Raw genomic sequence first — 56,382 nt, forward strand, 5'->3', positions numbered from 1 at the left:
CGGGCTCCGGTCGTTGATCCATTACGTCAGCCTACTTTTTCCAGCGGCGCGGCGGCCGGGAACCCGTCCTGTGCACCGCGCCCGGGGCGGGCCGGCCACCAGGCGCGCTCGCCGAGGAGGAGCAGGACCGACGGCAGGACCATGAGCCGGATGACCACGGCGTCCAGGAGGACGGCCACGGCCAGACAGAATCCCATCTGCTTCATCTCGGTCAGGTGCAGGGCCACGAACGCACCGAACACCGTCACCATCACGATCGCCGCACTCGTCACCACCTTGGCCGAGCGGTTGATGCCCTCCAGCACCGCCTCGCGGGCGGACATGCCGTTCTGCCTGGCCTCCTGGATCCGGCTGACCACGAACACCTGGTAGTCCATCGACAGGCCGAAGAGAATCACGACAAGGAACAGCGGCACCCTGGACGCGATCGCGCCGAGCGAGTCGAAGGCCAGCAGACCCTCCGCCCAGGTCCCCTGGAAGAACAGGACCAGCATGCCGAGCGAGGCACCGGCGGACAGCAGATTGAGTACGACGCCGACGAGACCGATGACCACCGAGCGGAACGCCCATACCGTCATCAGGAAGGTCATCAGCAGCAGGAACCCGATGACCAGCGGCAGTTTGTCACTCTCGTGGGCCACGTAGTCGCGGCCCCGGGCCACGTCGCCGCTCACCCCCGTCTCCACGTCGGGCAGTTGGCCGACCGTCGCGGGGATGTGGTCCTTGCGGAGGTGGACGAGTGACTCGATCGCCTCGGCGGAGGGCGCGGGGAAGGGGACCGCGAGTTCCAGCACACTGATCCGGCCGTCGGCCGACGTCCGCACCGTCGGCTCGGTGTCCCCGGCGAACAGCGGGTCGGTCCGGGCGCGGCGGCCGAGGTCCACCAGGGCCCGCTCGACCTGGGCGGCTCGCTCCGGCGTCGAGCGCGCAACTACCTCGTGCCTGACGAAGAGTTCGGGGAAACTCCCGGTCAGCCGGTCGTAGACCTGCATGGCCGGGATGTCGCGGGAGAAGGTGTCCTTGCCCGGGTCGACGAGCTTCAGCCCGAGCGCGGGAGCGGCCAGGCCGAGCATGAAGAGGACCGACAGGCACAGGGTGAGGGCGGGGCGGGTCCGGGCGGTCCGCAGGAGGGCGCCGAAGATCCGCCCGGTCTCCGGCTTCGCCGTCGGGGCCGGCTTCCCGCGCTTCGCCCGGCGGGCGGCCTTGCGGGAGGCGAGGCGTTCGGTCCGGTGGCCGATCTTGACCAGCAGTGCGGGGAGCACCGTGAGCGAGCTGGCCACGGCGACCGCCACGACGAGGATGGTGCCGGTCGCCAACGAGGAGAAGATGACGTCGGTGGCCAGGTACAGGGTGGACGTGGAGACGATCACGGCGAGGCCCGAAACCACGATGGCCCGGCCCGCGGTCGCCGCCGCCAGCTCCACGAGGGCTTCCGAACTCAGCCGGCCGCCTGCGCGGGCCCGTTCCTCACGTTCACGCTTGAGGTAGAAGAGCGTGTAATCGACACCCACCGCCAGGCCGATGAGCAGGATGAGGTTCATCCCGACCCCGGCGTCGGGGAGAAGGTGCGAGGCGACCATCGACAGCCCGATGGCCGCGGCGATCGAGGAGAGAGCCAGCAGAAGCGGCACACCAGCCATGATCACCGAGCCGAACACGGCCAGCAGTGTGATGAGGGTGACCGGCAGGCTGATGCGTTCGGAGAGGGCGAGATCCTTCCCGCGCTGGTCGTTGACGCCCTTGCTGATGGCGGGGGACCCGGTCTCCTCCACGACCAGGTCCGGGTGGCTCGCGCCAACCGCCGCCGTCTGCTCCAGGAGCGGCACGACGTTCTTCCTGCCCTCCAGCTCGGGGCCGTTCAGGACCACCGAGACCAGCAGGACCTTGCCGTCCTTCGAGCGGACGGGAGCCGCCACGCTCTCCACCTCGGGCAGGTCCCGCATCCGCTCGGTCACGTCGTGGGCCGCCGAACCGGCCGCGGCCATGTCCAGCGGTCCGGACCTGGCCCGGATCATGATCCGCTCGGTGGGCGAGCGCTCCAGGCCGCCTTCGGTCGCCATCGCCTCGGCGCGTCCCGCCTCACCGACCCAGAAGTCCTCGGTGGTGGCTTCGTTGCTGCCGACCGCGATGCCGGCTCCGAGGCACAGGACGACGAACGCGAACCAGCCGGCGATCGCCCGCCATGCGTGCCGGGTGCTCCATCGGGCCATCCGTACAGGTAGCTGTCTCATACCGGAAATCCTGGTCGGCGGAGGACCCTGCCCGACACGCCCGGCCGGTTGAACCTGTTGTCCACCGGCCGGTGGACAACAGGGCTGGGGCCTGCCCCCCTGAGGGCGAAAAGACCTACGGCTTCGGGGCGTCCGTGAGCCGGTCCAGCTCACGCATCGCCTCGCCGTGGGCGCTGATCCGGCGCGTGACCGTGCCGGTGGTGAAGAGCGCCGAGCCGACGACGGACACCGGCAGGGACAGGCCGAGCAGAGCCACCGCCTCCGGCCAGTCGCGTTCGTCCGCGCAGTGATCCCCGCGGAACAGGCCCTCGTTGGCGGTGCCGCGGTCGGTGAACAGCCGCGACTCGCATTCCTGCGGGTACTGGTCGTCGGGCTCCTCGTCGACCGCGTACGGGGTGAGCAGCGACACGGCACACCACGCCCACAGCAGCGCGGCCAAGGACAGCAGGCCCAGGCCCCAACTGCGTGTTCGGGTGGCCCGGTCGCGGAAATCCAGGTCGTACTCGCGTGATCGTGATCGCATAGCGGCCGAATCTAGCGGGCCCGTCCAGGAAGGTCCGCCGCGGTGGTTGCGCAGCCCGTCCAGGAAGGTCCGCCGCGGTGGTTGCCGACCGGCGGGAAGGGGCCCCGGGTGGCGGTCCGCGCGGTCAGCACCGGCGATGCCACCAGGCCGACTCCGCGTCCGCCGCGGGATCGTGGTGCGTCCGTCCGAGCAGCGCCTCGTCCAGGCGCTCGACCCGCGACCGGAGTTGCGACGAGGCCCTCGACGGCAACAGGGACAGAGCTTCCTGCAGCGTGTCCCGGGCCCAGCCCCCGTCGCAGCACGGGCAGGTGAACTCGGCCTCCCACTGTCTCCACCGGCGTTCGGTTCCGTGGACACGGGCGGACCACACGCTCAGTGCGACCGACACGAGGCCCGGAGCCAGCCGCTCCCGTTCGAGCACGCGGACGGCTGCGTTCGCCGCACCCGACAGGCCGGGAACATCGCGGTAGCGCACCCAGGGCGCGCTCCAGAGGCGTTCCCGTCGTCGAAGGGATGCCGGCCTCCTACGAGGCACGGCCCCTTCGCACATCCCGCTGCGCCCCGTCGTCCGTGTGCAGGACGGCGAACAGCCCTCGGGCGCGGGTGCCGTCCACCGTGCTCCAGGAACCGGAGACGTGGCCGGCCGCTCCCTGCGGAAGCGACGGCGAACCGTCCTCGGCGGGCCGCAGGGCCCGGTGCAGACGGATGGCCGTGCCGGGCGGGCCGGTCAGGGCGGTGCCTTCCCGGTCGTCCGTGACAGTGGTGGCGGTGAAGTCCGTGGAGGCCGATCCCTCGCCGGTGAAGGAGCAGGTCACGTCCCGGTCGGGGGTGTGGCTGGTGTTCTGGTCCTGGGCTTGTACCCGGCCCTCGACCAGGGCGACGAACTGGGCGACCAGCACCGGGTCGTGGCAGCCGTCGTAGGCCCAGCGCCGTCCCAGCACCCCGTGCTCCATGGTGCCGACGAGTGCGTGCTCGGCCCCGTCGAGCGGGGCGCCGCGATAGGTGAGCGGCACCAGGTAGGCGGTGGGGTGAGGGCCGGACGTGTCGGTGACCACGATGAACTCGATCCCCACCTCGCCCTGCGGGTCGTCCAGCCGGAAGCCGCCGGACCTGGCCAGCTCCGGTTCGCCCGCGCCGAGGCGGTACCACGGGCGGGAGGGAAGCCAGGAGGTGAGCAGCTCCAGCTTCGTCGGTGCAAGGGCGGTGCGGTGGATGACGGCCATGCCGAAAGTTCTCTTCCCTTGAATCGAGGTGGTCAGCCTTGAGGATCCTGCGGTTTGACCTCGACCTCGCGCAGGCTCTGGTCTCTGAGCTCGGTGCGTGACTCGGTGCGGTGTCCCCGGGCGATGTAGTCGCGCACGACCGCTTCGACCGCGTCCTGGGGCGAGCCGACCCCGGCCAGGACCATCACCTCCACCACCAGTTCGGCATCGAGACTGATGCTGACCTTGGCCACGATCGGCCCCCCTTCGTCGGTCCGGGACTCTAACACCCGTACAGCGGCGACTTGTTCCCACAGCTGTCCCTTGCGCAGGACGACAGCGGGGTGGACGTCGCCCGGTACGGCACTAGTGACCTGAGTCAGAGGTTTGGCGTTAGTTGGCTATGAGTCGTCCGGGGCCGAAGATTCCGCCGCTGTCACTGACCGATGCTCAACGGGCTGTGCTGGAGGGCTGGGTGCGTCGGCGGACGACCGCGCAGGCGCTGGCTCAGCGGTCACGGATCGTGCTGGAGTGCGCGGACGGCCACTCGATCATGGAGGTGTCCCGTCGGCTGCGGGTTGCGCCGGACACCGTCCGCACCTGGCGGCGGCGCTTCCTGGAGAACGGCTTGGACGGCTTGTGTGACGAGCCCAGGCCGGGTGTCCCGCGGAAGATTACCGACGCGGATGTGGAACGAGTGATCGTCAGAACGCTCGAGGAGACGCCGAAGAACGCGACGCACTGGTCGACGCGCTCGATGGCCGCCGCGACGGGCATGTCGCAGTCGACGGTATCCAGGATCTGGCGGGCGTTCGCTCTGGCCCCGCACCGCTCGCAGACCGATCCGTTCTTCATCGATAAGGTCCGCGATGTCGTCGGCCTCTATCTCGACCCGCCGGAGAAGGCTCTGGTTCTCTGCGTGGACGAGAAGTCGCAGATCCAGGCCCTGGACCGGTCCCAGCCGGTCCTGCCGATGATGCCCGGGGTTCCCGAGCGCCGAAGTCACGACTACATCCGCGCCGGCACCACCACTCTCTTCGCCGCCCTGGAAGTCGCGACGGGCAAGGTGATCGGGTCGCTCCACCGCCGCCACCGGGCCGTCGAGTTCAAGAAGTTCCTGGCCAAGCTCGACAGGGAAGTCCCGGCCGGCCTTCAGGTCCACCTGATCCTCGACAACTACGCGACGCACAAGACGCCCGAGATCAAGAAGTGGCTGCTGGCACACCCGCGCTTCCACCTGCACTTCACACCTACCAGCGCGTCGTGGCTGAACCTGGTCGAGCGGTGGTTCGCCGAACTCACACAGAAGAAGCTTAAGCGCGGAGTACACCGCTCCGTCCAGGCCCTCGAACGTGACGTCCGGGCCTGGCTGGCCGACTGGAACGACCAACCCAGGCCCTTCATCTGGACCAAGACGGCCGACGAAATCCTCGACAAAGTCGCCGCCTACTGCCACCGAATCTCTGACTCAGGTCACTAGATGCCGGCCCCCAGTTCCTGGAGCACCGCGTCGGTGAACGGGGTCCAGACCTCGGCGGCCCACGGGCCGAAGGCACGGTCGGTCAGGGCGACACAGGCCGCGCCCGCCGCCGGGTCGATCCACAGGAACGTGCCGGACTGGCCGAAGTGGCCGAAGGTCGCGGGGGAGGACGAAAGACCCGTCCAGTGCGGGGACTTGGAGTCACGGATCTCGAAACCGAGCCCCCAGTCGTTGGGGTTCTGGTGGCCGTAGCCCGGGAGTACGCCCTTGAGGCCCGGGTGCACGACGGTCTGGGCCTCCAGCACCGTACGCGGGTCCAGGAGCCGGGGCGCCTGCACCTCGGTGACGAAGCGGACCAGGTCGTCGACGGTGGAGACGCCGTCCTTGGCGGGCGAGCCGTCCAGCGTGGTGGCCGTCATGCCCAGCGGTTCCAGGACCGCCTGGCGAACGTACTCGGAGAAGGGGATCTCGGTGGCCTTCGCGATGTGGTCGCCGAGCACCTCGAAACCCGCGTTGGAGTACAGCCGGCGGTTGCCGGGAGGGGCGGTGACGCGGTGCTCGTCGAACGCGAGGCCGCTGGTGTGCGCGAGGAGGTGGCGGACGGTGGAGCCCTCGGGGCCGGCCGGCTCGTCCAGCTCGACCGCGCCCTCCTCGTACGCCACCAGCGCCGCGTACGCCGTGAGCGGTTTGGTGACGGACGCGAGCGGGAAACGGTGCGCGGTCGGGCCGTGCGCACCGGCGAGGGTGCCGTCCGCTCGTACGACAGCCGCCGCCGCGGTGGGGACGGGCCAGTTCTCGATCATCGCCAGGCTCTGCATGCGTATGAGCCTAAACCGAAGAACGCCGCCGAATCCGCTTGCTTGGAGTGCACTCCAAGGTTCTAGCGTGGAGGGTATGACGGTGATGGAAAGCACTTCCGCACGGACCGACACCTGCGCCTCGGCCCCCAAGGCTCATCCGCGCCCCGAGGGCCGGGACCGCTACACCATCAGCGAGGTCGTCGCCTTCACGGGACTCACCGCGCACACCCTGCGCTGGTACGAGCGGATCGGGCTGATGCCGCACGTCGACCGTTCGAACACGGGCCAGCGCCGCTTCAGCAACCGCGACCTGGACTGGCTGGCGTTCGTCGGCAAGCTCCGGCTGACCGGAATGCCGGTCGCGGACATGGTCAGGTACGCGGAACTGCTGCGCGAGGGCGAGCACACGTTCGAAGAGCGGCAGGAGCTCCTGGAGGCGACCCGACGCGACGTGAAGACGCGGATCGCGGAGCTCCAGGACACCCTCGCCGTGCTCGACTTCAAGATCGACTTTTATGCGGGCGCCCGTGCGGCGTCGGAAAGGCCCTGAGAACATGAGCGACAACAGCACCGGCCGGATCGCGACCGTGGAGCTCGGCGGCGGCCCCCGGGTCGGCGTCCAGGGGCTCGGCTGCATGGGGATCAGCGAGTTCTACGGCGACACCGACGAGGCAGCCGCCCGGGACACCCTGGAAGCGGCGCTGGAAGCGGGTGTCACCCTCTTCGACACCGCGGACGTCTACGGACGCGGCGCCAACGAGACGTTCCTCGCGCCCTTCGTCGCCGCGCACCGCGACGAGATCACGCTGGCCACGAAGTTCGCCATCGAGCGGACCGACGACCCGCACTACCGCGGGGTGCGCAACGATCCCGCGTACATCCGGCAGGCCGTCGAGGACAGCCTGCGCCGGCTCGGCACCGACGTCATCGACCTGTACTACATGCACCGCCGCGACCCGCTCGTCCCGCTCGCCGAATCGGTCGGCGCCATGGCCGAACTGGTGCGTCAGGGCAAGGTCAAGCAGCTCGGGCTGAGCGAGGTGACCGGGGCCGAGCTCCGCGAGGCGCACGCCGCGCACCCGATCGCCGCCCTGCAGTCCGAGTGGTCGCTCTTCAGCCGGGACGTGGAGCGCAGCGCCGTGGGGGCGGCCGTCGAGCTCGGAGTGACCCTCGTGCCGTACTCGCCGCTCGGCCGCGGCTTCCTGACCGGGGCGTTCGCCGACGCGGGCAAGGACCTGTCGCAGGACGACTTCCGCAGGCACCAGCCACGCTTCACCGGCGAGAACGCCAAGACGAACGCGGCCCTGCTGGAGCCCGTCCACAAGATCGCGGCGGCACACGGTGCGACGGCCGCGCAGGTCGCCCTCGCATGGGTGCAGCAGCGCGCCGAGGTGCACGGACTGACCGTGGTGCCGATTCCCGGAACCCGCAGGCGCGGCCGTCTGCTGGAGAATCTAGGGGCGACCAGGCTGATCCTGACGCCGCAGGAGCTGGAGCTTCTGGAGCCCATCGCGGGCCAGGTGGCGGGGGACCGGTACCCGGACATGAGCAGCACGGCCACTGCGCGAGAGTAGGAGGTCCCCGGCGGCCTCGGGGCGGTTGGGGCGCGTAGACCGCGAATCCCGCCGCGAACAGCCCCGCCGTTGCCCGGCGGGCGTTCCCGGCGCGGTTGTCCGCGACACTCTGGAGGCGGCGCGCGAAGCGGGCGTGACGCCCTTGGGCACCGCCGACATCTACGGGCGCGGTGCCCACGAGACGTTCTTCGCGTCGTTCGTCGGGGCGCACCGAGGCCCCGTGTCAGCGCTCGGCCGGATAGTCGTGAGCCCACCTCTGTTGAACTGGGTACCCGGTGCTCCCGAGCGCCGAATCAACGTGGGGGGCGAGGAATCCGCTGCCGTCCTGGCTGTAGGGCGCGTATTGCGCGGTCTCGACCTGTCCAGGGGTGTCGACCGGCGGTGGCCATGAATGGTTCTCGCTCGAGCTTGCGTACAGGGCGCGGTCGAAGGTGTGGGCAGTCTCGACGGTCCGAGTGGATTCGTCTGTGAGGCGCCGGTGACGGCCCCGATCGCGGCGCACCGGCGCGAGATGGCCGCTCGCGTACAGCGACTGCGCCCGGGAGACCAGTTGTGTGAGCCCGATGCCAAGCTGGGCGGCAAGGGCTGCGGCATCCATGCCCTTGTTCCAGCCGTCCACAAGCAGGGAGTCGCGAGCGTGTGACCACTCTCTCCCCCTCAGCTCCGTGGGCTCCGCAGGTGTTGCCTGTCGAGTGGCGAACTGTTCCACGCGGGGTGACGGAATGGAGGCCTGCGCGGACTCCAGTCGCACGTTGACCGCAGGAGCGGGCATGGGGTTGCCGTCGCCGGAAGCGGCCTCCGTCGCCGCGTCGATGTCCGGAGCAACGGCCGACGGATTGCTGAGCAGTGTCCCGGCGAGCGAGCGGGCATCGCTCTTGCCGACGGTGCGGCGGGCCAGCCGCACCTCGCGCTCGTTCAGCCCCAGCAACTCGGCAACAGCGGCGTCACTGCCCACAGTGACGGCGAAAGCGGCAAGCGTTCTTGCACGTTCCGCCTGGGCCCCGTCGAATACCGACTGCGCCTCACGCACTCGGTCGTCCGCACCGCAGAAGGCGTCGGCCAAAACGGCGTGCCGCTTCCACATCTCCCTGGCTTCCACGATCGATCAACGCCGTTGCGGCTGAATAGGCTTCAGCGGGATCCTGAAATGACCCAATTGGACCCGGAAGGTCATATCTGACGAACGTCATACCGCATCATGTTCCCGGCCGGTCGTGCCTTTTGTTTGTGAACCCGGATGAGCTTCCGGTTGTCACATCATCCGATCGGCGTGCTTTTCTGAAGGTGGAGTATCCGCAACGTCCGCTCTGTTTCTTCTTGGTGATGCCAATAGGAAATAAGTCGGTGCCACTCCGGATCCGGGACACCGGGGAGCGTGCTGCCGCGAGCAGCCCAGAGCCTGATCAGATCCCCGTACATCGGCGTTTCTGTTCTCTCTTTGCTTGCTGTTGGGGATGCCGTATGCGGTGGCAACTCAGGTCGGGGCTCCGCTGCCCTGGGACCGGGCAGGTTTCTCGCTCTTCCAGGCGCGTGTTCCGAAACGAAAGATGCGTAGCCAGTGCCCGTCACCGTTGCCGCTGGAGCATCAGATGTATTCATGCTTGAGAAACGAACGCTCGCCCCACTTGTCACTGCTCGTGCAACTGCCCCGTGGCCTCGGCGGGTTCTTGTGCGGCAGTTCGGGCGAGCGTTCAAGCACGGCTTGGGAGCGCCGCTGGGAGCACTCACGGCCGTGGGCGGCGTGGAGCAGGCGGCCCACGGCAGCCTCAGGCCGACCGGAGTGCGGAGCCCGCCGCGAGCAGCCCGGCCGCTGCCCGGCGCGCGGTCCCGGCACGGCTGCCCGTCTCCCAGGGCGCCTCGAACCGGCGGGCGTACAGGGAGATCGGCACCAGCTGAGCGGCGAACAACGCCATCCACACCAGCCGGGCCAGGATCCAGCCGACCGAGTGTCAGTCGTGAGCCCAGGCACCACACCGGCGCACGACGCGGGGACGGCCGCGGCCAGATCAGCGCAACGACCAGGGTCCACGCGTATCGGAGCACCTCGCCCTCCCTCTCCGGCTGCCGCACGCCGCTCGGCGTGCCGGGGAGGAAGGTAGGGAAGAGGGTGGGTACGGGCGTCTCACACCGAGGAGCCAACTGTTCGGTGGTACCGGGGTAGGTGGTGTACGGGGACAGCACCACGGTGCAGCGCCTCGTGGCGGGCGGACCGGCTGCCGGGGCGGGCCTGCCCCCGCCACCCGCGGGGGCAGGCCCGCAGGACGCCGACAGCCTTACGGCGCGCCCGGCGTCACCAGCCCCGACTCGTACGCGAAGATCACCGCCTGTGCCCGGTCCCGCAGATCGGCCTTGGCGAGTATCCGTGAGACGTGTGTCTTCACCGTCTGCTCGGCGACCACCAGCCGACCCGCGATCTCCTGGTTGGACAGGCCGCGGGCCACCAGTTCGAGTACCTCCGTCTCACGCGGCGTCAGCCCTCGCAACCGCAGGGCGGGGCCGCTCCGGAAGGCTCCCGACGGTCGCTGGCGTGCGAAGTCCGCGATCAGCCGACGGGTCACGGACGGTGCGAGCAGTGCGTCCCCGGCGGCCACGACGCGTACCGCGGAGATCAGGTCGGCCGGCGGCGCGTCCTTCAGCAGGAAGCCGGAGGCCCCGACGCGCAGCGCCTCGTACACGTAGTCGTCCACGTCGAAGGTGGTCAGCATCAGCACCTTCGGCCGGTGGGACTCCCCGGCGGACGGGGACAACAGCTCGCGTGCCGCGGCGAGCCCGTCCATCTCCGGCATCCGGACGTCCATCAGGACCACGTCCGGGCGCAGGCTGCGGCTGACCTCGACGCCGCGCAGACCGTCCGGCGCCTCTCCGACCACATCGATGTCGCTCTGGGCCGACAGGAGCGCCGCGAACCCCGCCCTGACCATGGCCTGGTCGTCAACGATGATCACGCGGATGCTCAAGAGTCCTCCGGCGCCGGGGAGTTCGACGTGACCGGACGGCCGGACAGAGGAAGCCGCGCGGCGACCCGGAAGCCCCCGTCGGGCAGCGGGCCGGTGTCCAGCGTGCCGCCGGTCAACCGTACGCGTTCACGCATCCCGACCAGCCCGTGCCCCGTTCCGGCCGTCTCCAGCGGTGAACCGGGGCGCTGCGCACGGTCGTTGACGACCAGGACCGTCACGTGCCCGTCGGCTGTCGTGACCGAGACCCGGGTGCGCGCCCCGGGCGCGTGCCGGACCGCATTGGCCAGGGCCTCCTGCACGATGCGGTACGCGGACAGGTCGACGGCCTGGGACAGGCCGTCCCCCACCGCCTTCTGTACCTGGCCGCCCATCGAGAGCTCCACGGGGAGCCCCGACCGCACCGTGGCCTCCACCAGTTGCTGTATCCGGTCGATCCCCGGCTGGGGTGCCCGCTCCCCGTCCGACCCGTCGCTGCGCAGCACCGAGAGCAGCCGCCGCATCTCCGTCAGTGACTCGCGCGCACTCGCCGCGATCGCCTCGAACTCCGCGCGCGCCTCTTCGGGCAGCCCGCCGATCCGGTACGGGGCAGAGTCGGCCTGCACCGTGATCACGGACATGTGGTGGGCGACCACGTCGTGGAGCTCCCGGGCGATCCGGGTCCGTTCCTCCAGGAGCGTCCGCCCGGCACGCTCGGCCTCACTGATCGTCTCCTGCTCGGCGAGCCTGCGCTGCGCGTCGCCCCGTTCCCGCAGCGCCGCCGCGACGACCAGCACCACCGCGCCGAGGACGATCAGCAGCACGGCACCGCCGTTGCTGCGGTCGGGCGCGATCACGTGCAGCAGCAGACCCGCCGCGCCCGTCATCAGCCAGACGGCCACCAGGGTCCTCCGGGGCTCGCGCAGGCCCACCGCGAACAGCACGAAGAGGTAGCCGATGATCACCGGGGGCGTCCAGGGCCAGATGGTGTCCGCCGGGTCCATGACCGCGGCCGGCAGCGGCCGGACGCGGAACTCCACGGCCGTGGGCCGCAGCAGGACCAGGGCGCCGACGACGTCCGCGCCGAAGACGATCCACCAGACCTGCAACGGCCGGTGCGCCAGCATCAGCAGCGGTGCAGCCTGAGCGACGGCGAGCACCCCCGCCGTACCGCCCCCCAGGCCGTAGTCCGCGATCAGGACGCTGTACGTGACGGGGACGAACAGGAGGGCGAGGAGGGCGACGGCCACGTAGGGCACGAGCCGCTGCCGGCGCCTCGCGGCGTCCGCGAGGAGCGGGACCGGCGGATGGGAGGGGTGGGACAGCGCGTGGGCGAACCCGCGCAGATGACGGCCGGCGGCGCTCAGCAGGCCGTCGGCGGGCTCGGGGTGACCGGGGGAGGTGGACATCGCCTGCTCAGCCTAGGCAGCGGGCCGGTGCGTGGCGTCATACCCCGGTGCTGTTGCGGGGCGGGCTTCCCCGTACCGGGGTAGGGGGTGTGGGCTCCGCCCCGCCGGCGGGGGCCGGTGAGCGGAGGCTCCCCCGCTGGCCGGGACCGGCGAGTCCTCCTACAGCTCCGCGAGCAGCTGCGCCTTCTTCGCGCTGTACTCGTCGTCCGTCACCAGACCGGCCTGGTGCAGCTCCCCGAGGTGCCGGATCCGCTCGGCGATGTCCGCCGGATCACGCCGCACGCCGCCCACCGGGGCGGGGCCCGCCGCGACGGGCACCGACTGGGTCCTGCGCACGGATTCCAGCACGGCCGCGGCGAAGGGCAGCGACTCGTGCACCGGCCCGTAGCCGAGGCCGAAGACGACGGCGGCCGGATCCTGGTCCACCGGTATGTGCGCTACGGCCGGGTGCGGGGCGCCCTGCGCCGTGGCCGGCCCGAGGGCGTGCACCGGACCGCCCTCCTCCGCCTCAGCGGCCGCGCTGCGCGTCACCAGCCGGAGGTAGCCCTCGAGAGCCTCGGGCGACCGCCATTGCACGCCGCTGAGATCCGCCACCGGGAAGGTCTGGTCGCCCGCCTTCCACTTGGCGCTGGACGCACCCGTCCAGGACCACCGGAAGGAGACCCGGACCCCGTCGAAGCCGGCCCGCCCGTCGTACGCCTTGAAGTTCATCGGCGCCTCGGGAGCCGTGACCAGGAACCGGTCGGCGTGCTTCGCCGCGTCCGGTCCGAGCAGGGCCCGCAGCTCGTCCGCGTAGTACTCCGCGAGCGTTTCGCGTTCCGCGGGCAGCACCAGCCGGTAGGGGTCGCAGCCGTCCTTCAGCTGCCCCGCCGCAGCCTCCAGCAGCGGATCGGCGCCGGGTCTCGGCACCGCGTGCAGGACCACCGTCCCCCGCCTGCCCGGGGTCAAAGTCACCGACGACAACGCCGCGTACGGAATGCGGCGTTCACGCAGGCTCTGGAAGAGCCTCGGCGTGCGGATCCCCCGTTCGAAGCGGATGAGCAGGGAGTCGGTGTAGAACTCCCAGGTGGCATGAATTCCGGCCAGCACATCACCCATGTGCCTCATCGTATGCGGCACAGGCGCGCACGTCCCCCCTCGGTACAGGCAATCCCCGCAAGGCCTTTCACCGTTCTCCACGCGGGTCAGGCGTCCGGATCACCGGAAATCTCGCGGTGGCACGCCTGGTCGGTGCTCGCGCAGCTGACGGAGTCGTACGCCCCGACGCCGATGGCGGCGAAGTTGCTGAGGCTGTCCGTGCCGGGCTCGAAATAGCCGCTGTGCCCGACCGCGCCGTTCGCCGACACGATGCGCGCGCCGAACTCCGGGTCGACCGGGTCGGCACCGTGACCGAGCCCGCCCACGGCCATGTTCGGCACGTCCTGGATCCAGTCGTCGCCGTCCCGCATCGCCCACACCCTGGCGCCGGTGTCCAGCGCCTCGGCACTGTCCGCGCGCATGCCCGGACTGCCGGCGACCGCGATGTCGGACACCCTGGAGGGCAGCTCACCCTTCGCGGCGACCCCGCACAGCACCGAGCCGTAGCTGTGGCAGAACAGCGAGACGGCCGAGGTGCCGGGCAGCGCCTCCACGAGCGCGTTCAGCCGCACCGCCCCGTCCGCCGCGAGTCCGCCCAGAGCGGCGTCCATGCCGATACCGGCGGGCGCGGTGTAGTCCGCCCACGCGATGACGGCCGTACGGGTCCCGGGACGGGCCGCGCGCTCGGCGCCGTACAACTGCTGCGCCATGCCGACGGGGGCGGCGTTCTTCTTGCGGCCGGTGCGTTCCAGGGTCAGCAGGTTCGTGTCGACGCCCGGAACGATCACGGAGATCCGCGTCGCCCGGTCGAGGTCGCCGAACACCTCCGCGGCGTGGCCCCTGCCCGACGGGTCGAAGGCGAGGATCTGCCGGTTCCCGGCGAGCATCGACCGGAAGCGGGCAAGCCGGAGCACCGCCTGGTGGCGGCCGTCGGGCGAAAGTCTCGCGTCCTGCGTCCGCTGCTGTTCCACGGTCTCGGCCAGGGCCAGCACATGCCGGTTGGCGCGGTAGCGAAGGGTGACCGGGGCGCCGTTCAGATTCCCCACCACGAGCGGGTACTTGTCGGCGAGGGCGACCTGCTGGCCCGCGGTGAGCGTGGCGAAGAAGTGGGCCAGCCGGTACGGCGGCGCGTGGGTGTCCGGGAGGGCGTGACCGGCTATCCGGTCACGGGCCCAGGAAGCGAGCGCGATCTCGCGTGGTGCTTCGGAGTGTTGGTGACGCACGGCGGTCCACCCGGTGGTCGCCAGCATCACGAACACCACCGCGACGGCGAGCAGAGCACGCCAGGCGGTGAGCGTGGGGGAGGAGTCGAAGGAAGTCACTGAGGCCCACCCTAGGAGACGCGTACAGGCCGTCGTGAGGGGGGTGACGCACATCACCCGGCTGCGAGGAATTCGGTGGCGCGACCTCACCCTCCGTGTGTGCGGAGCCCACGCTCCGGCGCGCCGGGAGCCCGTTCGGCACCCCGAAAGCGTCATGGGGCCGGGGCATTGTGAGTTGGGACATGCCGCGGTGGTGAGGCGTGCGGCACAGATGTCCGGTGCGCCTAAACGGTGCGCCAGTCTCCGGCAAGTGCTGGTCCGAGGCGGTCCAGGTGCATTTCGGTCAGTGCCCGGAGCGCGTCCACGCTCGCGTCCTGCCGTCGTCCCCACAGCTGCCCGGTCAGCCGCATCACCCCGGAGAACGCGGCGACGGCCACCCGGGGCCGTGGGTCCGTCTCCGGGTCCAGTCCCTCACGCTCCGCGATCAGCAGAGTCACCTGGTGCTCCAGATCGACGCTGCGCCGCATGAGGGCGGCGAGCAGTACGGGAGTCGATTCGATCATCTGGTAGGTGCGCATGTGGAGTTCGACGGTGACGTCGTCCTCGAGGGCGTCGGCGATGCTGTCCCAGGCGTTCAAGGTGGCCCGGCGCATCGCCTCGAAAGGGGCCTCCGCGGCGGGACGTTGGCGAAGCTCCGCGAGAAAGTGCGACTCCCCCATCTCCTGGACGGCGAAGGCCACCGCCTCCTTGTTCGCGAAGTAGCGGAAGAAGGTGCGCTGGGAGACCTCGACGGCGTCGACGATCTCGTCGACGGTGGTCCGGTCGTACCCCTGGGTGGTGAAGAGTTCCAGAGCGGCGTGCAGCAGGGCCTCGCGGGTGCGCTGCTTCTTGCGTTCGCGCAACCCGACCGGAGCCGCGGATGCGGGGGCCCCGGATGCCTGCCTGCGTGTCACGTAGGGGTCCTCTTTCCATCGCTTTGACCTGATCAGCCTACCTGTGAGCTACGTGACAGTTACTGACTTGTGAATTGGTTTGTCAACTGTCAGCCGCTGACATAATCTCCCGGCATGACTAGTCAGACCACAGTCGAGAAGGCGCCGCGGGAGCCCGAAGACACCCTCGTTCCCGCACCGGCGAAAGGACTGCGCGGCCATCCCTGGCTGACGCTCTTCGCCGTCGCCGTCGGCGTGATGATGGTTGCGCTCGACGGCACGATCGTCGCGATCGCCAACCCCGCCATCCAGCAGGACCTCGGCGCCTCGCTCGCCGACGTCCAGTGGATCACCAACGGCTACATGCTCGCACTCGCGGTCTCCCTGATCACCGCGGGCAAGCTCGGTGACCGCTTCGGCCACCGCCAGACCTTCCTGATAGGCATCGCCGGCTTCGCCGCGGCCTCGGCGGCCATCGGCCTCGCCGACAGCGTCACGCTGGTGATCGTCTTCCGCGTGCTGCAGGGCCTCTTCGGCGCCCTGCTGATGCCCGCGGCGCTCGGCCTGCTGCGCGCCACCTTCCCCGCCGAGAAGCTGAACATGGCGATCGGCATCTGGGGCATGGTGATCGGCGCCTCGACCGCGGGCGGTCCCATCCTCGGCGGTGTGCTCGTGGAGCACGTGAGCTGGCAGTCCGTCTTCTTCATCAACGTGCCTGTCGGTGTGCTCGCGCTGGTCTTCGGTCTGGTGATCCTCAAGGACCACCGCGCCGAGAACGCGCCCAAGTCCTTCGACATCGGCGGCATCGTGCTGCTGTCGCAGGCGATGTTCTGCTTGATCTGGTCGCTCATCAAGGGTTCCGAATGGGGCTGGGGCGACCCCAAGACCCTCGGCTTCCTCGGTGCCGCCGTGATCCTGTTCATCGTGTTCGCGCTCTCCCAGAAGAACGTCCGCGAGCCGCTCATCCCGCTGGCCATGTTCCGCTCCGTGCCGCTCTCGGCCGGCGTGATCCTGATGGTGCTGATGGCCTTCGCCTTCATGGGCGGGCTGTTCTTCGTCACCTTCTACCTACAGAACGTCCACGGCATGAGCCCGGTCGACAGCGGTCTGCACCTGCTGCCGCTGACCGGAATGATGATCGTCGGCTCGCCGCTCGCCGGCGCGGCCATCACCCGGTTCGGTCCGCGCGTGCCGCTCGTCGGCGGCATGGCGTCGGTCGCGATCGCCATGTTCGGCATGTCGCAGCTGACGATCGGCACCGGCACCCTGACCATGTCGCTCTGGTTCGCGCTGCTCGGCTTCGGCCTCGCACCGGTCATGGTCGGCGCCACCGAGGTCATCGTGGGCAACGCCCCGCTGGAGCTCTCCGGTGTCGCGGGCGGACTGCAGCAGGCCGCGATGCAGGTCGGCGGCAGCCTCGGTACGGCGGTCCTGGGCGCCGTCATGGCCTCCCAGGTCGACGCGAAGCTCGGCGACAACTGGAAGGCCGCCGAACTCCCGCCGGTGAATTCCGCCCAACTGGAGCAGGCGTCCTCGGCCGTCAAGGTCGGTATGCCGCCGGTGGCACCCGGCACCCCGCCGGAGATCGCCGCGAAGATCGCGGGCGTCGCCCATGACACGTTCGTGTCGGGCATGAGCTCCGCGTTCATGGTCGCCGGCATCGTCGCCGTGCTCGCCGGCCTGGTCGCCATGCTCACCAAGCGCGGTGCGAACGCCGGGGCGGGCGCGGGAGCCGGCCACATCTGATCCCGCACGGCCCCCGGCGCACTCCCTGCGCCGAGGCGTCAACACAGCGCACCCGACAGCCCCGCCGGCCCCTTCCGGCGGGGCTGTCGCCTATCAGGATGGTCCAGGGCCCCACCCCTTCCCGGCGCACCGCCCCGCAGGTCAGAGTGCGGACACCGAGCCACTCCGGCTCGCTCGACCACGGGGGTTGATCACCATGCGTACGACCGTTCTCGCCGCCACCCTGGCGGCCACCGCACTCGTCCCGGCCACGGCTCTGGCCGGCACCGCACCCGCCGCCCACCACGGGCCGGCCGACCAGGGGCGCTCACGGAGCGCCCCGCAGGCCTCACCGGCGGGGCTCGCACCGTGCGGGGCGGGCCAGCTCTGCCTCTGGGCGAAACCTGACTTCACCGGGGCCAGGCAGACTCATGAACTGTCCACGGTCGACATCGAGAGCTGCGTCCCGCTGCCGGCCGACGGCCACGCGCAGGCCCTCGTCAACCGCACCGGGCGCCCCGTCACCACCTATCAGTCGGCCGAGTGCCAGGAGACCGGGGAGTTCGAGACCTACCCGGGCGGCGGCACCTGGGTGCCCCGCTCCCCGTACACGGTGAGGGCCTTCAAGATCTGGGAGAACTGAACGCCGAAGGGCGGCGGGACCGTGAGTCCCGCCGCCCTTCACACAATGCCCCGCGCCGTTACGCGTCGCCGCCGGCGGGACCCGGGTCGGCCGCCGCCACATCCAGGAGCGCGTACCGGTCGACCGCCGTCTTCAGCGCCGAACGGTCGATCCTGCCCTCCTTCGCCAGCTCCGTGAGCACCGCGAGCACGATCGACTGCGCGTCGATGTGGAAGAAGCGGCGAGCCGCCCCACGGGTGTCGGCGAAGCCGAAGCCGTCGGCGCCCAGCGACTGGTACGCACCGGGCACCCAGCGCGAGATCTGGTCCGGCACCGAACGCATCCAGTCCGAGACCGCCACGAACGGGCCCTCGGAACCGGAGAGCTTCTGCGTCACGTACGGGACGCGCTGCTCCTCCTCCGGGTGGAGCAGGTTGTACCGCTCCACGTCCACGGCCTCGCGGCGCAGCTCGTTCCAGGAGGTCGCCGACCAGACGTCCGCCTTCACGTTCCACTCGTCGGCGAGGATCTGCTGCGCCTCGACCGCCCACGGGACCGCCACACCGGACGCCATGATCTGGGCCGGGATCTGGCCCTTCTCGCCGCTCCTGTAGCGGTACACGCCCTTGAGGATGCCCTCGACGTCCACATCGGCGGGCTCGGCCGGGTGCTGGATCGGCTCGTTGTAGACGGTGAGGTAGTAGAAGACGTCCTCGTTCTCCTCGGGGGTCCCGCCGTACATCCTGCGCAGACCGTCCTGGACGATGTGCGCGATCTCGTACCCGAACGCCGGGTCGTACGCGACACAGCCCGGGTTCGTCGAGGCGAGCAGCTGCGAGTGTCCGTCCGCGTGCTGGAGACCCTCACCGGTCAGCGTCGTCCGGCCGGCGGTCGCACCCAGCACGAAGCCGCGCGCGAGCTGGTCGGCCATCTGCCAGAACTGGTCGCCGGTCCGCTGGAAGCCGAACATCGAGTAGAAGACGTACACCGGGATCAGCGGCTCGCCGTGCGTGGCGTACGCGGAACCGGCGGCGATCAGCGAGGCCGTGCAGCCCGCCTCGGAGATGCCGTCGTGCAGCATCTGGCCCGTCGGCGACTCCTTGTAGGCGAGGAGGAGGTCACGGTCCACCGCCTCGTACTGCTGGCCGAGCGGGTTGTAGATCTTCGCACTCGGGAAGAAGGCGTCCATGCCGAAGGTGCGGTACTCGTCGGGCGCGATCAGCACGAACCGCTTGCCGATCTCCTTGTCCCGCATGAGGTCCTTCAGGACGCGGACGAACGCCATGGTGGTGGCGATCGACTGCTGACCTGAACCCTTCTTCGCAGTCGCGTAGGCCTTGTCGTCCGGCAGCGGGAGCGGCTTGGCACGCACCACACGGGTCGGGACGTAGCCGCCCAGACCCTGGCGGCGGTCGTGCATGTACTGGATCTCCTCCGAGTCGCGGCCCGGGTGGTAGTAGGGCGGGTAGCCCTCGTCCAGTTGCTTGTCCGTGATCGGGATGTGCAGCCGGTCGCGGAAGCGCTTGAGGTCCTCGACCGTGAGCTTCTTCATCTGGTGGGTCGCGTTGCGGCCCTCGAAGTTCGGTCCGAGCGTCCAGCCCTTGACCGTCTGCGCCAGGATCACCGTCGGCTGGCCCTTGTGGGCCTTGGCGGCCGCGTACGCCGCGTAGACCTTGCGGTGGTCGTGCCCGCCGCGCCCCAGGTGCAGGATCTGGTGGTCGGACATGTCCTTGACCATGTCGCGCAGCCGCGGGTCGTCACCGAAGAAGTGATCACGGATGTACGCGCCCGTCTCGGTGGCGTACGTCTGGAACTGGCCGTCCGGCGTGGTGTTCAGCTTGTTGACCAGGATGCCCGTGCGGTCCTGCGCGAGCAGCGGGTCCCAGGTGCGGTCCCAGACCAGTTTGATGACGTTCCAGCCGGCGCCGCGGAACTGCGACTCCAGCTCCTGGATGATCTTCCCGTTGCCGCGCACCGGGCCGTCGAGGCGCTGCAGGTTGCAGTTGACCACGAAGGTGAGGTTGTCCAGACCCTCGCGGGCGGCGATGGAGAGCTGGCCGAGCGACTCGGGCTCGTCCATCTCCCCGTCACCGAGATAGGCCCACACGTGCGACTTGGAGGTGTCGGCGATGCCGCGCGCCTCCATGTAGCGGTTCATCCGGGCCTGGTAGATCGCGCCGAGCGGGCCGAGGCCCATCGAGACGGTCGGGAACTCCCAGAAGTCCGGCATCAGCCGCGGGTGCGGGTAGCTGGACAGCCCGTACGGCGCCTTCGACTTCTCCTGGCGGAACGCGTCGAGCTGCGTCTCGCTCAGCCGGTCGAGCAGGAAGGCGCGGGCGTAGATGCCGGGGGAGGCGTGCCCCTGGAAGAAGATCTGGTCGCCGCCGTCGCCCTGGTCCTTGCCGCGGAAGAAGTGGTTGAAGCCCACGTCGTAGAGCGAGGCGGAGGAGGCGAAGGTGGCGATGTGGCCGCCGACACCGATCCCCGGGCGCTGGGCACGGGAGACCATCACCGCGGCGTTCCACCGGGTCGCGTTGAGTACCTTGCGCTCGATCTCCTCGTCGCCGGGGAAGAACGGCTCGTCCTTCGTGGCGATCGTGTTCACGTAGTCCGTGCTGCGCATCTCCGGCACGGCGACACGCTTCTCCCGCGCGCGCTCGATGAGCCGGAGCATCAGGTAACGGGCCCGCTCACGGCCTCGCTCGTCGACGGCGGCGTCGAGGGAGTCGAGCCATTCCTGGGTCTCTTCTGGATCGAAGTCCGGGACCTGGCTCGGAAGGCCGCCAATGATGATCGGATTGCGATCGGATCCGGAAGCCACGCTGTTCCTTCGCTGTTCGGTGGTGCTCTTCGGGGCCTGGTTGCGGGGGAACGTACCCCCGGGGCGTCTGCTGTACGCCGACTCCATCGTGTACCGCGAGGGCGTAAACGTCATCTCTACTGTGGGGTAACACAGGGTTCCCGGACGCCGGGTCCGGGCACGAGTGTCGGTGGCACGAGGGCGCTCCGGCCCAAACCGCAACCATACGCCCAACCCGGCCATGTGTTCCCAAAGGCTGTTCGACTCCGAATGGCGGACCGAAACGGCATAAGCTGAGTAAGGACGTAAAGGGTCCGGACACCATCGCCGGCCCCGCAGGAGACATGCCGGAGGTTGCGGCGACGTGGCAGGGAACGTCACCGTTTAGGCGGTCTCGGACGCCGGGTACTTGCGCGATTCGCCGAGCCCGTGTGGACTACGGCCAATGCCCCGCGCACGCGCGTGGCTGAAGCATTTTCCGAAACATGATCAGGAGGCAACCCGTGAGCGCGACCGCGGACCACGCGGAGGAACGGACCAACACGGCCGCAAGGCTTGGGTTCGAGCCCGGACAGGTGGTCCAGGAGATCGGCTACGACGACGACGTCGAGCAGGAGCTCCGTGAGGGCATTGAGGCCACAATCGGCCAGGAACTCGTCGACGAGGACTACGACGACGTCGCTGACGTCGTCCTGCTCTGGTTCCGCGACGAGGACGGCGACCTTACGGACGCGCTGGTGGATGCCATTGGTCTGATCGAGGACGGTGGGGCGGTCTGGCTGCTGACGCCCAAGACCGGCCGCGACGGCTACGTCGAACCGAGCGACATCAACGAGGCTGCCCAGACAGCTGGTCTCGCCCAGACCAAGAGCATCAGTGCGGGCAAGGACTGGACGGGCAGCCGTCTGGTCACCCCCAAGGGGGCCAAGGCCAAGCAGCGCTGAGCGTTCTTTCCATCATCGAGGCCCCCGACGGCACTGTGCCGCCGGGGGCTTTCGTACGCGCCCGTCCGGGCCTGCGCGGGGTCCGGCGGGGAGCCGTGCGTAGGGTGGGAACCACCCGGACGGGCCAGTCCGGGTCAGTGGTGACGTTGCGAAGGGATGCGTTTCATGGCGATCGAGATCGGCACGCCTGCTCCGGATTTCGAACTGAAGGACAACCACGGGCGGACGGTGAAGCTCTCAGACTTCCGCGGTGAGAAGAACGTGGTCCTCCTCTTCTACCCGTTCGCGTTCACCGGCGTCTGCACGGGCGAGCTCTGCGCGCTCCGCGACGAGCTGCCGAATTTCGAGAACGACGACGTCCAGCTGCTCGCCGTCTCCAACGACTCGATCCACACCCTGCGTGTCTTCGCCGAGCAGGAGGGTCTGGAGTACCCCCTGCTCTCCGACTTCTGGCCGCACGGCGAGACATCCCGGGCGTACGGCGTCTTCGACGAGGAGAAGGGCTGCGCGGTGCGCGGCACCTTCGTCATCGACAAGGAAGGCGTCGTCCGCTGGACCGTCGTCAACGGCCTGCCGGACGCACGTGACCTGAACGACTACATCAAGGCGCTGGACTCGCTCTGATCCCGGATCTCCTGGCGGCGCCCGGCCAAAAGCCTGTTTTGGCAGGGAACCGGTCACTAGGATCCAATCGTTGATCCGATGCCAACGCACGACGGGGGCGCTGGTGTCTGCCGGCCCTCTCAACACTTTTGGAGGACTCGTGGGAGTCAGCCTCAGCAAGGGCGGCAACGTCTCGCTGACCAAGGCCGCGCCGAACCTGACCGCGGTCATCGTCGGTCTGGGCTGGGATGCCCGTACCACCACCGGTGGTGACTTCGACCTCGACGCCAGCGCTCTGCTGACGAACACCGAGGGCAAGGTCGGCAACGACGGAAATTTCGTCTTCTTCAACAACCTCAAGAGCCCCGACGGCTCGGTCGAGCACACCGGTGACAACCTCACAGGTGAGGGCGAGGGCGACGACGAGGTCATCAAGGTGAACCTCGCCGGTGTCCCGGCCGACGTCGACAAGATCGTCTTCCCGGTCTCCATCTACGAGGCCGAGAGCCGCCAGCAGAGCTTCGGCCAGGTGCGCAACGCGTACATCCGCGTGGTCAACCAGGCGGACAACAGCGAGCTCGCGCGCTACGACCTGAGCGAGGACGCGTCGACGGAGACCGCCATGGTCTTCGGCGAGCTCTACCGCAACGGCGCGGAGTGGAAGTTCCGTGCCATCGGCCAGGGGTATGCCTCGGGTCTGCGCGGTATCGCGCAGGACTTCGGCGTCAACGTCTGAGCCCACTCAGCTCCACCACGTCCGGCGCCGCACGATGTGCGGCGCCGGACGCAGCTCGGCAGAGCGCCGCGCCCCTCCCACGGGCGTCGAGCGTTCGAAAGACCGTCCATCGACTCGGGGAGGACACAGCATGGGCGTCACGCTTGCCAAGGGAGGCAATGTCTCCCTCTCCAAGGCCGCACCCAATCTCACCCAGGTGCTGATCGGGCTCGGCTGGGACGCACGATCCACGACCGGAGCCGACTTCGACCTCGATGCCAGCGCGCTGCTGTGCCAGTCGGGCCGGGTGCTCGGTGACGAATGGTTCGTGTTCTACAACAATCTCACCAGCCCCGACGGCTCCGTCGAGCACACCGGCGACAACCTCACGGGTGAGGGCGAGGGCGACGACGAGTCGGTCATCGTGAACCTCACCCAGGTTCCCGCCCACTGCGACAAGATCCTCTTCCCGGTCTCGATTCATGAGGCAGACAATCGTGGTCAGACGTTCGGGCAGGTCAGCAATGCCTTCATCCGCGTGGTGAATCAGGCGGACGGCCAGGAGCTGGCGCGCTACGACCTCAGCGAGGACGCCTCCACCGAGACGGCGATGATCTTCGGTGAGCTCTACCGGTACGGCGGGGAGTGGAAATTCCGTGCAGTGGGGCAGGGGTACGCGTCGGGGCTCCGGGGCATCGCTCTAGACTTCGGGGTCAACGTTTCGTAAAGCCGCGCACGGCGCGGGGGAGCCCCGTACTCAGTCGGGGGAGACCCGTACATACATGATGGGGTAGCCAGTGGTCCTGAAAACCTTCGGCTGGTCGTTCGCGGTCACCGCGCTCGGCCTGGTCGCAGCAGTGATCTACGGGGGGTGGCAGGCCTTCGGAATCGTCGCGATCCTGTCCGTCCTCGAGATCTCGCTGTCCTTCGACAACGCGGTGATCAACGCCGGAATCCTGAAGAAGATGAGTGCCTTCTGGCAGAAGATCTTCCTCACGATCGGTGTGCTCATCGCGGTCTTCGGTATGCGGCTGGTCTTCCCCGTCGTGATCGTTGCCATCAGTGCAAATCTCGGGCCCATCGAGGCCATCGATCTTTCCTTCAACGACCCCGACCGGTACAAGGAACTGGTGACGGACGCACATCCGTCCATCGCCGCCTTCGGTGGAATGTTCCTGCTGATGATCTTCCTCGACTTCATTTTCGAGGACCGGGACATCCAGTGGCTGCGCTGGATCGAGCGTCCGCTCGCCAAGCTCGGCAAGGTCGACATGCTGTCGGTCTGCGTCGCGCTGATCATCCTGATGATCTCCGCCATGACGTTCGCGACCCACGCGCACCAGCACGGTGGCGGGCACGCCGACAAGGCGGAGACCGTCATGCTCTCCGGCATCGCCGGTCTGATCACCTACCTCGTCGTCGGCGGTCTCTCCGGATTCTTCGAGAACAAGCTCGAGGAGGAGGAGGAGCGCGAGCACGAGGCCGAGGAAGAGGCCAGGAAGGCCGGTAAGCCGGTCTCCGCGGTCGTCCTCGCCGGCAAGGCCGCGTTCTTCATGTTCCTCTACCTCGAGGTGCTCGACGCGTCCTTCTCGTTCGACGGTGTCATCGGCGCCTTCGCCATCACCAACGAGATCGTGCTGATGGCCCTCGGCCTCGGTATCGGTGCCATGTACGTCCGTTCGCTCACCGTGTACCTGGTCCGCCAGGGCACGCTGGACGACTACGTCTACCTGGAGCACGGCGCGCACTACGCGATCGGCGCGCTGTCCATCATCCTGCTCGTCACCATCCAGTACGAGATCAACGAGCTCATCACCGGGCTCGTCGGCGTCGTGCTGATCGGCTGGTCCTTCTGGTCCTCGGTGCGGCGCAACAAGGCGCTCGAGGCGGCCGGCGGCGACGGCGGCGGCGGCTCCGATTCCAAGGCGGAAGTCTCCTCCGGGGTGTGACCCGGTAGGGATTGAGGAACGCTCTCTCTGCGGGGCGGCCCACGGCGGCGGGTCTCCGGGAACACCCGGACCCGGCCCGGTGGCCGCCCCGCAGTGACGTTCGGGGCGTGTGCGGGGTCGGGCTCTACCGATACATATGGGGGTTGGGATGGCCTTCTGGGACAGCCTGTGGCCGAGGCGGGAAAACCAGTTCGAGTCGGGCAATGCTGCGACGAACTCCATCGTGCTCTCCAAACGGCACGCCACGGTCTCGCTGAACAAGCAGGGCGCCCTGTCGGGGAACCTGCGCGTCAACCTCTCCTGGCGTATGCGCACCTCGGACATCGAGGGCAGGTCACGGCAGAGCGGCAGACTGCTCCGCCCGCTGAAGCTCTTCACCCCCGACGTGGTCCAGGCGCACACCCAGGGTGTGGTCAACGTCGACCTGGACCTGGGCTGCATGTACGAGCTGATGGACGGCAGCAAGGGTGTCGTGCAGCCGCTGGGCAACCTGATCGGCGATCTGAACGCCCCGCCGTACATCCGGCTCAGCGGCGACGACCGCTTCGGCGCACCGTCGGGCGAGACGGTCTATGTGAACCTCGACAAGCGGGACGAGATCAAGCGGCTGCTGTTCTTCGTCTACATCTACGACCAGACCCCGGCCTTCGACCGCACGCACGCCAAGGTGACCCTCTATCCGGGCAACGGCCCGCGGATCGAGATCGAGCTGGACGAACGGGCCCCGCAGGCCCGCTCCTGCGCCGTCTTCACGGTGGAGAACGTCAAGGGCGAGCTGATCGTGCGCCGCGAGGTGAAATTCGTATACGGCTTCCAGTCGGAACTGGACCGGCTGTACGGCTTCGGCATGCAGTGGGGACGCGGCTACAAGACGCGGGCCTGAGTGAGCACCGTGAAGGGCGACCGCGCCGCCGGCTCAGGGCCGGATGAACTGCGGGCCCTGCGGAGGAAGCACGAACGCCGGATCGGGAGCGTGCGCCGCCGCGGCCGCGGGCTGCGGATAGCCGTAGGCGGGCGGTGCGGAGGCGGGCTGCGGGTAGCCGTAGGCCGGCGCGGAGGTGGGCTGCGGGTAGCCGTAGGCCGGCTGGGGCTGCGCAGCGGGCTGCGGGTACCCGTAGGCGGGCTGCTGGTGCTGGACCGTGGCCTGCGAGTCGGAGCCGGACGCCCCGGCCGAGGGCGCGGACGTGGTGGTTTCGGGTACGGGCGGGGCCGGGTCGGGCTCAGCGGCCGCCTCCGCCTCGTCGACCGAGATCCCGAACGCGGTGGCCAGCCCGACCAGGCCCGTCGGGTACCCCTGGCCCACCGCGCGGAACTTCCAGCCGTCGCCGCGCCGGTAGAGCTCGCCGCAGATGATGGCGGTCTCCTCGCCGGTCTCCGCGCGCACATCGAAGACGGCGAGGGGATCGCCGTCCGCGGACGCGGAGTCGTACAGCGATATCCGCAGGTCCCGGACCTGCTCGAAGGCCGCTTCGTCGCAGGACGCCGCGATGACCACCTGGTCCACGGACGGGTCGAGCGCGGAGAGATCCGCCTCGATGGTGTCCGTCAGTCCTCCGGCGGCACTGCGCTTGGGCAGCCGTCGCACCAGGCCCGAGGGATGCCGGGGCTGGTTGTAGAAGACGAAGTCCTCGTCCGAACGCACACGGCCCGAAGCGCCGAGGAGCAGCGCGGAGGCGTCCACGTCCGGGACCCCGGCACCCGGGGTCCAGCGCAGCACAGCCCGTACGGCCATGGCGTCGAGAGGGACGTTCGAGCCCTTCAGCATCGCGTGCGTCATGGCGGTCATCCTGCCTGCTCGTGGGCCTCCCGGACAACGCGGGGGGCCGAACACGCGGGTGGGAGGTGTCAGCAGGCGGAGCAGGGACGCTCCGCGAAGAGAGTGAGAAATGGCCGGGTTACCCGAAGTTCATACTCTTGGGGAACTGTCGACACCTGTCCGTACGTACTATTACCGGCCATACGTTATCCGGCCTGTCAGGCAGTACGGGGGAATCACATGCGTCATTTCGGGCACATCTCGCCCACTGCCCGAGAGGGCCTGTTCATCCGGGAGCCATGCGAATTCAACGCAGACTCCTCCGCTCGCATGCTGTCGGTGGCCCTCGGCGCCACCCTCTACAGCCCGGCGACCCGGCCGCAGCTGGCCGAGGACGTGATCAAGCAGGGCGGGCGCGGTGTCGTCTCCATGGTGCTCTGCCTGGAGGATTCGATCGACGACGCCGAAGTCGTCGGCGCCGAGGCGAACCTCGTCAGACAGTTCGCCGATCTTGATTCACGGGGCGTCGAACTGCCGCTGCTCTTCATCAGGGTCCGCGAGCCGGAACAGATTTCCGACCTCGTGGAGCGCCTCGGCGACTCGGTCCGATTGTTGTCCGGTTTTGTACTTCCGAAATTCACGGAGGAGCGGGGAGAGCTGTTCCTGGAGGCCCTCACCGCGGCGGAAGCCGCCGGCGGGTGCCGGCTGTTCGCGATGCCGGTCCTCGAGTCGCCCGAGCTGCTGCACCTGGAGACGAGGGGCGACACCCTCCGCGGAATCGCCCGCACCGTCGACAAGTACCGGGACCGGGTCCTCGCGCTGCGCCTCGGCGTCACGGACTTCTGCTCCGCGTACGGTCTGCGCCGCGCCCCCGACATGACGGCCTACGACGTCCAGATCGTCGGCGCGGTCATCGGCGACGTCGTCAACGTGCTGGGCCGGGCCGACGGCACCGGATTCACCATCACCGGGCCGGTGTGGGAGTACTTCCGCCTCCAGGAGCGCATGTTCAAACCGCAACTGCGCCGCAGCCCCTTCATGGGGCGTGCCGAGGAGCTGCGCACCGCCCTCATCGAGCACGACCTCGACGGACTGCTGCGCGAGATCGAGCTCGACCGGGCCAACGGACTGCTCGGCAAGACCTGTATCCACCCCTCCCACGTCCTGCCGGTGCACGCACTGTCGGTCGTGAGCCACGAGGAGTTCAGTGACGCGCAGGACATCCTGCGGCCCGAACGGGGCGGCGGCGGGGTGCTGCGCTCGGCGTACACGAACAAGATGAACGAAGTGAAGCCCCACCGCGCCTGGGCCGAGCGGACCCTGCAGCGGGCCGAGGTCTTCGGAGTGGCCAAGGAGGACGTCGGCTTCGTCGAGCTCCTGGCCGCGGGTCTGGCGGACTGAGTGGTCATGGGCGAGCACGCAACGGAAGAAGAGGCAGTGGACGTGAAGTGGTCGGGTGACTGGGTCGCCGAGCGGCTCGGGGTCGAGCTCGTCGGCGACGGGGAGCTCCGGGAGCTGCTGGGCCTCGCCCTGCGCCGCAACCCGAAGCGGGCCCACCTGCTCGTGTCGAACGTGCTGGGCAAACATGTGCCGCAGCGGCCGTCGCTCGTGTACGGGGCGGGGTTCGAGCTCGGTGAACGGGTGCGGGACCTGCTGGGCGAGGCCGAGGCCCGGCGGGCCGTCGTCCTCGGGTACGCGGAAACAGCGACCGGCCTCGGCCATGCCGTCGCAGACGGGCTCGGGGTGGCCACGTACCTCCACTCGACCCGGCGCCCCGTCGCGGGCGTCGCACCGGCGGGCGGCTTCGAGGAGGCGCACTCGCACGCGACGTCCCATCTGCTGCTCCCCGAGGACCCGGACCTGCTGACGGGCGTGGCGACCGAGGACTCCCCGAGTACACCGCTCGTCCTGGTCGACGACGAGTTCTCCACCGGCAACACCGTGCTCAACACCATCCGCGACCTCCACGTGCGCTACCCCCGGGAGCGGTACGTCGTCGTGACCCTCGTCGACATGCGGTCCGAGGCCGACCAGGGGCGGCTCGCCGAATTCGCCGAGGAGATCGGCGCCCGGGTCGACCTGGTCGCCCGCGCCCGCGGCACCGTACGGCTGCCCGAAGGCGTCCTGGAGGAGGGCCGCGCACTCGTAGCCGCCCACGAGGAGGCTTCCTCCCCCCAGCCGCCCGGCCCGACCGGGGCCCGCCCCGCTCCCGTACGGGTCGAGCTGGGCTGGCCGGACGGACTCCCCGACGGCGGACGCCACGGATTCACCCCCGTGCACCGTGCGGCCCTGGAGGCAGCCCTGCCGGACATGGCCGCCCGGATCGCCGACGCGCTGGGCGACGCCCGCAGGGTGCTCGTCCTCGGCTTCGAAGAGCTGATGTACGCGCCGCTGCGGTTGGGCACCGCCCTGGAGGAAGCCACCACCGCCGACGTGCGGTACTCCACCACCACCCGCTCGCCCGTCCTCGCCGTCGACGACCCCGGCTACGCGATTCGCACCCGCCTGGTCTTCCCGGCCCACGACGACCCCGCCGACGGGCCCGGCGACCGGTACGCGTACAACGTCGCGGGCGCCGGCTTCGACGCCGTCGTCGCCGTGGTCGACTCCGCCGCCGAGACCGCGGCGCTGCACGCCCCCGACGGGCTGCTCGCCCGGCTCGCCGCGCACACGGACCAGGTCCTGCTGGCGGTCGTCCCCTCGTACATCCCGCAGCCCGCCCTCCCGTCCGCCCTCGAAAGGCAGGAAGCCTCCATGCTGCCCGAACCCCTCCGGGGCCCCGCCTTCTCCTCCTACGCGCCGGACGACGTCGGCTGGCTGCTCCAGGACCTCTCGGACACCGTGCTGGAGGCGCCCACGGAGGAACGCGAGGAGGCGATACAGAGCGGTGGCGCGCACTACGCCGAATCGCTGCCCGTCGAGTACCAGCCCACCCCGCAGTACCAGGAGCTGTTCAAGACAGCCCTGGACTCCTCGGCCGCCCGAATCGCCCGAGCCGTCGGAACGGTCACCGAGACGGTGCTCGCCGAACGCGGCCCCCGCCCCGTGCTGGTCTCGCTCGCCCGTGCCGGCACCCCCGTCGGGGTCCTCATGCGCCGCTGGGCCCAGCACCGGCACGGACTCGACCTGCCGCACTACGCCGTCTCCATCGTCAGGGGCCGAGGCATCGACGCCAACGCCCTGCGCTGGCTGGCCGCCCATCACGATCCGGCGGACGTCGTCTTCGTCGACGGCTGGACGGGCAAGGGTGCCATCACCCGTGAACTGGCCGCCGCGCTCGAGGAGTTCGACGGCTTCAACCCGGAGATCGCGGTACTGGCCGACCCGGGCGGCTGCGTCGGCACGTACGGAACACGCGAGGACTTCCTCATCCCGTCCGCCTGCCTCAACTCCACGGTCTCCGGACTGATCTCCCGTACGGTCCTGCGCTCCGACCTCGTCGGCCCCGACGACTTCCACGGAGCGAAGTTCTACCGGGAACTCGCGGACTCCGATGTGTCCGGCTTCTTCCTCGACACGGTCGCCGCCCGCTTCGACGAGGTCGCCGACGCGGTGGACGCCGACGCCAAGGAAATGCTCGCCGCGGACCGCGCCCCCACCTGGGAGGGCTGGGCCGCCGTCGAACGGATCAGCGAGGAGTACGGCATCCACGACGTGAACCTCGTCAAGCCGGGCGTCGGCGAGACGACCCGGGTGCTGCTGCGCCGAGTACCGTGGAAGATCCTCGCCAAGCGTGGCGCGGGCAGCGACCTCGACCACGTGCGGCTGCTCGCCGAACAGCGCGGCGTCCCCGTCGAGGAGGTCGGCGAACTCCCGTACACCTGCGTCGGACTGATCCACCCGAAGTTCACCCGGGGCGCGACGGGCGCGGACGGCAAGGCGGTGGTGGGACCGTGAGCACGCCCGTGACGCTGGTGGCCAGCGACCTCGACCGCACCCTCATCTACTCGGCTGCGGCCCTCCAGCTGTCCATGCCGGACGCGGAGGCTCCACGGCTGCTCTGCGTCGAGGTCTACGGGCACAAGCCGCTCTCCTACATGACGGAGAAAGCTGCCGCACTGCTCGACGAACTGGCCCGCAGCACCGTCTTCGTACCGACCACCACCCGGACCCGCGAGCAGTACGGACGCATCCACCTTCCCGGCCCCGCACCGCGGTACGCCATATGCGCCAACGGCGGACACATCCTGGTCGACGGAGTCTCCGACCCGGACTGGCAGACGGAGGTCGCCCGCCGGCTCGCCGACGAATGCGCCACGCTCGCCGAGGTCCGCGCCCACCTGGTCGCAACGGCCGATCCCGCCTGGCTGCTCAAGGAACGGGTCGCCGAGAACGTCTTCGCGTACCTCGTGGTCGAACGCTCACTCCTCCCCGATGGCTGGGTGAAGGAGCTGGCGGCCTGGGCGGACCCCCGTGGCTGGACGGTCTCCCTGCAGGGGCGCAAGATCTACGCCGTCCCCAAGCCGCTCACCAAGAGCTCCGCGATGGACGAGGTCGCCCGCCGCTGCGGCGCCACGACGACGCTCGCCGCGGGCGACTCACTCCTCGACGCCGACCTGCTGCTCGCCGCCGACCACGCCTGGCGCCCGGGGCACGGCGAACTCGCGGACAGCGGCTGGCGGGCGCCGAACGTCCAGGTGCTGCGGGAGCGGGGCGTTGCCGCGGGTGAAGAGATCCTGAGCCGGTTGCTGCGCGCGTCGGCGCGGCGGACGGGCCGCTGAGCGGCCGGCCGCCTGTACGGGGGACCTCGCTGGGCTCAGCCGCAGCAGCCGCCTCCGCAGCAGCCACCGCCACCGCCGGACGGGGCGGGAGCGGAGGCGGTTGCGCCGGCGGATGAGCCGCCGACAGCCACGGTGGAGAGCAGCTTCACGGTGTCTTCGTGCCCTGCCGGGCAGGAGGCCGGAGCGGAGGACTCCGCCATGGGACGGCTGACTTCGAACGTCTCGCCGCAGGGGCGGCAACGGAACTCGTAACGAGGCATGGCCCCAGATTAAGGCCTCTTCCTCGCGACCTGCGGCTGCGTGACCTGGGTGACCTCAGGCATCTGGACGCGACTGCGGCGCTCCTCGAGCATGACCTGCTCCGGATGACGCGACCGCCAGTACGGATTGTCGTGAGGCAGACCGCCGCTGACCCTCCCGTACATACCGAACATCATCAGCAGCAACCCGATCGCGAAGCTGAACAGTACGTTCTGCATCTCGAAGGCGAGGAAGTTGAGGCCCGTGTCCAGCAGGGCCAGATTCACGAAGCCGCTGAGGATGAAGGCGATGCCCAGGACCATGTTCAGGGTCGAGGCGAAGTTCCCGCCGATCACCATTCCGACGAACAGCAGCAGCCCGACACAGATGGACAGCACGCCGAGCGCGCCGTTGGTGTTCAGGCCGGCCACCGTGTCGCCGCCGGTGTCGAAGAAGCCGATCCGGTCGATCAGCCCCAGGATGCCGAAGGCGAGGAGGAACAGCCCGGCAAGTCCGGCCCCCACCCGGTAGACCTGGCTGAGCCGGTGGTCCACCGGCAGATGCTCGTTGAGCCGGGTGACCTTGCGGCGCCGGCCCGTGGGATGCAGGACATGAGTGGCCATGACGGCCTCCTTCGGCCCGTGCGGCCAGAACCGGCCCCTGCGGCCAGAACACACCAGCGGGAACCGCGGCGTACTTCCAGGATCGGCCCACCGGCCGATATGGACAAATCGGACTGTTGCGGTGCTCGCCGGACGGGACCGGGGGTGTGACGGGACCCGTCCACGCCGGGAAGTAGGCGACCTCGGGCCACGCGGCTGCGGGTCCCGGCGGTTCCTAGGCGCCGCTGCCGCGTTCCTCGCGGATCGTCGAGACCACACGGGCCGTCGTCCGCCGTACGGTCTCGGTCTCGGTCAGGAAGTGCCAGTAGTCGGGGTGACGCCCCTCGAGCCCGGCGACGGCGCGTTCGAGCCGGGCCACGGCATCGTCCAGCGGGCGGGCGTGGAGCGGATCGGGGGTGTGGCGGCCGGCCATGGCGAGGCGCTGCGCGTCCCGGATCGCGAACCGGGTACGGTCGATCTCCACCTGCGGATCCTTGGCCACTGCGTCCAGACGCTGCAGCCGGTCACCGGCGGCGGACACCGCTTCGTCGGTCGCGTTGAGCAGGGCGCGGACCGTACTCAGCCGGGCGGTCGCATCGGCCCAGCTCTGCTCGTCGCGAGCCGTGGCTGCTTCCGCCAGCTTCTCCTCCGCCTGCCGGATACTGACCGCGGCCTGGTCGGGCACGGGCTGCAGGTCCTGCCAGCAGGCCGCCGAGAAGCGGCGCCGCAGCTCGCTGAGCACCGGCTCGACCTGCCCGGCGCGCGTCGTCAGTGCCTGGGCCCGGGTACGCAGCGACACGAGCCGGCGGTCGATATCCGCAGCCCGCTCAGGAAGCCGGTCCGCCTCCGCCCGCACCGCCTCGGCGTCGCGCAGCACCTGGTCGGCCCGCTGGAGCGTCTCGGCCACGCCGTGCCGTCCGGCCCCCTGATTCAGCTTGGTCAGCTCCGGCGCGAGAGCCGCCAGCCGGGCGGCGAGATCATCGGCACGCATGCCGGACGCCCGTACGGCGTCGAGTGCGTTGCTCGCACCGAGGAGCGCCTGCCGGGCACGCTCCACGGCGGGAGCGAGGCGGGCGAGCTGCGTCTCCGCGCTGCCGAGCAGCGATCCCAGTCCTGCGGCGAAGCGGTCGAGCTCGCCCTTCACCCGCACCAGGTCGTCCTTGGCCCGCGTCAGCTGGGTCCTGGCACCGGCCGCGGCGGCGGGTTCGAGATCGTCGCGGTCGAGGTCGTGCGCGTCGACCGCGGTGATGTACCCGTGGCTGACCTCGTCGATCCGCCTGCCCAGCGCGGCGAAGTCCTCCGCCGCCTTGCGAGCCCGGGGCGAACTGTCGACCGCGATGATCGTCTCGATGGAGATCTGCAGATCCCGCTGAGCGGTGTCCAGCTCGTAGAACGCCGCCGCGGCCGCGTCCTTCGCCGCCTGGGCGTCGGCCCTCTCGTTCTCACCGCGCCCGCCGAACCAGCGCCGCGTGCCCCCGCCCGCGAAGGCGGCCGGCAGTGCGGCGGCGATCAGGGGCACCGGGAGCAGCATCAGCACCAGGACGTCCTTGACGGCGGAACTTCCACTCGCTTTCGCCTGCGGCCGCGCGTGTGTCGCCGTCACATCCCTCTCCCGTGCCGATTCGCCCTGTCCCCGGTACATTCTCCCACCCGGTAAGGACGAACACACGGGTCCGTTAGTTCGCGCTTCGGACGGTGACTTCACCGTTGTCGCTGCGTGCCTTCACCACGTGCGGGCTGCTGTCGCTGCGCGGTACGTCCACGGAGACGTCCCCGTTGTCGGCCTGGGCGGTCACGGCGTACGTCCCGTCGCCCTTCGGGAGGTCGATGGTGATGCCCCCGTTGTCGCTGATGGTGTCCACCAGGTCCGGTACCCGGGTGACCCCGAGCCTGATCGACCCGTTGTCCGAACGGGCGACCACCGACGGACCGGAGAACTCCTCGGCCACGACAGACCCGTTGTTGCTCTGGAGCCGCAGCGGCCCGCTCGAGTCGCGTACGACGACCCCGCCGTTGTCGGCGTCGAGCACGAGCCGGGTGTCGAACCCGGACGCGGTGACCTTGCCGTTGTCCGCGTTCACGCTCAGCGCCACGCCGCGGGGCACCTTGACCCGGTGATGCGAGGCGCAGTCACTGATCATCGCCTCGCACTTCACCTTCAACGTCAGCTTGTCGCCCTCCAGCTTCCAGCTGGCGTCCGGACCGTTGCCCAGCACGACCCACCCGTCGACACGCCGGGTCACCTCGACTTCCTTCACATCGGCGGGCATGAGGTCCAGCGAGGAGTTCCCGGCGTCGATGGTGAGGGTCTTCCCACTGAAGGCGAACGACTTGTGCTCGGCGGGCGACCCCTCCACATCCGTACTGCCGCAGCCGCTGAGGGCCACGACAAGAAGAGCGGTTCCACCGGCGGCCGCGACGAGCGTCCCGGTACGTGAGCGGGTGTGGGTGCGGGTACGGAAAGTCATGGCGATCGGATCCCCCTGAGAGCGCTGCCGGTGTGCCCTCACGGTATGTACGACGCGCCCCGCGAACGATCCGGACGGCTACCCTCTCCGGGGTGGGGCTACCCCCCGCATGCCACCCCGCCGGCTCCCGGCCGGTCCGGCACGTCACCGGATTGCCGGGCAGGGGCGTGAGCCATGTAATCTGTTGCCTCATCCACGGGTGCGTAGCTCAGGGGTAGAGCGCTGCTCTTACAAAGCAGATGTCGGCGGTTCGAAACCGTCCGCGCCCACCAGCAGTAAGCACGACGAAGGCCCAGGTCACCGGTACAGAACCGGGAGCCTGGGCCTTGTTCGTTTCTCAGCCGCGGGGGCGGGGGAGAGGTGTCGTGCCACTTACGCGCCACATGCCCCGTCGGACTCCGCCGGCCGGACCTTCCTGATCTGCTCGTCGACGTGAGCGGCGATCGCGTGGTCAGGAGGATGTTGACGGTAGGGCCGCCGCGAAGTGGTCGTCGGCTCGGGCCATTCGCAGCGCGATTCTCGTGACCTTCTGATTAGCTGTGCTGATCTCGATCGTGGCGAGGGGATGTCCTCCCGGGGCGATGAGGTACACCGACTTGTTGTTGACAGTGAGTCTGCAAGCCGCCTGAATGCGATCACGGAAGTACCCGGTCTCGGTGGCGATGTCGACAGCACCGATGACGGTGGTGCGGGCCCCGTGAGGCAGGAGCGCAGCGTCGGCGTCGCGGACGCTGTCGGGCGCGAGCAGCTGGATCATTCTGCGCGTATCCCCGGTTCGGGCTGCTGTCAGGAAGGCTTCGACGATCTGCTGGTCCGGTCGGCTGTTCCGCTCCGAGGCATGCTGGGCGCTGTCGAGGCGTTGTCGGGCCCTGCTGGCGTGTTTCTTGGCACTGGGCACTGTCCCGCCCAGCACGTGTGCAATCTGGTCGAACGGCATGGAGAACAGGTCATGCAGGACGTACGCGATCCGTTGCGGCGGGGTCAACTGGTTCAACAAGACCATGAGCGCCCGGGAGACGTCCTCTGTGCGGAGGATTGCTTCGTCCGCGGCCAGTTCTGCGGCCGGGATGGCGTCCGCGAGCAGCGGCGCTTCGTTGCGACGGCGTCGGGCACGCAACTCGTCCAAGCAGACCCTGGCGGTGACAGTCGTGAGCCAGGCCGACGGGTTCTCGATCGATGGTGAGGATCGGGCAGTCATGACCCGCAACCATGCCGTTTGGACGGCGTCTTGGGCGTCATGAGCCGAACCGAGCATGCGGTGGGCAGCCGACAGCAGATGTGGTCGTGCGGTCTCGAATTCTTCGACCGTGATCGGCATGGGTGTCACCTTTCCGGGCTTGCGGACGTCAGGACGGTCGGTTCAACCCATTCCTGTTCGCATCCCGAGGAGATGACAACGTCATGAGCCTACAGACGGTGCGGTTCCGCACCGACAGCGGCACAGCTGCCGAGGTCCGGTCGCAACGTGCGAGGGTGTTCGCCGCCCGCCACGCGGCATCACCCCAGGGCGTGGTCCGCACGGCGTACTCCAGTGAGTCGGAGCCGGACTTCATCCTGGCCATCGACTTGGAGGAGGCAACTGAGGATCCGTTGGTGGGACTGCCGCAGGCCGCTCAGCTGCGCGACCTGATCAGCCGCGCCGTGGGAGCGCCGGTTCCATCAGAACCGTTTACCGTCGTGGGGTCGTACAACTCGTGAGCTCCGTACTGATCATCGCCACTGTTGGGTGCGTCGTCGCGAACGCGTTCATTGCGATCGCGGACTACGTGCGGGCACCGTTCGTGCTGGCGAACTCCGCAGAGGTTCGACTCCCGCCGGCTGCGGTGCCGTACCTGGCGACCCTCAAACTCGCGGGCGCTGCCGGCCTTCTCATGGGGCTTCTCGGGGTCCACTGGCTGGGCCTGGCGGCAGGAATCGGCTTGACCGCGTTCTTCATCGGCGCGGTCCTGGCTCACGTCCGCGCACGCGTCTTCTACAACATCGCCTTCCCGGGCGGCTACCTGCTACTCGCAGTCGCCAGCACCAGCTTCTTCGTGGGTAACCCCTGACCCACGCCGACGCACCCCTCTCCGTGGAAGGCCGCCGCCGGTTGATCGACGCTGTACGACGCGTCCGCTTGCGCACTTCGCCGCGGAGAAGGGCACCTCCCGCGCATGCGCTTCCCAGTGGGTGAACCGCCGGTGTAAGCACGGCGACCCCGGGCTGCTCGACCGGTCCTCGACGCCGCACCATCAGCCGAGCGCGACCAGGGCCGACATCGTGCAGCGAATCGAGGCAGTGCGACGGGAGCACAAGTGGCCGGCGTCACGGACCACATGCGAAGTCGATGACTCGCCGCCACGGCATCACCAGTATCGAGACCGTCAGTGCCCGCTCGATCGGGCACAGAAGGGGCACGCTCGGAGACGGGTCACTAGACGATTGGCATCATGATCAGCCGCCGCACGGGGTCACCAGGTGGTCACCAGGCTGCTCCCCTGGCCCGGTATTGGGAATGCAGGTCATCCGGGTATGCCCGCCGACCGCCGATGCAGGTATACGTACCCAAGCCGGCCTGTCTCGGCCGTGACCCGGTCTTCGTCCTGGACCTGGCTGCCGCTCCGTGCTTTGTCGGAGTTACGGCCGTGGGCGCGCCACCCGCCGCCGTCCGGGATGCGTCCGGCTTTCTTGACATCGACGTCGCCATGTGGCGGACGCTTGGCCCAGATTGTTTTCGGCTTGCGGTTCGCATCGCCGTCGGGGTCGGGGTCGGGGTCGGGGCCGATGAACTTGCTTCATTTCAGGCCGAGGTGCGCGGGGGACCACGGTGGTTGACGGGCATCGGAAGCTCGTTGGTGCTGGGCCGTGTCTCAGCCGTCCGAGGACACACGGCCACGACCGACGCCGACAACCGTCGGCTGAGTCGCAGGGTGCAGCGTTGATCGGTTATCGGTACACGGCCGCAGGTCGCAGGTCAGGCCCTGCGCCCTCTACTTCTTCGGCCACTGAGGCAGTGGTGAGGCGGGCGAGGCCGCAGCAGCCTCGCCCTTGAGCGGAAGGCCCCCGAACCAGCTACGCGGGTCGCCCGTCCAGGGCGAGTCGCTGCCGAGGTCCGGCGGTCAGGCTGCGGATGTCGTTGAGCATGGTGTGGTCGGCACGAGCACGGCGCAGACGGTCCGGGTCGAGATCGGCGACGACCAGTTCCCTCTCGTCGGCCCCGGCCTCGACGACCAGGCGGCCTGTCGGATCCCACACGGCGCTCCCGCCGCACGTGGACCAGCCCCCCGTAGAGCCGACGTGGTTGGCCAGCACTGTGTACATGGTGTTGTCGAAAGCGCGGGACGGGAACCACATCCGAGACTCGTGATAGCCGTTGCCGACGCTGAACAATGCGCCCACCACGTAGGCGTGACAGCCGTCGAGTGCCGCGGCGCGAGCATGCTCGGGAAAACCGGAGTCATAGCAGATGCCCAGGCCGAGTCGCCAGCCCTCGACGTCCAGCGAAAGCCCTTGCGCCCCGGGGCAGTAGATCTGTTGTTCGGTGCTGAACAGCAGCTGCTTGTCGTAGCGGCTGAGCCATGTGCCGTCCGTGCCGAGCACGAGAGCCGAGACGTACAGCTGACCGGCGTCGTGCACGGCCGTGCCGACGATGGCGACGGTACCGGCCTCCCGACAGGCTTCCAGGAGAGGTTCGAGCCGGTCGTCTCCTGCGGCCTGCACGGCGCAGCGGTTCGGGTCGGCACGGATCAGGTCCGGTTCGTAGCCGGTGAGGAACTTCTCCGGAAAGACGACCACGCGAGCGCCCGCGTCCCCGGCCTCGCACACCATCGCGGCGGCGGTGGCGACATTGGCAGAGAGATCGCCGGGCTCAGGACACGCCTGAGCTGCGGCTACACGAAGGGGCTGGGAGGGCGGAGGCGGCTGTTCAGGCGTCACGGATCGACCCTAGCCACACCGAGAAGGCGATCTACTCAGGGGGCGTCCGGTCAGCTGCGAAACGGGCGGTACGGCAAGTGCCCGCGCACGGAGCGGGCGCGAGCTGCCGGCGTGAAGTGGGCGCACCAGTCAGGACCGAAGTCACCGGTCCACCACGTCACAAAGCAACCCGCCGCCTACCTGCGTTTCCTGGGTCCGCAGGTCAGTGGCTGGCTCAGCCATGATCGGCCGGTGTTTCCCAAGCTCAAGGCTTCAGCCACCGGAATACGCGGTAGCCACCCGACGCCCGCTTCTGTACCTTGCCCCACATGACTGACAACCGAAGGGACAATGCCGCGTAGGCGCCCGGCAGCCCTGCGGGGTGACCTCCCCACCCGCCTCGTGAGGCGGCGGAGGTACCCATTGATCGATCACCTTTCAGGATCTTGCACAGCCGACCTGCGTCGGCTGGAGCGGGCCCGCTTCTGGCCCGAAGCCACGGAAGAAGCGTTCTGGCACTGGAAGGTCCTTGCCCACGGCCCTCTCAGACAACTCGTGGACCAACGCATCGGTTCCGATTGCGGTCTCCCTGAGTGCGGGTGCTACGGCGCCGGCTTCCGCGAGCACCTCGAAGCAGTGCTTCACACACTGCCCAAGAAGAGCGCACGTGAGCTGCGCGCCCTCGTACGGGTCCTCGACAGGAAGGTTCTGGCGAGGGCCAAGGCCATCCCCCCTGACAACCTGGAAGTGCCCTGGTGGCTAGGCCAGTAACAGCGGTCACCGCGGGCCCCTCAGGCGCCACTCAGCTCACCATCGATGGGACTGTTCTCCAGGTCGGTCCCACAACCACTCTCGATCGATCAGCGATTCCCCAGGTTCGGAGCGCGAGTTCGATTCTCGGGTTGGGGTGCGTGGTGTGCACGGCGGGGACGACACCGAGCTCCGTCGCAGAGTCGATCACCAGGACGTGATCATGGGTTCCCATCGGCGTCGCTCTGGCCCAGCGCACTGCCTCATCGTCCGAGATGCCATTGAGCGCGAGGGCCGGCAGGGCAGTCCCTGCCAGTCGATGCCTTGACGAACGGAGCCATGTGGCCGTGCCGTGCTGAGCTTTGCGCGCCTGTTCCTGCCGTCCGCGCACGGCGGACAACCTCTCGCACCGAACTCCTCAAGCGGGTGTCGCAGGTTCGAATCCTGCCGGGGCACCAGGGAATAGGTGCGGGTCCGGTCATGGTCCGCTGCCGCAGACGGTGCCGGCCCACTGGCGCGATGCACAGTGCGGGCATCGGGACGACCCTACGGCGCCGGCTCGTGGGTTCGTCGTCGTAGAGCTGAAAGGGTGCCAAGTCCCTGGCGGTTGACATGCTTTCCTCTGACGGATCAGGCGGCACGTGATGCCGTGCGCCGGAGGAGACATCGACCATCTGTGCCAAGTGGATGGGCGAGTCGATGGTTGCCGACTAGAGTCACCTCATCACTGCTGGTTATGGGGCCAGGGCTTGATGCACGTATGCCGAGTCTCTGGTGGGGAGGGCCTGTAGAGCATGAGTCGTCGCTCCAATGGGTTGGTCGGTGTCTGGGCTGAAGCGCAGCGCCAACAGCAACGTCAACAAGAGGCGCAAGCCAGATACCAGCGGGACCAGGAGAGACAACAACGCTCCTACCAGCGAGAGGTCGCGCGCAGCCACCGCGAGCAGAGAGCGGCCTACCGGGAGCAGCGCGAGGCGGAGGCCCGGCGGCGCACGGAAGATCTTGACGCACGAGTCGAGGCGTTGCAGGGTCTTTTGGCGGCAGGATGCCGGGCCGCGGCGTTCCGGGCCGTCGCGCTGACTCGGACGGAGCAGATCGAGGCTTTCTCCCCTGGCCAGCTCGCGCACCCCATCCGCATGCCGGACCCGAACCAATACCAGCCGCAGGGTGGCTGGACGGCCACACGGCGAGCTCAGGCCCAGGCGGAGACTCGCTCCAGGTTCGAACGTGACTGGCAGGCCGCACATGCTGCGGAAGCACAGCGTCAGCACCAGTTGGCCGCCTACCAGATGCAGTATCAGCAGTGGGCCGACACCCAGCTGGGCGAGATCCGTCGGCACAACGCCAACATCGCAGAGATGACGACAGGGCTTCGCAACGGAGATCCCGATGCCGCAGTGGAGTATTTCTCAGCTGCCCTCTACGCCTCGAACGGATGGCCCGAGGACCTGCCCCGTCAGGTATCCGCAGCGTACGACTCCGGTGCACGCCAATTGGTACTGAACTGGGAGCTGCCCAAGTACGACGTCGTCCCGGAGGCGAAGTCGGTGCGCTACATGGTCAACGCCGATCAGGAGAAGGAGTCGCCCCGACCGGCCACGCAGCGCCGCGCCCTGTACAGGGACGTACTCGCGCAATGTCTCCTGCTGGTTCTGCGTGATCTTTTCGCTGCCGACGAGTTCGGTGCGCTGGAATCGGTCGCGCTGAACGGGTTCGTGGACGATCACGACCCGACGACAGGCAGACGGGCACCCATCTTCCTCGGCACCGTCATGGCTTCGCGTTCGACTTTTGCCGCCCTCCATCTGGAACAGGTGAACGCTGTCAACTGCCTGGTAGACGGACTTCGGGGGCAGCTCTCGACGCGCCCCGATCAGTACGCACCCGTGCGGCCCGGCCGGGTTCCCGAAGACATCGGTAACGGGGTCGTCACCCATGGAGGCGACGACGAGCCGGATCTGTACGAGATGGATCCCATCGCCTTCGAAGCGCTGGTCGCCGATCTCTTCCGTGCCATGGGCATGCAGGCCGTGACCACACAGCGCTCGAACGACGGCGGCGTGGACGTCGATGCGCTGGACCCGACCCCGATTCGCGGCGGCAAGATCGTCGTACAGGTCAAGCGCTACCGCAACACCGTGCCCCCGACAGCCGTCCGCGACTTGTACGGCACCGTCCAGGATGCCGGCGCGAACAAGGGTGTTCTGGTCACAACGTCCGGTTTCGGCCCCGGCTCGCACACCTTCGCCAATGGCAAGCCTTTGGAACTGGTGGCAGGCTCCGAGCTTGTCGATCTGCTACACCGCCACGGACTACGCGGACGCCTGGGTAGCGGCGCACGCACGGTACCCGCCCAGCGGACAGCGCCGGACAGTGGGGCCAGCACGGATGACCACAACATGTTGGGGATGTACTGGTCGGGCAGCGTCGCCCTGGACGTGTGCGCGCTCGTCTGTCACGGCAACCGTGTTCTGGACGACGACCACTTCGTCTTTTTCAACAACCCACGGACGCCCGACGGCACGGTCCGTGCCCTCATCCCCGTAGCGCCGGACCGAGCCGCCATCCAAGTCACCTTCGATGCCCTACCGGCGCGAGCTGACCGGCTCGTCGTCATCGCCGCGGTCGATCCTGTCGCCAACCCTACGGCCGACCTTTCCGGATTCGCCGACGCCGGTATTCGGCTGCTGGATTCCGAGGGAGCCCAACTCGACCAGTTGGAGGTCTCCGACGGCCGCGCCGACGAGACTGCGCTCGTACTGGGGTCTTTTCGTCGCCGCTCAAACGGCGACTGGGAGTTCGTCACCGGAGGCAAGGGTTACCGAGGCGGCTTGGAGGAACTGGTCCAGGAGTACGGCATCGATGTGGCTTAGCGTCTCTGCCGACGCACGACCCTCAATGCGGCCGAGCCAGCCATGACCGTGATGGTGCTGGCGTCAGCTCCCTGCGTCGTAATCATCGGTGCCTACGCGGACGCCGCAGCGTTCTCACCGCGCTGCTCGGAGGCTCCGGCAGAGTAGCGAAGTACCACAACCTCAGCAACCGATCATGCTCGCCAGTGTCCTTGTAGGACCATAGCGCGACCGGTATGCCCCCTCACTGACTGATCGAGATAGGGCTACGGATCAGCAGTTCCCCGTGCCACAACCGCGCCAGAAGGGGCGGAGACCCACGGGGAACTGCGGCCACTGGTAGGGACGACAGCAGACAGACACCGAAGTCGGCATCCCGCAGGTCAGGTCCCCACTCGCTTCACCTCGCTCCTGAAGCGGTGCTCGGTAGACCTGTGGACCATCTGTGGACTCAGCTCACCTGCTCTGTCCTGGGCTGCCAGGCCTCCACCTGTGACGTTGCCCAGGTCCCACGGGGCCTCCAGGATGCCGTGTGACAAGAAGCCCTAGCAGATGCCGAGAGCTTCCTGGCGCTGGTCCATCCCGCCGCTTTCGGAGAGTCCACCTGTTCTCCGCAGCGGGTCATCGCCACCGGTCGGTGCGGGATTTTCCTCCTCGCCCGCTACTGGTCCTGGACCGGAGATCACTACCGCCCTCGAACGGCTCGTGCTCCTGCCCGACCCTGGCCGCATTGTCGTGGCTGCGAACGTGGAGCAGCCAGCCGTCCGTCAAGGCGGCGGTCAGGTCGCATTGCCACGTCTGGTCAGCTGTGACATCACGCTGTGTGAGACATACCTGAGGCGTAGCAAGTACTCACCCGATGGGCGGATGGAGCTCGTTCTGGCAGTGGATGTCGTGCTGCCCGGTCTATGCGACGGTCAGTGCATGGTCGACGCGACAGGGACGACGAGTGCGCCTCGGCGCAGGTGGTGGCCGCGCCGGGTGGGCTGGGCAACGGCGGTGTGGGCGGTGGTGTACGCCGGCTTCGGCCTGGCATGCGCGCTGAGCGGGACTTCGCTGCTCTACCTGGGCAGCGACCCGGGACCCTCGGCGCTGGGCTGGGGGGTGGCGGGGGTGGGGGCGCTGGCAGCCCTGGCCTGTGGCGCGGTGGCGCGGTACGGACTGCAACCGGCGTTGCGGGTGCTGCTGTGGGTGGTCTGCGCGCTGGCCGGGATGGCCGCGTTCGGCTTGCTGATGGACGTCATCACACTGGCATTCGGTCAGGGGGTGGACAGCGGTGTGGCCGCGGCGAACCATGCGCTGGCGGCGGCCGGAGTGATGCTGCTCGCGGCCACTGCCCGGTCCGTCCGCCGCACGCCCGCCGCGGCCGTCGTACGGGGCACGCCCGCCGCGGCCGTCGTACGGGCCCCTTCCGCCGCCTCCGGGTCGGTCCAGTTCGCCGCCTGCGCCGGGACGGCGGCTTTCCTCCCCTACGCGGCGATGAAGCTCATCTGGGCGTCCGGCGGCACCTTCGCCGGGATGACCGGCGAGGAAATACTCGCCGTATCCAAGCGCAATGGTGCGTCAGGAATCTGGCTCACCCTGGAGTCCTGGGGCCTGGACGGCACCGTGCTGCTGGCTGCGCTCGGCGCCTTCCTGCTGTGGGGCCTGGTCCGTCCGTGGGGCCAGGTCTTCCCGCGCTGGGCACTGTGGCTGCGCGGCCGCCGCGTCCCCCGCTGGCTCCCCCTGGCCCCGGCCTTGATCGGCGCCGCCACCCTGGCTCCGTACGGGGTGTTCGGTGTTGGCTACGTGGGGCTGGCCACGGCCGGCGTGGTGACGATGCGGCGAGGCGACTTCCACTCCTCGAGCGATGCGCTGCTGGTCGCCTGGATCGGCATGACCGCGTTCGCGGTCTATGGAGTCGCACTGATTGTCGCTGCCCGCTCGTACTGGCTCCGGACCCATTCCATCCACCGGACGTGCGCCAACGCAGAGTGACCGCTCACAGCCCGTCAACTCCTCACCAACTGGCGGCCCATGGGAGTTACACCCGTCTGCGGCGTGACCAGCGCCTTTCGCCATGAGCATCCCGGTGCCGCTCTGTCAAGAGGTCCCGCGCCTCCCGAACCTAACCCTCCCGTGGAACGGAGTGCCCCCCAATCCCATCGACAACCGACTTCACTACTGGGTTCTGGTGCACATTCCGTGAGGGCGATCTACGAGGATTTCGCCACGGTGATGTCGCGTCACCTGGGACCGTGGTGCGGTGTGATGCCCTCAAAGCGGTGCTGTTTCCGCACTTCAGCGCGCCCGGCGTCGAAGCAGTCTGATCACCCGTCACCCGTGCCGGATCTCCCGCTCATTGCCTGCTCCGCTACCGCACCTGCGCCTGCGGATCAGAGCGGGCAGGTCCACCTGAAGGATGACCACGGGCTCCGCCGCCTGACGGAGGTGGAGGAGCCCTGAAGCTGACGCACCCCGGATGGGCGATGCGCAAGGCTGCAGTACTTGCCGAGGAAGGGGCATTCAGATGGAGCGTTGGGATCGGGTGGGGAGGTTCGCGGGGTACGGGGCGGCCCTGGCGCTATCACCCTATTTATTGATCAAGGTGGTGTGGGTCGTCGGCTCTCTGCTGGGCCTGGCACCGATCGGGGAGGGCTTCGACCTGGCCGGTTGGGTACTCCTCAACACAGCGACCATCGGCATGGCGGGAATAGGGATCGCCTTGGCGCTCGCTCTAGTCCGGCCCTGGGGCATGCGGATACCTGGGTTCCTGGTGGCCTTCTGCGCCTGGACGGGGGCAGGATTTCTGGTGTCGATCCTGCCGTACGCCGTCCTCAGCACGGTGCTCGACGCCGGGCGCGGCGCGGCGGCGGACAGCGGAGGCGATGACCCCTCCATGCCCGGATGGGAAGGCGCGTTGATCCAATTCGGCTTCATCGGGATGGGAACAGGGCTGGCCCTTGCGGTCCCGGCCTACCTGCGCCGGCGCTGGCCGGAGGCGTTCGCCCGTCAGATCGGGGACGGTGCCCCTATCGTTCGGACCTGGGCGGCAGCCGTCGCAGCCATCGTCGGTCTTGTCTGGGCGTACTGGGCAGCCGGCGGCACCCTCGGAATCGCGAGACCTGCCGAACGGGATATCAACTGGTATCTGTTGACGAGCGTTGGCGCGCTCTGGGCGCTCGCCGGCGCCGCCGCCAGCTGGACGCTGGCCCGGAGGAGTCCGACCTGGGTACCCCATCGCCTCCTGCTGGCACTCGGCTGGCTCGGTTCGGGTTCACTGTTCGCCTGGAGCGGCTGGAAGCTGCCTCTCACCGTGGTCGTCGCCGTGGCTGACCTCGCCGATGTCGAACTACCGGAGAACCTCGCTGCCGCCTCCGTGTTGCACTTTGCCGCTGTCGTGGCGGGGGTCGGCATGGTGAGCACACTGGTCCGCTCACGGCCACGCACCGGCGACCAGCCCCGTTATTGTCACTGGCGCAGGATGCCAGAGCCGTCTGACATCCATGGCTGACATCAACGAGGCCGGACGGCGGCATACGTCAGCGCCCCTGTACGACCGCCGGACCTGCCGACGACGGCACCAGGGGCGGGTGTCGCGCGAACTCCTACAGCGGGCGTCGAGCGGATCGAGTGGTCACGTGCTGGATGGATTCCACGATTGTGGACCATGGCAGTTGTCGAACTTCTGGGCCCTCGCGGGGTTCATGCAAGGGCCAGACGTCAGGCCCGTGGACGAGGTGCACGTCGGCCTGCCGTAGTGCCTCGATGTGCCCCTGCCATGCCGGATGCCTTGCGTGAGCCGCATTGACCCGGGAGAACACCACGACGGGGACGCCGATCGTGCCGAGTGCCTCGCTCACCTGCGTCAGGGCTTGATTGTCGGCGATTCCCGTCGCGAGCTTGGCAACGTAGTTCGCGCTCGCCGGGGCGACGACGTAGCAGTCGGCGACCGGGTGCGGGCGGGGCTCAGTCGGCAGACGAGGTGTGTCCCGCACGGGGAGACCGGTCAGTGCCTCCAGCCTGTTCAGCTCGCCGTTCGCTCGCATCCATCGTCCGGCATTCGGTGTCAGGGTCACGGCCACCTGCCAGCCGAGGGCGATGGCCGGCTCGACCAGGCCGGTGCGCAGCTGCTCGACCCCATCGGCTGCCGTACCCACGACTGACAGCACTCCCCGACTGCCTGCGCTCACCGTTCCACCGTCTCGTATCGGTCCGCCCCCAGGGTCAGCAGTACAGCAGAGAAGTACGCGTGCACCTCGACAGCCCTCAGTGACCGCCGTGCCGACACGTGCTCTAGGAACACCGTGAGCCCCGCGGATGATTTGCTGGACGAGGATCTGCTCATCGGCAACGTCGTTTGCGGCACCATCGGTCATCTCCGCGGTCGAAGCCGATACGCACCTCCTGCGCAATACAGTTTGCCGCCGTGCCCTGTCGCAACCCTTGCGGCCGAAACGGGCCGTTCCCCTTATCGACCGACCACCTACCATCCCAGGTGGAACGCGCCACTCTACGAACGGCCTCGACGCCCTGGGCTGCGGCTGCGGTCCTAGGTCGAAGGTGGTCGGGATGGGAGCCCACAAGGACCGCCCGGCCGTTCTGGCACGAACTGGCACGCGCCAGGGTTCCGCTAGGGGCGCGAGTGGGCAGAGCGAGCCATGCCGAAGCCGCCTTGCATCCCGATACCAGCACCTGACGCCAACCGAGCGGACATCGACGACGATGGGCGACCGACTCCGCAGGTGGACCCTGACAGCCGCACATCAACCACCTGACCCGACATGCTCCGTGTCGAGGCCCCGGCGTCCGGGCTCGAAGGCGTGCCGGTCCGAGTCGTTCTGGGGGCTGGTTCCGCCGGCAAACCAGCCACGCCCGTGCGGTCGCCTCCGGCGTCCGCCGCACTGTGCCGACCGGCTGTCGAGGAACAGCCGGTCCAAGGCAAAGGGTGCAAACGAGGGACTTCCGCCTCACCCTTATGATCTGGGTAAAGGTGCTCACCTCCCCGATCCGGATCTGCGGAGTCTCCGCATGCCTGGAGGGGATGCGGACCGAGGCTCGGAGCAGCGATGACTGCACCCCGCGCGGCCGCCAGAAAACAAGAGGCAGTTCTGTGAACGTACGCAAACGGCGGACAATTGCTCCCATCGGGGCCGGTCTCGCGGTGGCTCTGCTGGGCGGCTGCGGCACCCAGACCGACGGAGGTGCCGCCGCAGGCGGCGAGTCGATCGTCGTGGGCATGTCTGACGACGTCCTGGCCGCGGATCCTGCCTCGGGCTACGACCCGGGGTCCTGGCTGCTGTTCAACAACGTCTTCCAGTCCCTGCTCAGCTTTCCCCGCGGCGGTTCGATACCTGAGCCGGAAGCGGCGAAGTCCTGCGCGTTCGAGGCCGGTAACAGGGTGTACCGGTGCACGCTGCGTGACGGCCTGACCTTCAGCAACGGCAACCGCCTCACCTCCGAGGACGTCAAGTACTCCTTCGAGCGGGCGATCAGGATCGACGACCCCGCCGGCCCGGCGCCGCTGCTCAGCACCATCGCGAAGATCACCGCTCCGGACCCGCGTACGGTCGTCTTCCGGCTCACAGCTCCCGACGCCACCTTCCCCAGCAAGATCGCCTCGGGCGCCGGCTCCATCGTGGACCACCGCGAGTACCCGGCGAACAGCCTCCGCAAGGACGGCAAGGCCGTCGGCTCCGGGCCCTACGCGCTGAAGTCCCTCGACAAGTCGAAGGCCGTCTTCTCGGTCAACGCCGACTACAAGGGCACAGCGCGGGTGAAGAACTCGGGCATCACTCTCGAATTCTTCCGGGGCGACCAGAAGAAGCTGGCGTCCGCGCTGCAGGAGGGGGACATCGACGTCGCCTACCGCGGTATGGCCGCGCAGGACATCGCCGAGCTGGAGGCATCCAGCGCCGCGGCCGACAAGGGCATCGACATCGTCGAGGGCACCAGTGCGGAAGTGCAGCACCTGGTCTTCAACATGAAGGACCCGGTGGCCGGAAAGCTTCCGGTGCGCAAGGCCATCGCGTACCTGGTGAATCGTGATTCCCTCGTCAGCGAGGTCTACCACTCCACGGCCACCCCGCTGTACTCGATCGTCCCGGCCGGTATCACCGCCCACAACACCGCGTTCTTCGACATGTACGGCGGGAGCCCGCAGCCGGACAAGGCCGAACGGGTGCTGCGCTCCGCGGGCATCACCGACAAGGTGAAGCTCACGCTGTGGTCCACGCCGACCCGTTACGGCCCCGCCACCGACAACGAGTTCCGGGCGATCGCCAAGCAGCTCAACGCGAGCGGCCTGTTCGACGCGGAGGTCAAGTCCCTCCCCATCAAGCAGTACGAGGAGCGGATCGCGGCCGGCGAGCTCGGGGTCTATGTGAAGGGCTGGGTCCCGGACTACCCCGACCCGGACAACTTCACCCAGCCGTTCTTCGGCAAGGACAACGTCCTGCAGAACGGCTACGAGAACAACGACATCACCGGCCGGATCATCCCCGGCACCACCGCCCTGGCCGATCGGGGCACCACCCAGAAGGCCTTCGACGAGCTCCAGGACAAGGTGGCGGAGGACCTGCCGATCCTGCCGCTGTGGCAGGGCAAGCAGTACGCGGTGGCGTACGACAACGTCTCCGGTCTGGAATGGACCCTGGACGCGTCGACCGTCTTCCGCTTCTGGGAGATCAGCAAGTACTCGTAGAGCTTCGTCAGCTCGATCAAGCTCTCGGAACATCGGCCTCATGAGGCCGGCGTTCCTAACCGCCCGCACAGCAGGAACCACGACAGGCCCAGGCCACCGGTACCGAACCGGAGGTCTGGGCCTTCCTCGTTCCTCCTGGATCTCGCCAGCCGTGGCTCCGGCCCGTCTGCCCGTGGGTGTGCGAGAGGGCGGGTCAAGCCACCCTTCTGGACCTGCCGGACTGTGCATGTGGTGCGGTCGCACGAGGCTGGAGGTCAAGCCGATGGCGGCCGGACACGATCTCTGCGGCGCCTTCCATGTCCGTATCTCCAGAAGGAGCGTGATCAGTGTGGCCCGGAACCGTCGTCTGATCCTGAGCTCGCCGTCCGAGGTGTGGCGCCTGCTGTCCGACGGCCACCGCTACGGGGAGTGGGTGACAGGAACCCAGCAGGTCCTTGCCGTGGACCCGCACTGGCCTGAGGTAGGAGCCCGGCTGAAGGTCCGGGTCGGCGCGGGCCCCCTGAACCTCGACGACACCTGCGTCGTCCGTATCTGTGAGCCCCGGCACCGCCTGGAGCTGGAGGCGAAGGCAGAGCCCTTCGGCGCAGCCCGCATCGCCATGACCCTGACCCCCTGGGGCGAGAACACACTCTTCACCCTCGACTGGCATCCCCTCAGGGGTCCCGGCACCCGGATGCACGGACTCCCCGTGGACTACCTCGTATCGGTCCGCAACGGCATGATGCTGACGAAGCTCGCCCGGATCGCGATGCGCGCACGTGACGGAAGTGTTTGAGGCACGCTCTGCACCCGAGACGGATCCGTGCGTCGGCGAGGTCGGCCGTGGGGACCGTCAGGGGGTCTTCGGTGCACGGTGGTCCGGTCGGACCAGCAGCGTCTTGACCTGCGGCTTCGGCGGGCAGCCAGTGGGACGAGTCAGTGAGTGATCGAGGGGCCCGGCCGGGTTGCCCACTCCTCTCGAACCTCGTACGCAGTCGAAGATGTCGCTTGCGTCGCGATCGGGGAACTCCATCGACAGCACGACGAGGTGCTCTGTGCGCGTCGGGGCTTCCAGGTAGGAGCACACTGATGGCATGGCCCTACCCAGAACGCATCATTGCTCGGCATGCTCGGACAGCGCCGCGGACTCAGTCCTTCACGAAGACCTCGTCGTCGGAGCGCCTCTGTCCATGGAGGATCTCACCGACGCGCAGCGCCAGGACCGGTTCGCCCTCAAGTACGCCCACGACGGTTGCCAGGTCAGAGAGGTCCGGCGGGTTCCGCACGACAGCTTGAGCGGTTACGCCTGGTCCGTCCGCTTCACCGAGAGTTCCTGATGGGTTGATCACCGGGAAGCGCAGGGAAGTTGCCTCGGAGGAGGCGGGGGAACCGATGGCACCGGCGGGTGCGAAGGTCACTCGTCCCAGTTCAGCGTGTACCGGCCGGTGGCGCTGTCTCGGACGGCGTCGCAGCGGCGGGGTGCCAGGGACCACTCCGCTTCCGCCCATCCTGCGATTGCCGGAGCGAGAGCCACCTCTGCGTAGTCGGCCTCGACGATCTCCAGTGCTCGGACCGCGATCAGGATGCAGGGGCTGCTCTCGACGATTTCGATGGCGCCGGAGACCCTGCCCAGACCGGCTCGCAGCCAGGCGACCTCGGACTCGGTGAGTGCCAGCCGACTCCCGTAATAGGCATTGCTGACCTCGGAAGCGTCCATCCGGACCCGGTCGCTGACGGGGGTGCCGCTGGGCGGCGGGGAGGCCGGCCGGATGACCTCGGCCGTGATCCCGAGGAACAGGCCGAAGCCGCCCTTCTGCACCTTGTATCGATGGGTTCGCATGTGGTCTCTCCATCGTGATCGGGGCCGCGCGGCAAGCCCTCGCCGTGCCCGCATCCAAGGCGTAAAGCAGTAGCGAGCCCGGGCTCTCACGGACGAGCATGGGCGAATGAATGATCAACCCGCACGGTGGACCCAGGCAACCACCTACCCCGACATGTGGGCCGACCCTGACGAGGATCCCCGCAACAGCGAAGGTGCCGGTTCGGAGGGCGAGCTTGCGACGCTGCAGGACTTCCTGGCGGACTACCGCCTGACCCTGCGGATGAAGTGCGAGGGCCTGGATGCGGAGCAGTTGGCCCGGCGGTCTGTTCCGCCGTCGACCATGTCGTTGCTCGGGCTTCTCCGCCATCTCGTAGAGGTGGAACGGGACTGGCAGAACTGGATCGGCGACGGTGATCCGCTGCCGAAGCTGTACGGCGAGAGGGACGCGGACTTCGACGGAGCCGTCGCCGACCAGGCCGTGGTCGACGCCGCGTACTCCGATCTGGAGCGCGAGCAGGCCGCGACCGATGCCGCACTGGCCCGGCACCCGGATCTCGGCGAGCGGCTGGGGAAGGACGGGATCGCCGTCCGGGAGCTGATGGTGCACAGGATCGAGGAGTACGCCCGTCACTGCGGGCACGCCGATCTGTTGCGCGAGTGCGTCGACGGAAGGGTGGGCCAGTGAGGGGGCGGCGCCCGCCGCTCGCCTGAGGCCGCACGGCGCGGGTTGGTGGTCCGCGACGATGACTGTCGTCGTGCTCCCCGTAGAGGCGTACCGGCCTGGGACCCGTCACAGTTCGTTGAACCGGCCCAGAGCCGCCCGCACGTTTGCCCGGGCATCGGTGAGGGAGTCCAGCGCCGCAGCCAGTTCTGCCGGGTCCTCCGCCGTCAGCCCGAACGCCCAGCCCAACCGCGCGTCCCACTCATCGGCTTCATCCGTGGCTGCGGCCGTGGCCGTACCGGCGACCGCATCCGCCCTCTCCGTCACGTGGGAATCCTGTCGTCACCGGGCACGGGCACAGGCCGGCCGAGGTGTCAGTAGTGGCCGGTCTCCCCGTCGAGGAGTTCGCGGATCGTGTCGAGGTGGCCGGCGTGGCGGGCCGTCTCCTCGATCATGTGGAACAGGATCCAGCGCAGCGATGCCGAGCCGGCCTTGTATGCGCGGTTCCGGCCGATGTCGTCCAGCGCGTGCGTGGCGATGAACTCGTTGGAGGTGGCGCACTGGCGGTCGTACTCGGCGAGGAGCCGGGGGAGCGGAATGCCCTCGGCCGTGAAGTCGGCGTCCTTGTCACCCGAGAACTGGGGGTTGTCCGTTGCCGGGTGGTCCAGGAACAGCACCTGGAACCAGCAGTGCTCCGCCCAGCGCAGATGCGAGACGATCCCGGCCACGGTCATCAAGGGGGATGCGGGCAGGACGGACCGGCGGGCGTTCTCCTCGGATATCCCCTCGCATTTCCACTGGACGATCGAACGCTGGAGGTCGAGCCAGCCCACCAGCTGGCTGCGTTCGTCCGCTGTGAAATCAGGGCGCGTGCGAGGAAGTGGCATGGGCGCCGAGGCTGGCCGGAGCGCGGGATCGGGCGCACCGGAATTCCGCAGCAGACGAACGCAGCCGCTGAAGTGCCTCCCGGGATGCGGTCCGGCGGGGGGCGGGGGACCGTGGAGGCATGTCCGGACATCCACCTGTGATCGTGTATCCGCCCTCGCCGACCGGCGGGCGGCGGGTGACCGTGCGGGGGCAGATCGTCGGGCTGGCGCACGGGCGTGGCGAAGTGGCCTCCTTCCTGCGGCAGGCGGGGCTCGCCGTGGGGGTGGAGGAGATCGACCTGGACCAACCCGAGCTGATCGAGTGGCGAGGCGGAGACCTCGATACCTGGAGGTGAGCCCCATGAGGTCCCGTGGAGCGCGCCGGGGCGAGGCGTCCCTCGAACCTCCGCCCGGGTATTACGGGGCGGACGGGGCGGCGCCCGACGTCATACAGCGAGGGCTGATTCTCGACTGGGTGGTGAGCCAGCGGATCGCAAGCGGATGGCGGGTGGAGTCCCGGTCGGGTACTCAGGCCGTCCTCGTGCGCGGGAAGCCGGTCAACCATGTGCTGCATGCCTTTCTGACCGTCTTCTCGTGCTTCGTGTGGGGCGCCGCATGGGTGGCTCTCGCGCTGACGAACAAGGTCGAGCGGGTCGCCCTCACCGTCGATGCACAAGGACATGTCGTGAGCGTCGGCGGCCCCTGAGCGCCGACCCCGCACGAGCCGGAGGGCCCGGAGGGTCACGGCGTCGCCCTCACCCGAACGGACGCGTTCGGCTAGTCGCGGGCGGCCGTGTCGCGCAGCGTCGGATCTGCCCGCGGCCGCGCCGGCGGGGCGTCCGACGACCGAAGGAGTTCCCATGGCCCAGTCAGCACCCGCACCGGGCACCTCCCCGAGCCCCGGATCCGGCAGCGCGTGGGCGTCCGGGGGCGTGATGTTCGCCGGTGTCCTGCTCCTCGTCGACGGTGTCCTGGCCGTGATCAAGGGGATCGCGGGCATCGCGTCCGACGACGTGTACGCCCGCATCAACGACTACACGTTCAAGTTCAGCGTGACGTCCTGGGGCTGGATCCACCTGGTCCTCGGCATCGTCCTCGTGATCGTCGGCGTGGGCATCCTGAAGGGTGCGCTCTGGGCCCGCGGCGTGGGTGTCGGGCTGGCGGTGCTGAGCCTGATCGCCAACTTCATGTGGCTGCCGTACCAGCCGGTGTGGGCGATCATCTCGATCGCCATCGACGCCTTCGTGATCTGGGCCCTGTGCACGGCGGACCGTACGAAGGCGGCCTTCTGACGTGAGTGGCGGGCGCGGTGGCCGGGAGGGAGACGGCACGGCTGCCCTGGCCGCCGAGGCGTACGTCTACGGATCCCCGCTGGTCCTTGCCCTGTCGGCGGTCGAATCGTGCCTGCAGCAGGGCTTCGGGGTGCTGGCGCCGACGCCCTTCAACAGTTTCGCCCACGCCGTCCGGCCCGCCGTTCCCGCCGACAATGTCGCGAACGCGGCGGTCGACACCGTCGACGCGATCGCGCAGCTCGACCTGTCCGGCGGGCCGGTCGGACTTCATGTGCCGGACACCGGCGGTGCGTACTACGCGCTGCAGTTCGTGGACGCGTGGAGCGGCACCTTCGCCTACGTCGGGCGGCGGGCAACCGGTACGGGCGAGGGCGACTGGTTGATCGTGCCGCCCGGCTGGTCCGGCACCGTGCCCGACGTGGTGACGGGGGTGATCGACGCGCCCACCTCCGTCGTCTCCCTCGTCGGCCGCATCGCGTGCGACGGGCCGGACGACATGCCCCGTGTCCGGGCGCTCCAGCAGGAGCTCACGCTCACGCACCTGGGAGCCCATGCCCACCGGACCGGTCTGCCCGCGCCCGACTCCGACGTACCCGAGGCCCTTCGGTTCTTCGAACGGCTCCGGGTGTGGATGGCCGACTTCCCGCCCTCGGCCGCCGACCGTGCCTACCAGGACCGGTTCCAGCCCTTGGGACTCCTGGAGGAGGGCGCCTCGCCGTACGTGTCGCCCGGGCCCGGTCTCCTGCGGGCGCTGACACAGGGTCTCGCGCTGGGCAGGGTGCGGGTGGCGGAGGCGAGCCACCACCAGGACGACGCCCGGTACGGCGCCCAGGACGGCGCGGTCACGGCGCCGGGTGCGTGGGCGATGAACCCGCACCTCTTCGACCACAACCTCGACCACTTCGGCGTCGGCACGATCAGCTCGCCGGAGTGGAGGATCCCGGACCGCGAGGCGTCGTACCTGGTCCGGGCGGTGGCGGCACGGCAGGCGCTCTGGGGGCCGCACGGATACGAAGCGGTGTGCGCGCACACCCGCGGCGACTCCCGGGGCCGGCAGCTCAGCGGGGCCCACGGCTACGCGCTGCGTCTGGGCCGGCCACCTCCGGTCGAGGGGTTCTGGTCCGTGACCGTGTACGACGTCCCGGGCGGCCACCTGGTCGGGAATACGGCGGACCGGTACGCGATCGGTGACCGCACCCCCGGTCTCGTGTACGCCGCCGACGGATCGCTGACGCTGCACCTGTCCCGGCAGCGGCCGACGGACCCCGGCAGGGCGGCGAACTGGCTGCCCGCGCCCGCCGGTGACTTCCGGGCCGTGCTGCGGCTCCACACCCCTGAGCAGGCCGTTCTCGACGGGAGCTATGTGATCCCGCCCATCGAGCGGCTCGAGGGCCGGTAGGCCGCGGCTCCTCGTCCGGTGCCGCTGTCAGTGCCGCGGTACACACTGGAGACATGTGCCGCAGTATCAAGACGCTTCGTCCGCCAGCCATCCCCGAAGAGGCCACCGAGGAGGAGATGACAGCAGCCGCCCTGCAGTACGTGCGCAAGGTGTCCGGCTTCCGCGCCCCCGCCGCGCACAACCAGGAGGTCTTCGACCGCGCCGTCGCCGAGATCGCCGAGGCGACCCACCGGCTGCTCGACGGCCTGGAGATCCGGGGCAGCGCTGCCCGGGTGTGAGCCCGGGGCGACCTGACCGGCCGGTCAGGCGGTGTCAGCTGCCTGCCGGGGCTCCGTTGACGACCGGTGCCCGCCGGGTGTGGGGCGGCCGCCGGACGACCAGTGCTGCCAGGGCGCCCGCGAGGAACAGGGCGAGCACCGAGACGGCCGTGCCCAGCCAGCTCGCGCCCAGCCACTGGCCGCCGAAGTAGCCGAGGCTCACGCTGTAGCCCGCCCAGGCCACTCCGGCCAGCGCCGACCAGGGCAGGAACTCCCGCACCTTGCGGTGGGCGGCGCCCGCGCCCAGGGACACGACCGAGCGGCCTGCCGGGGCGAAACGGGCGATGACGACGAGGGCGCCACCGCCGCGGCTCAGCGCCGCGCCGAGGCGCTCCTGCGCGGTGGTGAGACGGCGGGAGCGGGCGATGGCCCGGTCCAGACGGTCGCCGCCGCGCCAGGCGAGGCGGTACGCGACGAGGTCGCCGAGCACCGAGGCGGTTGCCGCGCACAGGGTCAGCACCAGCAGCGAAGGCACCTGCCGCGTGGCCTCGCCGGCGGTGACCGTCGTCGAGCTCGCCGCGGCAGCAGTCGCCGCCGTGATCACCAGCACGCCGCTGGGCAGGACGGGCAGGAAGACGTCCAGGAGTACCGAGAGGGCGACCACTGCGTAGATCCATGGGCTGCCGGTCAGCGCACCCACACTCTCGAGCACCTTCTACTCCCCGTCCGTTTCCCCATGTCACCGTGTCAACGCCGCGGCGTCGCAGGGGAGCGGCAGGAGCGGCAGGGTCAGCGGTTCAGAGTACGCCTGCCGTTTCCCCGGAGATCGCCGTGGGGCGGATGATGTTGTGCAGGTCACGTACGCCCCGGCCCCCGCGACGGCGGGGTACCGGGGCGTACGTGACCTGGGCCGACGGCCCGCCGGTCAGACCGGGACGGCCGGGGAGTTCTCGCGGGGGCTGCGGTCCTCGCGGGCGGCTCCGGTACGGGAGGAGAAGAGCCGGTCCACGGCCACGGCGCCGGGCCCGTGAAGACCAGCAGCAGGAAGGCCCAGCAGAAGACGGCCGACGCTTCGCCGCCGTTCTGCAGGGGGAACAGCGATTCAGGCTGGTGAACCTTGAAGTACGCGTACGCCATGGATCCGGAGGCGACGAGGGCGGCTATGCGCGTACCGAGGCCGAGCGCGACCAGGGTGCCGCCGACGAGCTGGATGACGGCCGCGTACCAGCCCGGCCAGGTGCCGGAAGGTACGGTGCCGCCGCCCATCGCGCCGCCGAGGACGCCGAAGAGCGAGGCGGCGCCGTGGCAGGCGAAGAGGAAACCGATGACGGCGCGGAAGAGTCCGAGTGCGTAGGGCTGT

The 56,382-nt window shown here is 69.1% G+C and carries 54 protein-coding genes, 1 tRNA gene and 3 pseudogenes (2 of these 58 cut by a window edge); 30 read left to right on the forward strand and 28 right to left on the reverse strand.

Annotated features, from left to right (window positions below):
• The 6 genes from OG844_RS34405 to OG844_RS34430 all read right to left on the reverse strand — a co-directional run.
• Positions 1 to 22, reverse strand: the start of a protein-coding gene (locus tag OG844_RS34405; protein ID WP_406395652.1) for a sensor histidine kinase. 1,163 nt of this gene lie to the left of the window's left edge; 22 of the gene's 1,185 nt are visible here — the first part of the coding sequence; it begins with the start codon at positions 20 to 22; its stop codon lies beyond the left edge, outside the window.
• 4 nt (positions 23 to 26) lie between these two features.
• Complete coding sequence (locus OG844_RS34410) at positions 27 to 2,231, reverse strand: MMPL family transporter (RefSeq protein ID WP_406395654.1); 2,205 nt, start codon at positions 2,229 to 2,231, stop codon at positions 27 to 29.
• A gap of 115 nt (positions 2,232 to 2,346) precedes the next feature.
• Positions 2,347 to 2,754: a hypothetical protein gene (locus OG844_RS34415; RefSeq protein ID WP_406395655.1), complete on the reverse strand. Its 408-nt coding sequence runs from the start codon at positions 2,752 to 2,754 to the stop codon at positions 2,347 to 2,349.
• A gap of 124 nt (positions 2,755 to 2,878) precedes the next feature.
• A complete protein-coding gene (locus OG844_RS34420) occupies positions 2,879 to 3,229 on the reverse strand; it encodes a hypothetical protein (RefSeq protein WP_406395656.1) in 351 nt (116 codons plus the stop codon).
• A gap of 49 nt (positions 3,230 to 3,278) precedes the next feature.
• Positions 3,279 to 3,977 (reverse strand): maltokinase N-terminal cap-like domain-containing protein, encoded by a 699-nt coding sequence (locus OG844_RS34425; RefSeq protein WP_406395657.1) that lies wholly within the window; start codon positions 3,975 to 3,977, stop codon positions 3,279 to 3,281.
• Positions 3,978 to 4,009: 32 nt separating this feature from the next.
• On the reverse strand, positions 4,010 to 4,210 hold the full coding sequence (locus OG844_RS34430; RefSeq protein WP_406395658.1) for a DUF2191 domain-containing protein: 201 nt from the start codon (positions 4,208 to 4,210) through the stop codon (positions 4,010 to 4,012).
• Between the two features lie 149 nt (positions 4,211 to 4,359).
• Between OG844_RS34430 and OG844_RS34435 the strand changes: the two genes are divergently transcribed.
• Positions 4,360 to 5,436, forward strand: a complete 1,077-nt coding sequence (locus OG844_RS34435) for an IS630 family transposase (protein ID WP_406395659.1) — start codon at positions 4,360 to 4,362, stop codon at positions 5,434 to 5,436.
• Here OG844_RS34435 and OG844_RS34440 read toward each other — a convergent pair.
• Positions 5,433 to 6,254: a serine hydrolase domain-containing protein gene (locus OG844_RS34440; protein WP_406395661.1), complete on the reverse strand. Its 822-nt coding sequence runs from the start codon at positions 6,252 to 6,254 to the stop codon at positions 5,433 to 5,435. The two genes, OG844_RS34435 and OG844_RS34440, sit on opposite strands and share 4 nt — an antisense overlap.
• 76 nt (positions 6,255 to 6,330) lie before the next feature.
• On the opposite strand from OG844_RS34440, the gene OG844_RS34445 reads away from it, so the two are divergent.
• Together OG844_RS34445 and OG844_RS34450 are read left to right on the forward strand one after the other, a co-directional pair.
• The gene (locus OG844_RS34445; RefSeq protein WP_406395663.1) at positions 6,331 to 6,786 is read left to right on the forward strand and encodes a MerR family transcriptional regulator; all 456 of its coding nucleotides are present in this window, start codon (positions 6,331 to 6,333) and stop codon (positions 6,784 to 6,786) included.
• Between the two features lie 4 nt (positions 6,787 to 6,790).
• Complete coding sequence (locus OG844_RS34450; protein ID WP_406395665.1) at positions 6,791 to 7,810, forward strand: aldo/keto reductase; 1,020 nt, start codon at positions 6,791 to 6,793, stop codon at positions 7,808 to 7,810.
• Between the two features lie 223 nt (positions 7,811 to 8,033).
• On the opposite strand, the gene OG844_RS34455 is transcribed toward OG844_RS34450, so the two are convergent.
• The 7 genes and pseudogenes from OG844_RS34455 to OG844_RS34485 all read right to left on the reverse strand — a co-directional run bounded on the left by OG844_RS34455 (position 8,034) and on the right by OG844_RS34485 (position 15,444).
• Positions 8,034 to 8,894, reverse strand: a complete 861-nt coding sequence (locus OG844_RS34455) for a hypothetical protein (protein ID WP_406395667.1) — start codon at positions 8,892 to 8,894, stop codon at positions 8,034 to 8,036.
• 682 nt (positions 8,895 to 9,576) lie between these two features.
• Positions 9,577 to 9,821 (reverse strand): annotated as a pseudogene (locus OG844_RS34460) (acyltransferase); the annotation flags it as partial.
• A 262-nt stretch (positions 9,822 to 10,083) separates the two neighbouring features.
• Positions 10,084 to 10,767 (reverse strand): response regulator, encoded by a 684-nt coding sequence (locus OG844_RS34465; protein WP_406395668.1) that lies wholly within the window; start codon positions 10,765 to 10,767, stop codon positions 10,084 to 10,086.
• Entirely contained in the window at positions 10,764 to 12,152 is a 1,389-nt protein-coding gene (locus OG844_RS34470; RefSeq protein ID WP_406395669.1) for a sensor histidine kinase, read from the reverse strand. Before OG844_RS34470 ends, OG844_RS34465 begins: the two co-directional genes overlap by 4 nt.
• A gap of 159 nt (positions 12,153 to 12,311) precedes the next feature.
• Complete coding sequence (locus OG844_RS34475) at positions 12,312 to 13,250, reverse strand: DUF4429 domain-containing protein (protein WP_406395671.1); 939 nt, start codon at positions 13,248 to 13,250, stop codon at positions 12,312 to 12,314.
• Positions 13,251 to 13,336: 86 nt separating this feature from the next.
• The gene (locus OG844_RS34480; protein ID WP_406395673.1) at positions 13,337 to 14,551 is read right to left on the reverse strand and encodes an alpha/beta hydrolase; all 1,215 of its coding nucleotides are present in this window, start codon (positions 14,549 to 14,551) and stop codon (positions 13,337 to 13,339) included.
• A gap of 224 nt (positions 14,552 to 14,775) precedes the next feature.
• Positions 14,776 to 15,444, reverse strand: a complete 669-nt coding sequence (locus OG844_RS34485; RefSeq protein ID WP_406395674.1) for a TetR family transcriptional regulator — start codon at positions 15,442 to 15,444, stop codon at positions 14,776 to 14,778.
• A 114-nt stretch (positions 15,445 to 15,558) separates the two neighbouring features.
• Between OG844_RS34485 and OG844_RS34490 the strand changes: the two genes are divergently transcribed.
• Positions 15,559 to 17,169, forward strand: coding sequence for an MFS transporter (locus tag OG844_RS34490; RefSeq protein WP_406395676.1), 1,611 nt, complete (start codon positions 15,559 to 15,561; stop codon positions 17,167 to 17,169).
• A gap of 196 nt (positions 17,170 to 17,365) precedes the next feature.
• A complete protein-coding gene (locus tag OG844_RS34495; RefSeq protein ID WP_406395678.1) occupies positions 17,366 to 17,791 on the forward strand; it encodes a peptidase inhibitor family I36 protein in 426 nt (141 codons plus the stop codon).
• 58 nt (positions 17,792 to 17,849) lie between these two features.
• Here the strand turns inward: OG844_RS34495 and aceE are convergent, their stop codons facing one another.
• Positions 17,850 to 20,591 carry a pyruvate dehydrogenase (acetyl-transferring), homodimeric type gene (aceE, locus tag OG844_RS34500; protein ID WP_406395680.1) on the reverse strand — a complete coding sequence of 914 codons (2,742 nt, stop codon included), beginning with the start codon at positions 20,589 to 20,591 and terminating at the stop codon, positions 17,850 to 17,852.
• A gap of 482 nt (positions 20,592 to 21,073) precedes the next feature.
• On the opposite strand from aceE, the gene OG844_RS34505 reads away from it, so the two are divergent.
• The 6 genes from OG844_RS34505 (at position 21,074) to OG844_RS34530 (ending at position 25,664) form a co-directional block, all read left to right on the forward strand.
• A complete protein-coding gene (locus OG844_RS34505; protein ID WP_329211418.1) occupies positions 21,074 to 21,514 on the forward strand; it encodes a DUF3052 domain-containing protein in 441 nt (146 codons plus the stop codon).
• Between the two features lie 165 nt (positions 21,515 to 21,679).
• Positions 21,680 to 22,138, forward strand: a complete 459-nt coding sequence (locus tag OG844_RS34510) for a peroxiredoxin (protein ID WP_406395682.1) — start codon at positions 21,680 to 21,682, stop codon at positions 22,136 to 22,138.
• Between the two features lie 139 nt (positions 22,139 to 22,277).
• On the forward strand, positions 22,278 to 22,853 hold the full coding sequence (locus tag OG844_RS34515) for a TerD family protein (protein WP_351168324.1): 576 nt from the start codon (positions 22,278 to 22,280) through the stop codon (positions 22,851 to 22,853).
• A 130-nt stretch (positions 22,854 to 22,983) separates the two neighbouring features.
• Positions 22,984 to 23,559, forward strand: a complete 576-nt coding sequence (locus OG844_RS34520; protein ID WP_329211423.1) for a TerD family protein — start codon at positions 22,984 to 22,986, stop codon at positions 23,557 to 23,559.
• Positions 23,560 to 23,629: 70 nt separating this feature from the next.
• Positions 23,630 to 24,781, forward strand: coding sequence for a DUF475 domain-containing protein (locus OG844_RS34525; protein WP_406395685.1), 1,152 nt, complete (start codon positions 23,630 to 23,632; stop codon positions 24,779 to 24,781).
• A 148-nt stretch (positions 24,782 to 24,929) separates the two neighbouring features.
• Entirely contained in the window at positions 24,930 to 25,664 is a 735-nt protein-coding gene (locus OG844_RS34530; protein ID WP_406395686.1) for a Tellurium resistance, read from the forward strand.
• Between the two features lie 33 nt (positions 25,665 to 25,697).
• Here OG844_RS34530 and OG844_RS34535 read toward each other — a convergent pair whose 3' ends face one another.
• Entirely contained in the window at positions 25,698 to 26,567 is an 870-nt protein-coding gene (locus OG844_RS34535; RefSeq protein ID WP_406395687.1) for a TerD family protein, read from the reverse strand.
• Positions 26,568 to 26,777: 210 nt separating this feature from the next.
• Here OG844_RS34535 and OG844_RS34540 point away from each other — a divergent pair, with 210 nt between their 5' ends.
• From OG844_RS34540 to OG844_RS34550, 3 genes are read left to right on the forward strand one after another with little or no spacing between them, the layout of a single operon-like run.
• Positions 26,778 to 27,938 (forward strand): HpcH/HpaI aldolase/citrate lyase family protein, encoded by a 1,161-nt coding sequence (locus tag OG844_RS34540; RefSeq protein ID WP_406395689.1) that lies wholly within the window; start codon positions 26,778 to 26,780, stop codon positions 27,936 to 27,938.
• 6 nt (positions 27,939 to 27,944) lie between these two features.
• Positions 27,945 to 30,434: a phosphoribosyltransferase gene (locus tag OG844_RS34545; RefSeq protein WP_406395691.1), complete on the forward strand. Its 2,490-nt coding sequence runs from the start codon at positions 27,945 to 27,947 to the stop codon at positions 30,432 to 30,434.
• Between the two features lie 17 nt (positions 30,435 to 30,451).
• Positions 30,452 to 31,258, forward strand: a complete 807-nt coding sequence (locus tag OG844_RS34550; protein ID WP_406396361.1) for an HAD family hydrolase — start codon at positions 30,452 to 30,454, stop codon at positions 31,256 to 31,258.
• Positions 31,259 to 31,293: 35 nt separating this feature from the next.
• Here OG844_RS34550 and OG844_RS34555 read toward each other — a convergent pair whose 3' ends face one another.
• The 4 genes from OG844_RS34555 to OG844_RS34570 all read right to left on the reverse strand — a co-directional run bounded on the left by OG844_RS34555 (position 31,294) and on the right by OG844_RS34570 (position 34,568).
• Positions 31,294 to 31,518: a zinc ribbon domain-containing protein gene (locus OG844_RS34555; RefSeq protein WP_406395693.1), complete on the reverse strand. Its 225-nt coding sequence runs from the start codon at positions 31,516 to 31,518 to the stop codon at positions 31,294 to 31,296.
• 9 nt (positions 31,519 to 31,527) lie between these two features.
• On the reverse strand, positions 31,528 to 32,121 hold the full coding sequence (locus OG844_RS34560) for a DUF4383 domain-containing protein (RefSeq protein ID WP_406395694.1): 594 nt from the start codon (positions 32,119 to 32,121) through the stop codon (positions 31,528 to 31,530).
• 214 nt (positions 32,122 to 32,335) lie between these two features.
• The gene (locus tag OG844_RS34565) at positions 32,336 to 33,703 is read right to left on the reverse strand and encodes a hypothetical protein (RefSeq protein WP_406395696.1); all 1,368 of its coding nucleotides are present in this window, start codon (positions 33,701 to 33,703) and stop codon (positions 32,336 to 32,338) included.
• A gap of 73 nt (positions 33,704 to 33,776) precedes the next feature.
• Complete coding sequence (locus OG844_RS34570; RefSeq protein ID WP_406395697.1) at positions 33,777 to 34,568, reverse strand: DUF4097 family beta strand repeat-containing protein; 792 nt, start codon at positions 34,566 to 34,568, stop codon at positions 33,777 to 33,779.
• Positions 34,569 to 34,765: 197 nt separating this feature from the next.
• Here OG844_RS34570 and OG844_RS34575 point away from each other — a divergent pair.
• A tRNA-Val gene (locus tag OG844_RS34575) sits at positions 34,766 to 34,840 on the forward strand.
• A 179-nt stretch (positions 34,841 to 35,019) separates the two neighbouring features.
• Here OG844_RS34575 and OG844_RS34580 read toward each other — a convergent pair.
• Positions 35,020 to 35,886 (reverse strand): sigma-70 family RNA polymerase sigma factor, encoded by an 867-nt coding sequence (locus OG844_RS34580; RefSeq protein WP_406395698.1) that lies wholly within the window; start codon positions 35,884 to 35,886, stop codon positions 35,020 to 35,022.
• Positions 35,887 to 35,969: 83 nt separating this feature from the next.
• Between OG844_RS34580 and OG844_RS34585 the strand changes: the two genes are divergently transcribed.
• From OG844_RS34585 to OG844_RS34595, 3 genes and pseudogenes are all read left to right on the forward strand, one after another.
• Positions 35,970 to 36,266, forward strand: coding sequence for a hypothetical protein (locus tag OG844_RS34585; RefSeq protein ID WP_406395699.1), 297 nt, complete (start codon positions 35,970 to 35,972; stop codon positions 36,264 to 36,266).
• Positions 36,263 to 36,616, forward strand: a complete 354-nt coding sequence (locus OG844_RS34590; protein WP_406395701.1) for a DoxX family protein — start codon at positions 36,263 to 36,265, stop codon at positions 36,614 to 36,616. The genes OG844_RS34585 and OG844_RS34590 overlap by 4 nt, the downstream gene beginning before the upstream one ends.
• A pseudogene (locus OG844_RS34595) lies at positions 36,613 to 36,893 on the forward strand (leucine zipper domain-containing protein); the annotation flags it as partial. The gene OG844_RS34590 and the pseudogene OG844_RS34595, both read left to right, overlap by 4 nt.
• Positions 36,894 to 37,619: 726 nt before the next feature.
• Here OG844_RS34595 and OG844_RS34600 read toward each other — a convergent pair.
• Positions 37,620 to 38,483 (reverse strand): carbon-nitrogen hydrolase family protein, encoded by an 864-nt coding sequence (locus OG844_RS34600; protein ID WP_406395703.1) that lies wholly within the window; start codon positions 38,481 to 38,483, stop codon positions 37,620 to 37,622.
• Between the two features lie 1,523 nt (positions 38,484 to 40,006).
• Between OG844_RS34600 and OG844_RS34605 the strand changes: the two genes are divergently transcribed.
• The 3 genes from OG844_RS34605 to OG844_RS34615 all read left to right on the forward strand — a co-directional run bounded on the left by OG844_RS34605 (position 40,007) and on the right by OG844_RS34615 (position 45,557).
• Positions 40,007 to 42,085 carry a restriction endonuclease gene (locus OG844_RS34605; RefSeq protein WP_406395704.1) on the forward strand — a complete coding sequence of 693 codons (2,079 nt, stop codon included), beginning with the start codon at positions 40,007 to 40,009 and terminating at the stop codon, positions 42,083 to 42,085.
• An 846-nt stretch (positions 42,086 to 42,931) separates the two neighbouring features.
• Entirely contained in the window at positions 42,932 to 44,041 is a 1,110-nt protein-coding gene (locus tag OG844_RS34610; protein WP_406395706.1) for a hypothetical protein, read from the forward strand.
• 532 nt (positions 44,042 to 44,573) lie between these two features.
• Entirely contained in the window at positions 44,574 to 45,557 is a 984-nt protein-coding gene (locus OG844_RS34615) for a hypothetical protein (protein ID WP_406395707.1), read from the forward strand.
• 94 nt (positions 45,558 to 45,651) lie between these two features.
• On the opposite strand, the gene OG844_RS34620 is transcribed toward OG844_RS34615, so the two are convergent.
• A complete protein-coding gene (locus OG844_RS34620) occupies positions 45,652 to 46,203 on the reverse strand; it encodes a flavoprotein (protein ID WP_406395709.1) in 552 nt (183 codons plus the stop codon).
• Between the two features lie 953 nt (positions 46,204 to 47,156).
• On the opposite strand from OG844_RS34620, the gene OG844_RS34625 reads away from it, so the two are divergent.
• From OG844_RS34625 to OG844_RS34635, 3 genes are all read left to right on the forward strand, one after another.
• On the forward strand, positions 47,157 to 48,746 hold the full coding sequence (locus OG844_RS34625) for an ABC transporter substrate-binding protein (RefSeq protein ID WP_406395711.1): 1,590 nt from the start codon (positions 47,157 to 47,159) through the stop codon (positions 48,744 to 48,746).
• 328 nt (positions 48,747 to 49,074) lie between these two features.
• Entirely contained in the window at positions 49,075 to 49,521 is a 447-nt protein-coding gene (locus tag OG844_RS34630) for an SRPBCC family protein (RefSeq protein ID WP_406395713.1), read from the forward strand.
• A gap of 394 nt (positions 49,522 to 49,915) precedes the next feature.
• Positions 49,916 to 50,062, forward strand: a complete 147-nt coding sequence (locus tag OG844_RS34635) for a hypothetical protein (RefSeq protein ID WP_406395714.1) — start codon at positions 49,916 to 49,918, stop codon at positions 50,060 to 50,062.
• A 77-nt stretch (positions 50,063 to 50,139) separates the two neighbouring features.
• On the opposite strand, the gene OG844_RS34640 is transcribed toward OG844_RS34635, so the two are convergent.
• Positions 50,140 to 50,565 (reverse strand): hypothetical protein, encoded by a 426-nt coding sequence (locus OG844_RS34640; RefSeq protein WP_406395715.1) that lies wholly within the window; start codon positions 50,563 to 50,565, stop codon positions 50,140 to 50,142.
• Between the two features lie 106 nt (positions 50,566 to 50,671).
• Between OG844_RS34640 and OG844_RS34645 the strand changes: the two genes are divergently transcribed.
• Entirely contained in the window at positions 50,672 to 51,232 is a 561-nt protein-coding gene (locus tag OG844_RS34645) for a DinB family protein (protein ID WP_406395716.1), read from the forward strand.
• A 105-nt stretch (positions 51,233 to 51,337) separates the two neighbouring features.
• Here the strand turns inward: OG844_RS34645 and OG844_RS34650 are convergent, their stop codons facing one another.
• Both OG844_RS34650 and OG844_RS34655 read right to left on the reverse strand, forming a co-directional pair.
• Positions 51,338 to 51,535 carry a hypothetical protein gene (locus OG844_RS34650; protein ID WP_406395718.1) on the reverse strand — a complete coding sequence of 66 codons (198 nt, stop codon included), beginning with the start codon at positions 51,533 to 51,535 and terminating at the stop codon, positions 51,338 to 51,340.
• A gap of 47 nt (positions 51,536 to 51,582) precedes the next feature.
• The gene (locus OG844_RS34655; RefSeq protein WP_406395719.1) at positions 51,583 to 52,095 is read right to left on the reverse strand and encodes a DinB family protein; all 513 of its coding nucleotides are present in this window, start codon (positions 52,093 to 52,095) and stop codon (positions 51,583 to 51,585) included.
• 119 nt (positions 52,096 to 52,214) lie between these two features.
• Here OG844_RS34655 and OG844_RS34660 point away from each other — a divergent pair, with 119 nt between their 5' ends.
• The 5 genes from OG844_RS34660 (at position 52,215) to OG844_RS34680 (ending at position 55,043) form a co-directional block, all read left to right on the forward strand.
• The gene (locus tag OG844_RS34660; protein ID WP_406395721.1) at positions 52,215 to 52,430 is read left to right on the forward strand and encodes a hypothetical protein; all 216 of its coding nucleotides are present in this window, start codon (positions 52,215 to 52,217) and stop codon (positions 52,428 to 52,430) included.
• A gap of 5 nt (positions 52,431 to 52,435) precedes the next feature.
• The gene (locus OG844_RS34665; protein ID WP_406395722.1) at positions 52,436 to 52,780 is read left to right on the forward strand and encodes a hypothetical protein; all 345 of its coding nucleotides are present in this window, start codon (positions 52,436 to 52,438) and stop codon (positions 52,778 to 52,780) included.
• 154 nt (positions 52,781 to 52,934) lie between these two features.
• On the forward strand, positions 52,935 to 53,366 hold the full coding sequence (locus OG844_RS34670; RefSeq protein WP_406395724.1) for a hypothetical protein: 432 nt from the start codon (positions 52,935 to 52,937) through the stop codon (positions 53,364 to 53,366).
• A 1-nt stretch (position 53,367) separates the two neighbouring features.
• Positions 53,368 to 54,765 carry a DUF1254 domain-containing protein gene (locus tag OG844_RS34675; protein WP_406395725.1) on the forward strand — a complete coding sequence of 466 codons (1,398 nt, stop codon included), beginning with the start codon at positions 53,368 to 53,370 and terminating at the stop codon, positions 54,763 to 54,765.
• Between the two features lie 53 nt (positions 54,766 to 54,818).
• On the forward strand, positions 54,819 to 55,043 hold the full coding sequence (locus OG844_RS34680) for a DUF2277 domain-containing protein (RefSeq protein WP_329211511.1): 225 nt from the start codon (positions 54,819 to 54,821) through the stop codon (positions 55,041 to 55,043).
• 34 nt (positions 55,044 to 55,077) lie between these two features.
• Here the strand turns inward: OG844_RS34680 and OG844_RS34685 are convergent, their stop codons facing one another.
• Both OG844_RS34685 and OG844_RS34690 read right to left on the reverse strand, forming a co-directional pair.
• A complete protein-coding gene (locus OG844_RS34685) occupies positions 55,078 to 55,734 on the reverse strand; it encodes a DedA family protein (protein ID WP_406395727.1) in 657 nt (218 codons plus the stop codon).
• Positions 55,735 to 55,947: 213 nt separating this feature from the next.
• A pseudogene (locus OG844_RS34690) lies at positions 55,948 to 56,382 on the reverse strand (DoxX family protein); it runs 23 nt beyond the window's last position.

It is taken from the genome of Streptomyces sp. NBC_00887 (assembly GCF_045207585.1).

Coding starts and splice junctions, on each gene's coding strand:
- OG844_RS34410 (WP_406395654.1), bottom strand. CDS start 2,231: ATGAGACAGCTACCTGTACGGATGGCCCGATGGAGCACCCGGCACGCA.
- OG844_RS34415 (WP_406395655.1), bottom strand. CDS start 2,754: ATGCGATCACGATCACGCGAGTACGACCTGGATTTCCGCGACCGGGCC.
- OG844_RS34425 (WP_406395657.1), bottom strand. CDS start 3,977: ATGGCCGTCATCCACCGCACCGCCCTTGCACCGACGAAGCTGGAGCTG.
- OG844_RS34435 (WP_406395659.1), top strand. CDS start 4,360: ATGAGTCGTCCGGGGCCGAAGATTCCGCCGCTGTCACTGACCGATGCT.
- OG844_RS34440 (WP_406395661.1), bottom strand. CDS start 6,254: ATGCAGAGCCTGGCGATGATCGAGAACTGGCCCGTCCCCACCGCGGCG.
- OG844_RS34445 (WP_406395663.1), top strand. CDS start 6,331: ATGACGGTGATGGAAAGCACTTCCGCACGGACCGACACCTGCGCCTCG.
- OG844_RS34450 (WP_406395665.1), top strand. CDS start 6,791: ATGAGCGACAACAGCACCGGCCGGATCGCGACCGTGGAGCTCGGCGGC.
- OG844_RS34455 (WP_406395667.1), bottom strand. CDS start 8,894: ATGTGGAAGCGGCACGCCGTTTTGGCCGACGCCTTCTGCGGTGCGGAC.
- OG844_RS34470 (WP_406395669.1), bottom strand. CDS start 12,152: ATGTCCACCTCCCCCGGTCACCCCGAGCCCGCCGACGGCCTGCTGAGC.
- OG844_RS34475 (WP_406395671.1), bottom strand. CDS start 13,250: ATGGGTGATGTGCTGGCCGGAATTCATGCCACCTGGGAGTTCTACACC.
- OG844_RS34490 (WP_406395676.1), top strand. CDS start 15,559: ATGACTAGTCAGACCACAGTCGAGAAGGCGCCGCGGGAGCCCGAAGAC.
- OG844_RS34495 (WP_406395678.1), top strand. CDS start 17,366: ATGCGTACGACCGTTCTCGCCGCCACCCTGGCGGCCACCGCACTCGTC.
- OG844_RS34510 (WP_406395682.1), top strand. CDS start 21,680: ATGGCGATCGAGATCGGCACGCCTGCTCCGGATTTCGAACTGAAGGAC.
- OG844_RS34520 (WP_329211423.1), top strand. CDS start 22,984: ATGGGCGTCACGCTTGCCAAGGGAGGCAATGTCTCCCTCTCCAAGGCC.
- OG844_RS34530 (WP_406395686.1), top strand. CDS start 24,930: ATGGCCTTCTGGGACAGCCTGTGGCCGAGGCGGGAAAACCAGTTCGAG.
- OG844_RS34535 (WP_406395687.1), bottom strand. CDS start 26,567: ATGACCGCCATGACGCACGCGATGCTGAAGGGCTCGAACGTCCCTCTC.
- OG844_RS34540 (WP_406395689.1), top strand. CDS start 26,778: ATGCGTCATTTCGGGCACATCTCGCCCACTGCCCGAGAGGGCCTGTTC.
- OG844_RS34545 (WP_406395691.1), top strand. CDS start 27,945: ATGGGCGAGCACGCAACGGAAGAAGAGGCAGTGGACGTGAAGTGGTCG.
- OG844_RS34555 (WP_406395693.1), bottom strand. CDS start 31,518: ATGCCTCGTTACGAGTTCCGTTGCCGCCCCTGCGGCGAGACGTTCGAA.
- OG844_RS34560 (WP_406395694.1), bottom strand. CDS start 32,121: ATGGCCACTCATGTCCTGCATCCCACGGGCCGGCGCCGCAAGGTCACC.
- OG844_RS34570 (WP_406395697.1), bottom strand. CDS start 34,568: ATGACTTTCCGTACCCGCACCCACACCCGCTCACGTACCGGGACGCTC.
- OG844_RS34580 (WP_406395698.1), bottom strand. CDS start 35,886: ATGCCGATCACGGTCGAAGAATTCGAGACCGCACGACCACATCTGCTG.
- OG844_RS34585 (WP_406395699.1), top strand. CDS start 35,970: ATGAGCCTACAGACGGTGCGGTTCCGCACCGACAGCGGCACAGCTGCC.
- OG844_RS34605 (WP_406395704.1), top strand. CDS start 40,007: ATGAGTCGTCGCTCCAATGGGTTGGTCGGTGTCTGGGCTGAAGCGCAG.
- OG844_RS34610 (WP_406395706.1), top strand. CDS start 42,932: ATGGAGCTCGTTCTGGCAGTGGATGTCGTGCTGCCCGGTCTATGCGAC.
- OG844_RS34615 (WP_406395707.1), top strand. CDS start 44,574: ATGGAGCGTTGGGATCGGGTGGGGAGGTTCGCGGGGTACGGGGCGGCC.
- OG844_RS34635 (WP_406395714.1), top strand. CDS start 49,916: ATGGAGGATCTCACCGACGCGCAGCGCCAGGACCGGTTCGCCCTCAAG.
- OG844_RS34640 (WP_406395715.1), bottom strand. CDS start 50,565: ATGCGAACCCATCGATACAAGGTGCAGAAGGGCGGCTTCGGCCTGTTC.
- OG844_RS34645 (WP_406395716.1), top strand. CDS start 50,672: ATGAATGATCAACCCGCACGGTGGACCCAGGCAACCACCTACCCCGAC.
- OG844_RS34655 (WP_406395719.1), bottom strand. CDS start 52,095: ATGCCACTTCCTCGCACGCGCCCTGATTTCACAGCGGACGAACGCAGC.
- OG844_RS34660 (WP_406395721.1), top strand. CDS start 52,215: ATGTCCGGACATCCACCTGTGATCGTGTATCCGCCCTCGCCGACCGGC.
- OG844_RS34665 (WP_406395722.1), top strand. CDS start 52,436: ATGAGGTCCCGTGGAGCGCGCCGGGGCGAGGCGTCCCTCGAACCTCCG.
- OG844_RS34670 (WP_406395724.1), top strand. CDS start 52,935: ATGGCCCAGTCAGCACCCGCACCGGGCACCTCCCCGAGCCCCGGATCC.
- OG844_RS34680 (WP_329211511.1), top strand. CDS start 54,819: ATGTGCCGCAGTATCAAGACGCTTCGTCCGCCAGCCATCCCCGAAGAG.